This window comes from Desulfoluna sp. CYM3A, from assembly GCF_056829965.1.
This window is the reverse complement of the sequence record NZ_CP186556.1, coordinates 3,302,767-3,357,576: the sequence shown is the minus strand read 5'-3', so window position 1 is coordinate 3,357,576 and position 54,810 is coordinate 3,302,767. Positions and strand designations below refer to the sequence as shown.

Below are 54,810 nucleotides of genomic sequence, written 5' to 3'. Positions count from 1 at the left end.
ACAAGGCTTAACGCCTCCACGGAAACGTATCCGACCTTTCCAATCAGCCACGCCACATGTCGATTGCCGGGCAGGCATCCGATTCCCCGGATGGTGTAGGTCTTGCCATCGTCGGGGCCGCCGATGACGGGGTGGTATCGGACAGGGTCGTTTTTCTTAAATATGGGGTGGGGCTTACCGAGTAGGGTTGCCAATGTTTTCCGTTTTTTAGAGGCTGTAAGGCCCGATTTTTCGAGCTTCATGGCTCTCCTGATTTTGGGCGCACTTCACCCGTGGCGGAAACGCCCTTAAATTTACCAGTTCATTGTTTGAAAAACGCTTTTTTGTGTTTCTTAGTTAGTAAACGTGATAACTGCATCTTTGTTATGTAAAATTATGAAAGAGGAGGTGAATACAAATGGTTGTGAAACTTGAAAAGACTCGAAAGCTTAAGATACTTGCTCAAGCTGTTGAAATTACGAAGGCCTTTTCTGGTGGGGGGCATCAAATTAATGCCACTCCAGACTTCGTTCTTAAAGAAACCTATGCCCGGCTCATAGAAATAGTGGAATCAATAGAAGCCGAAGAATACACGATTGTGGCCCTGTGCATACTTTGATGGGGCCATACACTAAAGTTTTAATAATCCGCGGAGTGTTTCTTTTATGCATCCTTCCTTGGCTTTAGTTAAAAGCTATTCAAGCCTGTGAAATGCCAACGTAATATGAATTAGTTTTATTTTTGAGCCAAATCGAGAACTGCCTTACATTGGGTTCATCTTGCATTTGTTTCTCCTGTACTGGCAGCTTTGTATTCATCACCGTAAAGTAACTTGTAGATCACTGTGATTCGAAAATTTGGTTGCTGGTTGCTGGTTGTGTTTAATAATAGAGCTCATTGCTCTATATGTCAAATATATTAAGCTTATTGTTCGATATCGATTTAAGTTTGGAATTTATTTGTTGCTGTTTTGTTAATGATAACGGGGTGATATGGTTGAGCGTTATTTAAGCGTATATTTATAGAGAAGCGTTGGTTTATTTGATGGGTTCTATTTTAAGGGTGGATGTTCTTTCCGGTGATGAAACGATTTGTTATGCAAACTCCGATTGAGAAGGAGGAATGTATGACTGGCTTTAAAGTCGGTACCATTCAAAAGCAATATTGTAATAGATGCAAGGGTGAAACCAACCATATTTTGAAATACATCCATCCGCAAATATTCGATGAAGTCAACTACTATAACCCATCGGGACCGATACTAATGTTCCGAGAGGAAACCCAATACCGTCTTTGGGTTTGCTTGGGATGCGATACAGGCGTTTTGGAGAGCGCTTATACAAATAGTAGTATGAATTATTTAAACTATGAAAAATATATGGGATTCTACATTTTATCCAAAAAGAAAAACATTCCTATTTGTTCGTGAAACATTTTCAGAAATTAAATTCTAAATTATCAGTTATATATAAAGAGATAATTGAATGTTACAATTTAAATTTAAATATTTTATGTGCTGTAGGCCTTAGAGGATTGTTGGAAGGTATCTGTGCTGATAAGGGAATAAATAGAGGGAGTCTAAAAATGCAAAATTAACCAGTTAGTTGAGTGTTTGCCATCTAACATTGTTGAAAGCCTGCATAGCTTTAGATTTATAGGCAATGAAGCCGCTCATGAATGGCACACGGATTGCAATGAGTTGCTATTGGCGATTTAACATACTGGAAGACTTATTGAATTTTATGTATGAACTTGATTATAAAACGAAGAAATTGTGTGGTAAACGAAAAGATAACAATACACAAGAATAACGTTGAAATGTATTTGTGGTGTGAGGGCCTAATTCTTATGAATTTGCAGGGTTTTTAGTGTCGGAAGTTGTGGGGTTACCTAAGGAAAGAACGGATGATCAATTTCTTAGATATATCAATACGATTAATAATAGATATCTTGAGCAAATAGACAGGTTAGAATCAAATGGTGTTATAGCTATTCAACTTAAGAAAAATAAAACCAAAGTTAAAATCATTGGGAAAAATATAGAGAGGGCAGTATATCAGTATTTAAACGGGTATCCAGAGAAAGCATATTCCATAGTTAGTAAAACCTTGACGGCTAACTGGAATTATTTAAAAGAAGCTTGTCTCTATTGATATTGAACAAGAGTATCTGAAAGATATGTATAGGTTAGTGTTCTTCTGAAAATATTGATTATAATGCAGATATGTTTCATGTCCCATTTGAGCTAAGGCATAAAATTGGAACACAACGTTATAGCATACCGGGGTTCCCCGTGTTTATATTTAGGCTCTTCAGTCTATATAGCTTGGAAGGAACTAAAGGAACCATCGAAAACTCTCTGTATGTTGCAAGGATAGGCTGCAGAGCATTAAGTTGTTGGATTTTGGTTATAGACCGGACACGGAAGCTGAGTTTATGAATTTGTTGAATCGTGATTCTTTTTTAGTTCAACGAAAAATTCAAGACATACTAATTGCAAGGTTGGTGCTTTGGCCATTAATTGCTTCATGTTCAATACGAGTGTTTAAGCACGAAGGCGTTTTTAAGGAAGAATATATTGTTCCTCAACTACTACTTCAGTATATAAGAAAAAATAATAAAATTGATGGATTGAGATATTTTTCGACAGTTCCTGGTATTCAAAATTCTTCATTGTGGATGTCTTCAAACTTTGTATTTCCAGTTAATACTGTTAAAAATGAAGGACATTGCGAAGAATTATCCAATAAGTTCAAAGTAACAGAACCTATAACTTGGTGCCCGGAATCATATGGAGGGGAAGAACTGGAAAGGGTCAGTACTTATAAAATAAGTATCTCGGACAAAGAAAGCTGTGCCTATGGAGATACTGATTTTGGTAAAGTTCAAGCAATTATCAATTCAAAAGATGCGCGTCCACTTTTTTAATCGTATTTATGAAGGTATTTTATAGAAGGCCCTGTTGGATTTAAGCAATGCATTATAAATTCTCAATCTGGCAGAACAAATTGTTTCAAGATTAACCCCCGCACTATCACCGTAACAATTATTCCGGCAATTGCTGTATACCTCTTCGAGATTGAGGCACTCATTGGCCTTCATCCGATACAGATCCGGTGTCGGAGCCCAAAAGAGAAAGCCGATAATCCCGGCATCTTTTTCTTTTTCGGAGTTGCTTAGGTAGTCTGCATGAAGGGGGGCTGCATCGGCTTTGACATGGCCAAGGCTGAAGTGGCCAAGCTCATGGCCAATGCCCAAGATCAAATCGATGTCGGGCTGGTGGGGGTTGTACAAGATGATGTTATCGGCTTTGTAACGGAGTAGGCGCGTGGACCGAGTGGTCTTCCAATGCCATGATGTTGTGACTGTTAGCCAATTGAATCAGGTCATTTTTTGAAAACGGTTTCTGGTTGAATCCTCGCCACTTTTTTTCTAAATCAAAAATTGCATTGTAAACCAAGCTCACTAAAATCCCCGTTTTGCTAATTGCGCCTTGAATCTCTTTCCAGTCTCTCGAAAAAACCACAAGCTTCGTTATAAAATCCTTCCTCTGTAAGTTCTCCCTTTAAAAATTTTGCAATCAGTTCGGGTTTTTCATTGGTATCTCGTCCGCCATGGAAGGACATGAAGCCTGTGATATTGTGTTTTTCAGCGGCATCGTTGCAATGGCCCGGCTCGCTCTTCAAGAGGCAGCATCATCACTTCATTGTACTTGGGAAAAGGCTCATTGGGTTCCTGAGGGGCTCCAAGGTTGAGCATTTTTTCATAGGTGGTCCAATATCTTGGCGATCTCTTCCTGGAGATCCAGAGAGGCTTTTCTTCGGCCCTTAACAATATCGTTAATATGCTTGGTCGATTTTCCCGTCACCCGAGCGATCCTGGCTTGGGATCCTCTGCCTTCCTTATTTAGCAGCTCGATAAAGATCTGGAGCCATTTGTCGTAGATTGAAGTTTTCATAAAAAGCAATGTAGCAACATGCTCCATTTTTTCTAAATATCCCGAATTGTTCTATGTATGAGTTGACAATATAGAACGTGTTTGCTCTATAAGAATTTTGTCTATGAAACAATATATCCTCGCACAAAAGATAGGGGTAGTTCCCAAGCATTTGAGCGATATTAAGAATAGTCGCAGAAGGGTAACGCCCTCTCTTGCATTGAAAATCGAGCAAGTAACCGGGATTGATCGGCGCGAATGGTTGTGGCCGGATGAGTTTGGTTGCCCCTGGGAAGAGCTTAAAAAAATATGACGTGTCGTTATGATGCTTCATTTTTTGAGCCCAGCCTGGGGCCGCAGCATGGCCACTTTATAGAACCGAGTGCGCCATGTGGATACAGAAAAGCTAATGGGAGGTTTTGGGAATGGTTTTAGGTGACACGGAGCGTGATGAGATCACCAACGAAGCCAATGCAGCGGTGAAGCACCGGTGTTTGAAGTCGGAGGTGGTCAAGCGGATCGCAGAGCGGATGTCTCTTTCTGAGGCGACCATCTACGACTACCTGGCAGGCCGCATCAAGATGAACCTTCGCCTTTTAAAGGCGGTGGTGGCGGTGACGGAAGATCCGTTTTTGATGAGGTACCTGGAGCCGGAAGGCATGAGCCTGGTCACGAAGGAGGATGTTTTTTGCCCTACGGACAACTGGGACAAGGAGTCCTTTGACGTGGTGTCGGCTATTTCGACGCTTCGGGAGAAGGCCCAGGAGTTGATGACCAACGGTAAACCCACCAAGAATGCGCAGCTTGAACTGCTGGCAAGCTTTAAGCAGTGCCGCAGGGAGCTGGACGAGTTGGAGGCACTGATTTTGGGGAGGGTAAGCAAGGAAAAGGCCGCTTGACTGAGAAGCGGTGGATTTCATTTGAACAAGAGGCAAAAGAAAAGGCCCCGACAGCTGGCACTGTCGAGGCCCTAAAAGTGTACTAAAAACGTAAGGAATATTTAACACACGATTCTGCTCTGAACAAGAGAAAAGTTGTGTTGTTGGAAAGGCTTAATTGATATGGGTATCGCCCTGGATAAGTTGACCGAAGCCCAAAGGGCCGACATTGCAAAATCGCTGTTCTGTGTGGACGCAAAAGCATCAACTGAGGCGGAACTTCGGGGGCTGTGCCCCATTCATGAGGAGACGAACCCCTCCTTCAGTTACAATGTGAAAAAAGACGTTTACCACTGCCTTGGGTGTCAGGCAAGCGGTGACCTGGTAAAGCTGTACAGCCTGTGCCGTGGCCTGGACGCTAAGGATGGGTTTAAGGCCTTTTTGAATGAATACGGCATTGAGACCGACCGCAACGCGCCTGCCGGATCCCTGACGCCCCACCAATCCAAACCCCAGCCAAAAGTTAAAGTTAGGGTAGAGCCCGAAGCGGACCCCCTTGATTACACCACCATGCGGGAAGCCTGGGCCAAGTTTCCGCCCCTTCCCGATTCCTGGGTGGAGCGCCTTGCCCAGACCCGCATGTGGACCCGGGAGGCCATCGAGGCCCTGGGCCTTCGCATGCAGACCCACCGCCAGGACAGCAAGACAGGGGAGCTGGTTTATATCAGGAACCCGGAGTGGCGAAAGATCGCCTTCCCCATCCATGAAGACGGGGAGCTGGTGAACATCATCCTCTACAAGCCCGGGGCCTCCGAATACAAGATGGTCTCCTGGGCCAAGGGCTTCGGCCAGACCCGGCTGTTTCCCCCGGCCCCCCTTAAGGAAGGGCCCGTCCTCTACGTGGAGGGCATCACCGACGTGGTGTGCGCGCTCTCCATGGGGTTCAACCCCATTGCCAACACCACCAAGCCGAAGAAGTGGGCGCAGACTCACCTGAACCAGCTCCTGGACCGGGACATCATTGTGGCCCGAGACTGTGACCAGCCAGGCATGACCTACGGGGACGTCTCCTGTCAGAACCTTTACACCGTGAGCCGGACCCTGAAGCTCATTAACTGGCCCGGTTTCATGGGGCGGCGTGATGACGGCCAGTGGCCGGAGAAGCACGGCGAGGACCTCACCGACTTTTTTGCCAAGCACGGCGCCCGAGCCCGACGACCTGCAAAACCTCATCGACCATGCCGAGCCCTACGTCATGAAGGACTCCGGAGAGATCTCCTGCGCCCGGGATTTTTTTTCATATGGGGTAGGGGACCGGCTCTCCTTCAAGCCCCGGCTCCTGGCTGAGCGGATCCTCCAGGACCTTTCGCTTCTGAATGACCCGGAGACGGGCCTTCTCTACAAGTGGGAGAAGACCCACTGGGTGGTCTTCAAGGAGGATCACGTCAAGAAACGGTGCATCAAGCTGCTTGGGGAGGAGTCCAAGGCCAACCGGGTCAGTGATGCAACACTTCAGGCGCAGGTGCTCAGCACCATTCCCCACGGCAGGGCGGTGAACGACCAGGACGACTGGGTGTGCCTTGAAAGCAGCATGCTAAATTTAGAAACCCTTCAAACCCGGCCTCACCACGTGAGCTATTACAGTACCTGCTGCCTCCCCATCGACTACGACGGCCACAACAAGGCCCAGCCGGAGCGGTGGTTTCAATTTCTGGAGGAGACGATCCAGAACCCGGCGGTCATCGACCAGCTCCAGGAGTTCTTCGGATACTGCCTCACCCGAGATACCCGCTACGGCAAAGCCCTTTTTCTTTCGGCCGGGCGGACGGCAAGTCCACGGTGATCAAGATCCTGCGGCACATGGTGGGCATCCAGAACTGCTCTTCCATCGGCTTTGCGGATCTTGAGGACCAGTTCCTGCGATCCAGCCTCTATGGCAAGCTTGAACACCAGCACGGAGGTGGGGGCCAAGGCCCTGGACAGCCCCTATTTTAAAGCCATTTCCTCTGGGGATCCCATCCATCCAGTTCAGCAGGATACGTTCGAATTTACCCCGTATTGCAAGCTGATCTTCGCGGCCAACAAGAAGCCCCGCGTCCTGGACAACTCGGACGGCTTCTTCAGGCGGGTGTTGCCCATCCAGTTCAAGCGGCAATTCCTGGGGAAAGATGCCGACACAGAGCTTGAAGAGAAGCTCCTGGGGGAGCTGTCCCAGATCTTCGCATGGTCCCTTGAAGGCCTCCATTGCCTGCGCAAGCAGGGCGGCTTTACCCGATGCCAGGAAACCGATGACCTGCTCATGGAATACAAGTTCAGCAACAACCCGATCCTGAGCTACGTGGAGGACCGGTGCGATGTGGGCGAGTCGGCGGGATACACGTCAAAAGACAAGCTCTTCGGCAGCTATACCGAGTGGTCACGGGCGCGCAATTTTGCCCCCATGAACTACGACAACTTCTTCCGGGAGCTGTACCAGGCCATTGACTGTCTGGCCCAGTATCGAGCCCGTGACGGCAAAAAGAGGGTGCAATGCGTCAAGAACATCTCCCTGAAGATTATCGCATGATGCGGCCCTCGATCCCCGCACCCCTTGAGTGCAGACAGGGCGCCTTCAAGGCCTCGAAGTGGTCAGCCCCTGGTCAGGGGTTGGTCAACCCTGACGCCCGGACCCCTGACCGGATATCCGATGTAAAGTCGAGCTGATAGGTGGGGTGGTGGGACCCCGATTGAGAACCCTCCACGCCACATATTGCGTGTGCAGGCGTTAAGAGGCCCCCTGAAAAGTTTTCCGTTTTCTGAAAAAAAGGGCTGACCACCCTGACCAAATAAAAGAATTCAGGGGCTTAACCCCTGACCGCATCGTTTGACCGGGGTTGACCGGGTTGACCGGTGAGGGAAGGGGGGCCGAAGAGGCCCAAGCGGCTTGGGTCCTTCTCAGGCTTTGCCCCATGCGGGTACGAATGAGCGCGATAGTTCTTCGCATTTAAATTTTAAAACGAGCTGGAACAATGGAACCCACTGAAAACACAGCAACGGCAATCAACCCCGGCACACCGGCAACCTTCACGGCAGCAGACGCCCTGGCGGCCTTCGGGCCTGAGTTCCTGGATGCCGGGTTTTGCCAGGACTGGGTTCTGCGGCGGCTTCATCCCGCCGGTGTCTTTTGTCCCGGATGCGGGGCGGCAATCGAAGGTGACAATCGGCTGCAACGTTTCTGGAGCAGCGCCTTGGTCTGACCTGCCCGGCCTGCGGGAAATTCTTTACAGCGCTTACGGGTACGTTTCTGGCCCGGAGTCAACAGAGCTTCACGGAGCTGGTGCTTTTGGCCTTCCTCCTTGAGGCCGGGTTCTCGAACACAGAAACAGCACGGCTCGTCCGGAACCATCCCAACACGGTTCGTATGTGGCGACTGAAGTTTGAAACACTCAAAGAAGTTGAAAGTCTGATTCATGCACATTGAATTTTTAGAAGTCGAGACGCTCGTTCCTTACGTCCGGAACCTAAAGAACCACCCCAAGGGCCAGGTTGAAAAGATCTGCTCTTCCATCGAGGCCTTCGGGTTTCGCATCCCGCTCCTGGTGGATGATGACCTGGTTATCATTTCTCGTCAGGGAAGGCTTTTGGCTGCTCAGCAGCTTGGAATGGCCACCGTCCCCTGCATCCGCGTGGCGGACCTGACCCCGGAGCAGATCCGGGCCTTTCGCATTGCGGACAACAAAGTGGCGGAGTCCGATTTCAATCTGGACGAGATCGCCCTGGAGCTGAAGGAACTGGCGGATCTCGACTTTGACCTTGAAGCCACCGGGTTCGACTGCTCGGAGATTGATCACCTAGTCGGGGATCTTCTCCTGGAGTCCGGACAAGAAACGATCCCGATGCCGTGCCCGAGGTGGACGAGGCCGCAGAATCCCGTTGCCAGGCCGGGGACCTCTGGATTCTGGGGGAGCACCGGCTTCTCTCTGGGGGATGCCGTGGAGCATGAAGATTTCTTAAAGCTCATGGACGGCGAGTCGGCCCACATGGTGTTCACCGATCCACCGTACAACGTGGATTACACAGGCGGCACCGAGAAGAAGTTGAAAATCGAAAACGACAACCTGAACAACCAAAAATTTTATGACCTTCTCTTCGGTGCGTTTACCAACACGTGTGAGCATCCGTCCCTGGTGGCGGCATCTACGTTTGCCACTCGGACGCGGAATGGAAAAATTTCAGGGAGGCCCTGGCCAACACCGGCTGGCTCCAGAAGCAGATGCTCATCTGGGTTAAGAACGGCTTTGTGCTCGGCAGGCAGGATTATCACAGCAGGCATGAGCCCATTCTTTACGGATGGAAGCCGGGCGCGGCCCATCGGTGGTTCGGGGGAAGAAAACAACAGAGCGTCACTGAGAGTGACTCCCTGATGACAATCGAAAAAGAGGAAGACGGCCAGTAGATTTAACGTTCACGGATGGAATCCAGCACATCGTGGTTCGGGTTCCTGATTATGAGCTTCTTTTCCAGGGGGATGATGCGCTCACCTCCATATGGAACGTTGCCAAGCCGCTGAAAAGCAGCGACCACCCCACCATGAAGCCGGTTGCCCTCATCGAGCGAGCCATTCGGAACTCATCAAAGCGGGGTGAAATTGTCCTGGATTGCTTCGGCGGCTCCGGTTCAACCCTCATAGCATGTGAACGTACCGGCAGACGATGCCGCACCATGGAACTGGGAACCCATTACTGCCAGGTCATTGTAAATCGTTGGGAAGAATTCACCGGAAAAAAAGCTGAGGTTGTACGGATTTGACGGAACAAAAAGACACGCGAGATATCAACGACATTGCAGGGGAGCTGAGCGACCGGGATTTCAAGGTGCTGCTTAAAGCAAAGCAGCAGGCCCAGCTCCGGTGGCGCAGGAAGCCACCGCCGAAAATGTCCGTACCTTAAACCAGATCAACAAAGCTTTGCATGACCTCGGCCAACAGAAAAAAGGGCCGGAAGAGATGTCGACTCCAACACTATCAAACCCGTTAGCCGTAACAGAGTATCTAAACGATAAGGGGTGGAAGGTTTCAAAGTCAAGTGTCTACGGGCATTTGAAAGAGGGGAAATTAAAAGCGGTGGACGGGGTGTTCCACATCAAGGACGTGGAAAAATACGCAGCCCTTCACCTGAAGAGACAAGACGGCACCAGCCCGGCGGAAGAGGCGGGCCAGCTCCAGAAAGAAAAGCTGGAAGCTGAAACCAGAAAGGCGAAAGCCCAGGCCAAGCACTGGGAAATGAAGACCCTGGTGGAGTCCGGCCAGTACATCGACCGGGATCTGTTCAACGGGGAGCTGGCCGCCAGGGCGTCCATCTTCCGAAACGACCTGGAGACCTTTTTCCGATCTAAGGCAGGAGAGATGGTCAAGCGGGTGGATGGCTGTACGGACAAAACCTCAGATCTGGTGGATTATTGCCTTGATCAGGCGGAGGCTTTCTTCGGACGGTATTCAGAACCGAAGAAATGGCAGGTCCCACGGGTTGAAATGAAGGAGGATATTCAAGAGATCGAGGAGGGCGAGGCATGACAACGATGAACACAATTACATTTACCGAAGGGGAGCGCCAGATCTTCAAGGCGAAAGAGAAGCTCACCGTTTCTCAGTGGGCAGAAAAATACCGGCGGGTGACCAAGGGGTCGGCACCTGGGCAGTGGACCAACGATCTCACCCATTACCTGGTGGAGCCCATGGACGCCTGGAACCTTCCCTGGGTGCAGAAGATCTTTTTGTGCTTCGCCCCTCAGACGGGCAGAGCACCAGGTGGCCATCAACTGCATGGAGTACGCCGTGGACCAGGATCCCGGCCCGGCCATGTACGTGATGCCCGATGAAAAGTCCGTCAAGAAGATCAACCGGCGGCAAATCATCCCGGCGCTCAAGTCCACACCCAGGACTGCTGACTTGTTCAGCAAACGGGCTGATGATGTATCGACCTACTCCATCAGCTTCACCAACGGCATGGATATTCTTATGGCCTGGGCCACCTCTCCCGCTGTATTGGCTTCGGAATCCATCCGGTATCTCTTCTTTGATGAGCCGGGAAAGTACCCGGAGTTCTCCGGTAAAGAAGCAGATCCGTTCAGCCTGGGCGAGGTGAGGACCAACGTCTACCCCTTTACCAAGAAGATCCTCTACTTTTCCACCCCTGCTGACCATGACGATGGGTTCGACAGGCTCATGAAAGAGGAGGTGGAGCTCTGGTATTTTTACGAGGCCCTTTGCCCTATTTGCGGGACCTTCCAAAAGATGGAATTCGGAAGCATTCACTGGCCCAAGGGCTCCCAAGCGGATCCGCGAACCGTCGTCAGGAAGAAGTCGGCCCGGTACACCTGCACAAAGTGTGGGATGGATTGGGACGACACGATCGGAACCGGGCTGTCAAAAACGGGCGATAGAGTCAGAAAAGAGATATCCCGGGCTGTCTCCGTGGGCTACCACCTCCCCTCCTGGTACTCACCCTTTGTGAGTTTTTCCGAAGTGGCTGCTGCCTTCCTCAAAGGGCTTAAGGAACCGCGTAAAATGATGGCCTTCGACACTCAGCACAAGGCTGTTTCCCATAAGCCGCTTATGTCCACTGCCGATGAAGATGAATTGCTTTCCCACAAGACAGACATCCCACCTGGCCTCGTGCCCAAAGAAGCCATAGCCCTCACGTGCGGCATCGATATGCAGAAGACCAACTTCTATTTTGTGGTCAGGGCCTGGGACAAGGATCTCACAAGCTGGCTCATCCAGTACGGGACCCTCTCTGATTGGGATGCCGTTGAAGATCTTGTCTTTAACACACGGTATCCGGTCCAGGACTCGCAGAACACCATGGGGATCTTTCGGGCTGCCCTCGATACCGGTGGCGGCATAAACAGCGATGATACTTGGTCCCGAACGGAAGAGGCCTACGAATGGCTGAGGGACAACAGTCGGGGCGTGATCTTCGGAATCAAGGGCTCATCAAAAAAGCAACTTCAAAATGTGCATATGAAGGTTATGGACAAGCTGCCTCGAAGCAGCAAGCCCATCCCAGGAGGCTTGGAGCTCAGATTCTTAGATACACAGAACCTAAAGGAGCTGCTACACGTCCGCCTTGGCAATAAAGAAGCCGACCCTAAAACAGGACGAAAAGCCGACAAGCAAAGATTCTACCTGCATTCCGAGACAGACGTAAATTACGCTAAGCAGTTTCTTGCTGAAGAGAAGCGCCGGGACAAGAAGACCAGAAAGGTGAGCTGGCAACAGATCGGCGGACGAGCGAACCATTTACTGGACTGCGAGGTGTATGCGGCAGCTTGCGCCGATTCGTCCTGGATGCCGAGCATCCGGTTCCTATCAAAGGTCGAAGAAAAGAAGAAAGACGCACCCAAACCAAAACCGGCCCCCAAGCAAGAGGCCCAGGACGTCCGACAAAGAATCACAGGAAATCGAAACCGGCCCAGCTGGTACAACAAGAGGTAACGAGCGATGATTGAACGAACGGTGAATGTAATGGAAGCGGCAGAGATGATCTCTTGTTCACGGGCTCATGCGTACAGGCTTCTAGAGGCAGGGGAAATCAAAGGGTATTACACCGGGAATCGGCGAGGCTTGAGGGTGATTGAGCGGAGTGTGGAGGAGTTTGTGGAGAGGCGGAAGGAGGAGGCGGGCTAATTGAAGTTTTTAACATTTAATATCATTACCATATGACTGGAGATTTTAGGGTGTAAGTTCTTTATATCAAGTATGTTATGGTACGATGTCTTAGTTAGTGCGGTTGTCGCGTTAATGTGGGAATTCGACAAATCTGTCGCGTATTACATATTAGGCTTGGATTTATTCGAGGCTTAATTTATATATAGATAGATTAATTATTTTTTGAGAGGGGATTATGCTTTTAAAATATGGTGGAAAAAATTGTTTTTCCTTTAAGGAAGGGGTAGAGGTTTCTTTTGAGTTACCGGTCAAGTGCCCGGTAGAAATATCAAAGAATAAACCTGTATCTAATCTGATCTGTATTAAAGGTGCGAATGGTTCAGGGAAAACAAATATGTTGAAAATTATATCATTTTTCAAGCATTTTTGTTCCGATTCATTTAATTTTAAGCCTGATGATAATATACCCATAAGATCTTTTTTTTTAACAATGATGAACCTGTTGAATTGTTCTGTAATTTTTTGATTGACGGGGTAGAGTATAATTATGAAGTTGTACTCAATGAAAATGAGGTACTATCCGAGATTATTTACCGAAAAGTTAAACGATTAAATCCATTGTTTAAAAGGCTCAATGATAAGTTAGAGTACTGCATAAAAGAATTTTCTGATTTGCGAACAATTAAACTGAGATCTAATGCTTCAATTATTAGCACTGCTAATCAGTATGATTTCGAGTGTATTGATCCAATATATTCTTTTTTCCATAGTATGGTGAGCAATGTCATTTCATATGGTCGGAAGGAAATACCGACGAACCATAGTAAAATATCAGAGTTCTATAAAAATTTCCGGACTCATTTGATTTTACGTTAAATATAATCAAAGAAGCTGATGTTGGTATAGAAAAGATAACAAAACACAAAGGGAAAACTGAAGAAGACGAAGACTTTTATTTTCCATTGTTAGAACGTAGATACGGATGAGCAAAAGAAAACTCGACATTCCAGCATATATGAGTCAATCGAGTGGTACTCAAGAACTGTTCATGATTTTGCCCTATTATCAAGTGGTTTTGCAGTATGGTGGTGTGTTGATTCTTGATGAGTTTGACATAAACCTTCATCCTCATATCCTACCTACATTAATAAAATTATTTGATAGCGAAGAGACAGATAGCCCCATAACGGTCAATCATTTTTTCTACACATAATTATAGTATTATTGAAGATATGAAAAAATACCGTGTCGATGTTGGTTAATAAACGAAATAGTGAAAGTTATGCCTACCGCTTAGATGAAATTCCGGGGGATATTGTCAGAAATGATAGACCACTAACGCCGATATACAATGCTGGTAAAATTGGCGGAGTTCAAGAGTATGAGCAAAAAATCAAGGTTTCAAAACAGTCGGAAAAACGATGCTCTCAAAAAAATGGATCGAGCAAGTCTTGACTATAGACTTGATAATTTGACGATTGAATCCAAGTATAATTTTTCATATTTTGATCCTGGACAAAAAGTAGCCAGAACTTCCAAGATTTGACGGAAAAGCAATTGCACGATTTGTTAAATTCTTTAAAAGAATTTAGTAAGCAGCCTTTGTCTTATTAGGGAGTGGAACAAAAACTTGTCATGTATGGTAAGTTTCCATTAAAATCAGATTTCGTCCACCCAAAGCATGTGCCCCACCAAGTTTGCTCGGGTGAAGTTTCAGCCTTGGTAACAAGCCTCGTCTTGTTGGATTTACTGTCCCCGCAAATCTTCACGGAACCCCACACCAAGAAACGAAAGAACTATATGATAAAAATACATTTTATATTACTTTTATAGATATGAATCATTTGTTTTGGAAAACTGAAAAAAAGAATACTTAATTAATCTAAGCAAAAATTATTAGGGGAAGGTGAAACACCTTTTCTTGAATATCTTAGGGCGGTGCTGCGGTATAAGAGATCTTCAAGAAATTGATTCCACGCCGCTAAACGGGATGGAACAGAACCCCATACATAGGTAGCGTGGGAGAATGGAGTGTTTGAGTCTGCTCAGGTGCATGTATATGGAAAATTACGCATTGTGATTGTAAAAGATGGGCTACTGAAGAAATAAAGGACTCATTAGCTGATGACAATGCAAAAAACAATGAAACGGGGTTGTGTAAAGTGTCAAGCCACAACCCCATTCAATTTACCTTAAGGCTTCGATAAAAGCTTCTTTTCAATTGTTTGAATCAATTGGCTTTTGTCGGCATGTGGGTTTAGAGTTAGTTGTAAATCAACAACAGTTCTTTTTAACTTTTCCTCTATTTTTGTATCTCCGTTGGACTTAAATAATGCTAAGTAGATTAATTTTATTATGCTGATATTTTTTAATGATAACATGGAGATATTGTCTTAATTTTATCGATGATAGTGAGATTGTTTTTTAAATCGATATCCAGAATCATAAAATAAAGAATCATTAACTTGTATTGATTCTCTTCTATATTTTTCTCAGTTTCAATTGTTTGTTTTTCTATAAATCGAGTTAATGTTTTGTGTAATAATGCTTCAGAAATCATCATTTGTGTCGCTATAGGGATGAATGATGTTAATAAATTGACCATTCTTTTCTCAATAGCTTTTTCGCTTTTTCTGCAAAAAAATCTATTTCATTAAAAAATTCGAAGCCAATATTTATATAGGATGTGATAATGAGTTCAAATGTCTCATTCATTTGTTTAGAATCATCAATTAATGATAGGCCTCGAAATGCACGTATAGAATGAATACATGTTTATCTAATTGGGATAAGCTGTATCCTTTCTCAAATGAAACGGTTGCTTTTACTTTTACATCTTCATTAAAATCTTGAACTGGACTTATGTCATACAAGAGAGCATCTTGTTCGTCTAAAGGGATGGCAACCTGTTGGTTCATATTTATTTCTGAGATTTTCTTCGCTAAATAATTAGAATCTTTTATTTTATCTTTTAGAAAATCGTCTGGGTTTTGTTTGTAATGTCTGTTTGATTCACCTTAAACCTTCATCAACCTTTCTGTGTATTTTCAAAGGTCAATATTTTTTCTGTTCAATCCTGCGAGGATTTCAATTTCATTAGCAAAAACCAAGAAATACTCTTCACTTTCAATAATGTCATCTGTGAACTTTGGTGCTCAGCCATGTAAGTGGCTGTGAAAAACTCCATAACTCCATTAAGTCGAAATTTATATCTGTTAATAGATCTAACTTTTTTAAGGACACCTTTATCAAGTAAATAATCAATAATTTCTTTTTCGTCGGTAATAAATCGAATGTTTCCTTCTTTGAATAGTGTTATGAACTCTAAGAGCTCAATATATGACATTGAGTAGTTTTAGTCTTATATCTCAGTAACTTGTGCGATAGTTCGGCTAAAAGTTTTTTGAATAATTCATAGTCAATGTTTTTATCAAATCTTGCTATATCTTTAGCATTATCAAGTAGTTTATCTATGTACAAAGTGAGCATTTCAACATTGTCACTAATACTAATATTGTTTTCTTTTTTGTGTATCCATATAAAAAGTGATAAGTGCCAATAATTGAAAGGTATATTCATTTGACCGGATGGTAGATAGCTTTTTGAATAATTTCTTGTGTTTTTTCAGAATCGCAACTGTTTCAAAGGCATGACGCATGAGATCTGATTCTTTTTCTTGTCAACTAGGATATTGATAAAACTTCGAAATGTTGACTGGAAAACGCAACATCACCAATATAACTTTCTTGGTTTTCTTCAGATGTTAATGTTAAATGGTAACTTTGAAATTGTTGTATGAATGTTGTTCAATACCATAAAATGCATTGGTTTCATTGAAGTTGTCTATCAATATGTGAAAGTTGAAGTCTTCAATCAGTTTTAATGCATTGGTTTTACTTAAATGGAATATTTTGATAATTTCTTTGTGTAAATTATAATTGCTAAGTGATTTTAAGTTATTTAAATCAATATAAATTGGGATGGTTTTATTTTTAATGAAACTATCGATCAAGTATAGTTGCATTCTTCTTAATAACGATGTTTTTCCAAATTTATCTTTTCCATACAATAGTAATCCAAATTATTTAGCTCATGCATCTCAATTTTCGAAAGATTACTTTGAGATTCGATTGATTCATAATATGACTCTTTTTTTAGTACAGGCTTGTTGAAAAAATCTAAAAAATTCGTTTCTCCAATTTCATCATAGTTTATGAGTAAGGAATTTGCTTCATGAAGTACCTCATGCCGAAATTCCTTTAGAGTTTTGAGCGTCTTAATCTGCTTAGCCTTATTTTTGTTCATTGGAAGATTGTGATTTATATTTGATTTTTCAGCAAAGATATTGTCATCGCTCATGTATCCATAATTGAATATAGAAATGTCGAATGTGTCGACGTCAATATCAACTATTGAAAATCCTATCGTACTGCCATCATGCCCTGACATTGATGCCATAGAAGAAACGGATAGCATGCCAATATCATGCGTGAATACTATTCCTTGCGTTTTTTTGTGGTAATGACCTGAGAAGTTTATATGAAATTTTTCGTAAATTAAATCTTCTTACTTCATACTTATTGAAGAGCTTCAAGTCGCTTAACGAATGGTGCATAAGAGATATATATAAATTACTTTTATTTATCGAAGATGACGCCTCATATACCGTCTTACGAGGGATCAATAAATGTCCAGAATCATCACCAATGAAAGACCTCCAAGCTGTATGAAATGAAACAATTCCAATTTTCTTGTTGTTGATTTTGCGTTTAAATGTCTGAAATAATTTGTTTAGATCGTCTTTCGGGTAATAGTCTTTGATGAAATTATAATAGTTATCAGAGTTACTATAACTCAGATCAAATTGTGCGTCATGGCTATCTATAAAATCATCTAAAGCACTATTGTCCGAAAAATTGTTTATATATTCCTTGATTGCAGGTAGTTCATCCTTGCTCGACATGTCATGGTTGCCTGGACAAATAATGAAGTTAGTCTTTTTCATCGATATTTTGTTGAGTATTGGTTTTATAAAAAACCTCATTAACAGCACTAAAGTCTTTATTGTGATTGCCGCTCCAAATTAGATCGCCCGTAAAAACAATTAAATCGATTTTAGTGCAGTTATTTATTTGGTCAATTTTATCCAAAAAACTGGGCAGCATCCTTTCAATTTTTTGATGATACCTTTTCCCGTAGTGCAAATCAGATAAATGCAAGATTCTCATTTCATTGTCCTTTATATGTGCATAAGAGTTGTGACTCCAGCCCTGCAAATCTTGAGCGTTTCAAACTATCCATGAAATTTTTAAATATTTCATTTAACGGATGTTACCTATGGAAGTTAAATAACTATCCAAGAACTATTAATAATATATATTTCATAACTATGATTCATGTAAAGGATAGCTCAATTTTTTAATAAATGTTATAAGGTGTTGTTTTTTCGAAAGATGTTCCTTGTATGGAAACGTTAGTATGATGAGCGAATATTCTTACCCCACTTTACCTCGCATTTTTCTGGTAGCTTTCCAAAATAAAGGGTCCACGTCTCCCATCTCACACGTCTCTCTCGTAACAGACACCCACCCCCGCCCCATGCCATATTCCCCCCATGGCTATTTTCACTCTACAAGAACTCGATGAACAGATCGCAGCTTTCAAGCAGGCCCTCCTCGCTATAGCTGCGAACCAATCCTATAAGCTTGGCAAGCGGGAGTTTGTCCGTGCCGACATTGATGAGATCCGGACTCTGGTGTTTTTGGACCAGGAGCGGAGCAAGCTTGTTTCCGGTGCCGGGCCGAAGTTTGTCACGGGGAGGATCGTTCGATGACTCCTTTATTATATGGGCCGGACAATCGGCCCCTTTCGTCCTCGTCTTCTGTTGCGGCCAATACCTCCTACGGTGTGCATCGGAAGGCGGGGGGCCATTCCGGTACGTTGGCCAACTGGATGACGTCCCGGATGAACCGGGATTCTGAGCCCTATGAGCGCAGCACCATTGCGTCTCGGGCTCAGGATTTGGTGGCCAACGATCCCCATGCGGCGAACATCACGGACAGCATGGGGGTGAGCGTTGTGGGGACGGGGCTTCGGCCCCAGTCTCGGCCCAACTGGAAGCTGCTGGGTGGAGTGAAGAGCAGGCAGAAGCATTTCAGACCCAGGCAGAGTGGGCGTTTTCCATTTGGGAAGCTGAAGCGGATGCCGGTGGACAGCTTGCTTTCTGGGAGATTCAGTTTCTTTCGGTTCAGTCTTTGGTGGTGAACGGGAGTTTCTGCGGATCCCGGTGATGATAGATGAGCCGGGCCGGACGTTTTCCTTGGCCTTGCAGTGTGTGAATCCCCTTCGGATGTATACGCCTTCCGATTTGACTCAGGACACCAGCATCCGTGATGGGGTGGCTTTTGGTGAGAACGGGAGACCCTCGTCTTATTGGATTGCCAATCCGGATAACGGCTACACCTCCTACAGCCTTCCTTCGGCCAGCTTTGCCCAGGTTCCTGCCTGGGTGGGGCACCGGCCCGGGGTGTTCCACTCCTTTATACAGAAGGAGGATGAGCAGGTGAGGGGGATCTCCCTTTTGGCACCGGGGATGAAGTTCTTCCGGGACCTGAACGACTACCTTGATTTTGAGCTGGTGGGCGCCATTGTGGCGGCCAGCTTTCCTGTCTTTATCAAAACCCCCAATGCAGAAGACGCGACTTCGGGCCGTGACATGAACGGAAACGAAGTGGCCGCCGGTGAACTCACACGCCACCAGGATGTGGTTGCGGGGACAATGATCTACGGCAACCCAGGAGAAGAACCCAAGGTTCTGGAGTCCAACCGACCCGGTAACACATTCCCAGAGTTTGTGGAGCGGATCCTTCGGGGGATCGGTGTTTCTGTGGGGATGCCCTATGAGGTTGTGGCCAAGGATTTTTAAAGCCAATTATTCCAGCGCTCGGGCGGCCCTCATGGAAGCGTGGCGTGTTTTTGAATTTTACCAGAAAGTGGCTGGTGGATCGATTTTGCCAGAAGGTCTGGGAGATGGTCCTGGAAGAGGCGTGGCTTCGGGGCATGATCACCCTGCCTGCCGGATCCCCTGATTGGTACGACGCACGTCATGCCTATACACGGGCCACCTGGATTCCCCCGAAACGAGGCGAGATCGACCCCCTTAAACAGCAAGGGCTCACGACCTGGAGCTTCAAAATAATACCAATACACTTGCTGGCATTCTGGCGGAAAGCGGCCAGGATGTGGACGTTGTGCTTGATCAACGCGCACGAGAGATTCGGAAAGGGAGAATTCAGCCGGGCTCTTGCCTGAGGAGCCTACCCCAGCTGTGAGAAAGCTAAGGCAGACGCGGCAGATGCCTTGATTGAAGAGACAGAAAAGGAAGAGGAGGCAGCCAATGCCTGAGAGACTGCATGGACGGCCCTGGGCCATCACCACGGATGCCCATGAGGCCATTGTGGCCCTGGTGGAATCCGGCAAGATCGATGCCTCCATGTTTGCCGATGCGGACGGGGATGGCGCGGACCTTGAGGTCATCGACTCCGTGGCGGTGATCCGGGTTGCGGGGGCCCTTCAGAAGGAGCGGACCCGGTACTACTTCTGGCTGGAGCGGGAGAGCACTTATGCGGAAATCCGCGAGCAGGTGGAGGCGGCCCTTGGGGACTCCGGGGTGAAGGCGATCTGCTTCAAGGTGGGCTCCCCCGGCGGGGACGTGGACGGCGTGAAAGAGCTTTCCGACTTTCTCCACCGGGCGGCCCTGGAAAAACCCATTTACGCCTACGCAGACGGCCAGATGTGCAGCGCGGCCTACTGGCTTGCCTCGGTGGCAAAAGAGATCGCCGCCCCTTCCACGGCCCAGGTGGGCAGCATCGGGGTTCGGGCCATGCACGTGGACCGGTCCAAGGCCCAGGAGAAGGGCGGGTACAAGGTGACGTACCTTACCGCCGGGAAATACAAGGCCATGGGCAACCCTTCGGAGCCCCTGGACGAGGAGGCCACCGCTTACCTGCTGCACCCTTTGAACCAGATCTACACCATTTTTATTGATGACGTCGCCCGGAACCGTGGCGTGTCCACAGACAAAGCCCTCGCCATGGCCGATGGAAAAGTGTTCCTGGCGCAGGAGGCCCTGGAGATCGGCCTCATTGATCGCGTGGAGGAGAGCTTTGACACCTTTTTAACCAGAATCAAAGAGAAAGAGGAGGTCTTCGTCATGGAGTACGGAGAGTTTCAGGCAAAACATCCCGATTTGTACACCAAAGCAGTCAGCGAAGGCAGGGAGGCTGCCCAGAAAGACGTGACGGACCAGGTGAAAGCGGAATCCGAGCGGATCATGGGCATCGTCTCTGCCGTCGTGGGGGAAGAGCAGGGCACAAAACTCACCGCCCTGGTGAGCAGTGGGGCCACCGTGGCCCAGATCGAGGCCTTCGGCCAGGTGCTGGGCACGCCCGGGGCAACCGCCGAACAGGAGGAGACCGACGCGGACGGCAAAGACAAGGCCAACCTGTCAGGCCATCCTGGACGGGCTTCAGTCGGCGCACTCTGATGGGGTGAGGCCCGAGGCCGGGGCCGACAAGCTGACCACCACGGATGTGGACAAGCAGGCTTCCGCCCTGGCTGCCCTGGCGTAGCCGGAAAATCCCTTTTAAACGTGAGGAGAGAAGATCGATGCAGCAGATGATTAAGCACGGGGATGTGATCAAGGATCGGGCCTTTTTGGGGGACCATCCCGTTATCACGGTGTCCGGTACCTTGAAGCAGGGCAGGGCGTATGTGGCCGGTGAGGTCCTGGGGCAGGTGACGGCGGACAAGAAACTGACCGGGCTGGCCCCGGCGGCATCCGACGGCACCCAGGCGGCCATGGCCATCCTGGCCGGAGACGTGGACGCCAAGGCAAGCGATGAGCCGTGCGTCATCGTGGCCCACGCGGAGGCCGTGGCAGAGGGCCTGGTCTGGCCCGAGGGCATCACGGCGGTTCAGAAGGCGGCGGCGGTGGCCCAGCTTCAGGCCGTGGGTATTTACGTAAAATAGGCCCCTTGGGGGGCATTGATCATAAGGGATAGAGGAACATATGGAAATTGCATGGAGAGTACTGACACGGGCGGTGGAGCAGTTGAAGACCCCGCCCCGGATGCTTCAGGACCTGATCTTTAAAGAGAGGAACACCAACGAAGCGGACACCATTGACGTGGACATCACGGTGGGAGGCCGGAAGCTGGCCCCCTTTGTGACGGACGTGGAGGGCGGCAAGATCGTTTCCGGGTCTACCCGGTCCCAGCGCTCGGTGAAGACCCCGCGTATCCGTTTGAAGGATCCCCTCACCGCCAAGAAGCTTCGCGGCGAGCGCGGCGCAGGGCAGCCTTTTTATGCCTCCGGGCCGAAGTCGGTGGAGGAAGCGGAGCAGTCCAAAATCATGAAGTCCATGAAGGAGCTGAAGGACAAGGTCCTCACCACCCTGGAGTGGATGTGCGCCCAGGCCCTCACCGGCAAGATCATCGTGGAGCAGGACAACGTTGCCTTTGAGGTGGATTACCAGATCCCTGCGGATCACAAGGTGGTGCTTACCGGGGAATCCAAATGGATGGGCGCCGATGCCGACCCCTTGAACGACATTCAGTCCTGGAACGACATGATCGTGGACAAGCTCGGGCGCGGGGCCGCCATCATGATCTGCGGCACCGAGGCGGCCAAGTGGCTCCGGAAGAAGGTGCCCAAGGACGAGTGGATGGACAGGACCAAGCACGTTCAGGTGGGCGAGCTGGTCTGGGATATGTCCTCCAACTACATGGGCAACCTGGGCGGCATTGAGATTTACCGGTACGGATCCTCCTTTGACGACGCCTCCGGGGCACCCCAGAAGCTCATCGAGGCGGACAAGATCTACATGGTGGCCACCGATGCCCGGATCAGCATCGAGTTCGGCAACATCCTGGACCTGGACGCCAACGTGGTGGGCGAGTTCTTCGCCAAGAACTGGAAAGAGAAAGACCCTTCCGTGCTGTGGAACCTGGTGGAGTCCCGGCCCCTGCCGGTTCTCTGGGAGCCGGAAGCGGTTGTGGAAGCGGACGTTCTGTAGACCCTTTTATCCCATTTACAGGCCTCCGGCAGCGTTGCCGGGGGCCATCAAAGGAGCATTCTGTGGCGAGTAAAAAAATCAAACTCAAAGAAATATCCCTGCTGAAAACCGTGAAACATGAGGGCGAATACTATCCTCCCGGTGAGGTGCTGACCGTACCTGAAGACATTGCAGATGAGCTGATCGCCCTGAAAGCGGCGGGGCCTGTGATGGCTGAGGTAGCGGTAAAGGAGTGTGAGCTCCTCGACGTGGACGAATAAGGCGGCAACATGTCTACGCGTAGACATTCCCCCGAAAGGGCTTGAACGAGATGGACGCAACAACCTGGAAGGCCCTTGAGGTCTGCTCGAAGATCATGACCAACCACGGAACCTGGGTGGGGCTTGCCACCCTGGCCCTGGGGCTGTTTGCCGGAAACGGCTGGCAGCTTCGGATCCAGGAGCGGCTGAAGAGCAGCTTTCGGAAAGAGCTGTTCGGCAAGATGGAGACGGGCAAGCAAATCAACGACGCCCTGGACGGCCTCCTCATCGATCTGGATTGCGAGCGCGCCACGGTGTTTCAGTATCACAATGGCAACCAGAACGCGGTGGGGGTTCACTTTGACCGGTGCAGCAACACCCATGAGCGCGTCCAGGTGGGGGCCTCGCCCCTCATGACGACCTTGCAGAGCCTGCCCAACTCCTTTTTTGCGAGCTGGAACACCGAGATGATGAAGATGAAGGAGATCCACTGCCCGGACCTTGAGACGGTTCGGGAGCGGGATTTCGGACTTTACCAGTTCCTGGCGGAGCAGGGCGTCCGCTCCTTTTATCTGGTGGGGATCTTCTCCTTTGACGGGGACCCGGTGGGCTTTGTGGGGATCCACTATTGCAGGCAGACCCGGGACCTGTCCCCGGCGGAGCTGGACCGGCTCCGGGCCACCTCCCTGAAGATCTGCGGCCTGGTGCTGGCCGGGAAGGGGGATGCGTGAGGCTCTCTCTGCTTCGCACGGAAACCTGCGACCAGGGGACCTTCGGGGTGATCATGGCACCGGATGAACCATCTGTACCCTGGAGCTGCCCTGGCGGGAGAACAGGCCGAACCTCTCCTGCATCCCTGCCGGGATCTATGAGGTGCGGTGGGTGTATTCGCCGAAGTTTGGGTGGTGCTACCAGGTGATGGACGTGCCGGGCCGGACCCACATCAAGATGCACTCGGCCAATTACGGCGGGGACGTGACCAAGGGGTTTCGGACACACCTTTTGGGGTGCGTGGCCCTGGGGATGTACACCGGGATCTTGGGGGATCAAAGGGCGGTGCTCTGTTCTCGCATGGCGGTGTCTGCCTTCAACCGGGCCCTTAAGCGAGAGCCTTTTACACTGACGATCAAGGAACTTTACAGATGATTGAACTTTTAACGGGCTCGGCCTTTGGCCTTATCGGCTCTGTGGTGACCAACCTTTTCGGCCTGTTCAAGCAGCGGCAGGTGGACAAGCAGGAGGTGACCCTCCGGCGCATCGATCTGGAGGCCATGGACAAGGAGTATGAGTTCCGGGACCGATCGGCCACGCGGGAAGCGGACACGGCCCTTACCCTGTCGGCGGACGTTTTGATGAAGGAGAGCTTCGGCCACGACGCGGCCAGCTACTCCAAAGGCGTGAAACCCGGGGCCGTGGGATCCTTCCTCCTGGTGCTGGTGGACTTTATCCGGGGGCTTACCCGGTCCGGCCTCACCATCTACCTGATCTGGCAGGTGCACGCCACCCGCACGGAGGTTCAGGGCGTGCTGGATGGAATCGGGGCTGCGGCCCTGGATGCGGGGACGGCCCTGTCCATCTACCAGGAGGTGGTGAAGATGACCCTCTGGTACTTCGGACGGTATTCTCCCTGGTGGTTCGGCACCCGGGCCAAAGGGTCACAGGTGAAGCCATGAATTTCCAGGAGCTGGTGGCGCGGGACAACGCGGCCTTTGTGAACCCGGGAGAGTTCGGCACAACCGTGCTCTGGAACGGCAAGCCGGTTTACGCGGATGTGGCGGACGGGGAGGTTGCGAGCACGGATCACCACGGGGTGAACATCCGCACCCGGTCCGTCACCCTGACTTCCGGTGACGTGGCCGTGCCGGTGCCGGAGGAAATCGTGGAGCTGGACGGGAAGGCCCTTCGGGTGAAGTCCGTGGAGGATGAGTTCGGGCTGTTGGAAGTGACCTTTTACAGGAATGAGTCATGAGTGTTCTTCAGGTTTCCATAAGCGACAAGGACGCGGAACGGGCGGAGATGTTTTTGACCTCCTTCGGGGGCCAGGCCCAGGGCGCCATGCGCAAGAGCCTGAACCGGGCCATCACCGGGGTGAAGATGGACGCGGCCCTGGGAGGCTGGCAAGGCCTACAACATCAAGCCCGCCGACGTGAAGAAGACCTTCAGGAAGTCCAATGCATCGGGCGCGCGCCTGAAGGCCACGGCCACCTTCTCCGGCGAGCGGATACCCCTTTACCGGTTCGGCGCGTACTCGGCACGCCCCACAAAGAGGCGGCCCAAGGCAGGTGTCACCGTTCAAGTGAAGGCCACCCGCAAGGTGGTGCGTTGGCGGGTTTGTGCAAAAGATGAAGTCCGGCCACGTGAGCCTTTATAAAACGGTCTGCCGGCGCACCGGCTTCCTATTCTGGCAACCGGACGGCCCGGCGGTGCCCCAGGTCAGAACTGGGCGTTTGCAAGAACTCCAGGGAGCTGCGGCGGCCCGGTTCACCAAGAACCTGGACCATGAAATGGACTACCTGATGAGCAAAGGGGGCAAATGATGCCCTTTGGACTGCTCAAAGGAGTGGAGGCCATTCTGGCAGATGGCCTGAAGGAGATTCGGTTCCGGGTTCCCGGTGCCGGGGAGTCTTACGCTCCGGCCCAGATCTTTCTTGGTGAGCTTCCCCCCAAAAAACAGGGGCAGATCGATTTCCCTTACGTGATCCTTCAGGCCGTCTCCGGCACCGACCAGGACGAAAGCTCGGAGGTGGCGGTGAAGATCCTCTGCGGAATGACCCGCTTCGAAGGGGTGGAGGCCGGGGTGAACGACATCCTGAACCTTCTCACCCGGTGCCGGAAGATCGTGCTCTCCAAGCGGCGCACCGAAGACGGCTTGTACACCTTGAAACTTCCGGTGACCTGGGAATGCGGAGATCCGGACGCAAAGTACTTTCAACCCCAGCCCCATGCGGAGGGCGAGATCACCACCCACTGGGAGACCTCGGGGATCCGGCAAACATTAACGGAAGACGTGGAGGCATGTCTCTAATGGCAGCAAAGAAAACAACATCAACGGCGGCAAAGGGCAAGAAAACGGAACAGGTGGCCTATGTGGGGCCGGAGGTTCGGCAGCCGGTGCACATCAGTCGGTATCAGGTCTTTCGAAACGGCCTGCCCAAAGAGGTGGCGGCCTACTTTAAGGAGCGGATGGAGCTGAAGCGCTTCATGGTTCCGGTGGAGGCCCTTGCCTCGGCCATGGCCGACCTCAACAACCCTGAATCCCTTCTGGCCCGGAAATACGCCGAAGCGAAAGGAGCCAAGTAATCATGACATACAGACACGGTGTTTAAACGACGCATCGGCAGATGCCCATGTCCATCACGCCGCCCCGGAGGGTGTCTGCCTCATTGCCGGTGGTGGTGGGCACGGCCCCCGTGCACCTGGCCAAGGGCGGGGCAGGGCCGGTGAACAAGGTGACCATGGCCTATACCTACGCAGAGGCCGTGGAGCTGCTGGGCTATTCCGACGCCTGGGAGAAGTACACGCTTTGCGAGTTCATCTACTCCCACTTTGCGCTGTTCGCCCTGGCCCCCATTGTCTTCATCAACGTCTTTGACCCGGCGGTTCACAAGGCCGATGTGGCCGAAGGCGCGGCCACCTTTGCCGATGACGAGATCAAGCTGGACCACGGGGACCTCCTGGGGCCGGTGGTGGTGACCTCTTCGGACAAAGCCCTCACCACCTACGTGGAGAACACCGACTATGAGGTGGACCGGGTTGCCGGGACCATCAAGCGCATCCCTACCGGCTCAATCAAGGCAGGGGCCACCGTCAATCGAACCTACACCTATGCGGATCCGTCCAAGGTGACGGCGGCGGATATCGTGGGCGGGGTGGATTCTGAAACCGGGGCCCTCACCGGCCTGGAGCTGGTGAACGAGGTGTTCCCCAAGTATCGCCTGGTGCCCGGGCTCATCGTGGCCCCGGGCTGGTCTTCGGCCTCCACGGTGTCGGCGGTGATGACGGCCAAGGCCAAAACCATCAACGGGCTGTTCTCCTGCAAGGCGATTATCGATATCGATGACGCCACCGTGACCCGGTACAGCGACGCCCCGGAGTACAAGAACCAGAACAACCTCACCGACCCGGCCCAGGTGGTCTGCTGGCCCAGGGTGAAGCTGGGCACGAAGACCTTTCACATGTCCACCCAGCTTGCCGGGCTCATGGCCAAGGTGGACGCGGACAACGAGGACATCCCCTACGCCTCGCCTTCCAACCACAACTTTCAGATGGACGCCATGGTGGCTAACGGGGAAGAGGTGTGGCTTCAGCCGGAGCAGGCGAATTATTTGAACGGCAACGGCATCGTGACGGCCCTGAACTTCATCGGCGGGTGGAAGTGCTGGGGCAACCGGACGGCCTGCTACCCGGCCAATACCGACCCCAAAGATTCCTGGATCTCAGTGAGCCGGATGTTCACCTGGGTGGGCAACACCCTGATCCTGAGCCACTGGTCCAGGGTGGATGCCCCGGCAAAGCGGCGGCTCATCGAGACCATCCGGGATTCTGCCCAGATGTGGCTGGACGGCCTGGTGTCCCGGCAGTTTCTCCTGGGCGCGCGGGTGGAGTTCCAGGCCGATGAAAACGCGGTGACGGACATGATGGACGGGATCTCCCGGTTCCATGTCTACATGACGCCCCCGTCTCCTGCCCGGGAGATCGACTTCATCCAGGAGTACGACCCGGCCTACTTTTCAACCCTTTTCGCTTAATTTTCGCTTAACAGGTTTTTGGATGTCTACGCGTAGACATCCCTAAACCCACACAGGAGTGCGCGCATGAATACCCCTGAAGTATTGACCAACTTTCGCCTCTATTACGGCGGCGCCAAGGACATGATGGGCGTGGTGGACGTCACCGTGCCGGACATCGAGCCCCTGAACGCCTCCCTCAAAGGGGCCGGTATCCTGGGTGAGATCTCGGTTCCCATCCTCGGGCACATCGGGGCCATGGCTATGACCATCAACTTTCGGACCATCAGCCAGGACGTGAACCTCTTCAACATGCCCGTTCCCCACGTGGTGGATTTGCGCGGGGCCATGCAGGTCCAGGACACGGCAAGCGGTGTGCGGAAGGTGATGCCCGTGCGGATCTCCGGCCAGGGTTCCACCAAAAAGACCAGCTTCGGCAAGTTTGCCGTGGGGGAAGGCAACGACTCCAGCGTAGAGCTGGAACTCACCCGCTTTAACCTCATGATCGACGGGAAGGAAAACATCCTCATCGACAAGCTCAACAACCTTTACGTGGTAAACGGCGTGAACTGCCTGTCTGACGTGAACAAGGCCCTGGGGCTGTAACGATCAAACCGATGTCTACGCGTAGACATTCTTGAAAAAGGAAAAACCACGATGGAAATCAAACTGAAAAAAGCCATCACCTTTGAAGGCAAAGAGATCAAGACAATCAACCTGGACCTGGAGGGGCTCACGGGGGAGGACATGGCGCAGGCGGAGAGGGAGTACCTTGCCATGGGGGGCCAGATGACGAGCCTCACCCTGAGCCATGCCTACTGCCACTGCCTTGCGGCCCGTGCGGCGGATCTTTCCGTTGAGACCATCCGGTCCATGTCGGCCAGGGACAGCACGAATATTGCCATGGAGGTGCAGCTTTTTTTGCACGGTATGGAAGACCAAGTGCCCGGCAGATCCGCTTAGCGTGCCTGGACATGGGCAAGGCAACCCGGACGGGGGTGGCATTCTTTTACCAGATGCCCTTTCCCGAGCTTTTTGAATGGATCACGGATTTGAATGAGAAGGCGTAGGCGATGGGATCACGGGTATATGACATAGCGTTTAAGCTGAACGGTTCGGTGGCTCCAACGTTTAAGGGATCGATGCTCAGTGCGTCCCAGACGGTGGGCGCACTGGGGCAGAAGATCAGCCAGCTTGAAAAATCCAAGGCCAAGGTGGACCGGTTTGGATCGCTGAAAAAGGAGATCCAGGAGACGAGCGAGGCTTTGAGGCCCAGAACGAGAGCAAGGCCCTTGCCGCTCAGCTGGCCGCCACCGCAAAGCCCACCAAGAAGCTTCAGAGCCAGTTTGACGCGGCGAACCGTAAGGCTAAGAAACTGAAAACGTCACTGGGGGAGCAGAGGACCTCCCTTTCCGAGCTTCGGCGGGAGATGGCCTCTACCGGAATCAAGACGGGGCAGCTGGTGATGCACAACCAGAAGCTGGCCCAGTCCATCGACCTTGCCCGACGCAAGCAGGACAAGCTTCAGAAGCTCATGATGAAACAGAAGGCCGTGAAGGACAAACGCGCCAACATGCAGGGCCAGCTGTTTGACGCTGTGGCCCTGGGAGCAACGGTGGCGGCTCCTGTCATGATTGCGGCCAATTTTGAACAAAGCATGGCTAAGGTGAAATCCCTTACCGGAGCCACCGGCAAAGACTTCCAGGCCTTGACGGCAAAAGCGAGGGAACTTGGATCAACGACCTCCTTCTCAGCCAGTGAAGCAGCTCAGGGCATGTCATATCTGGGCATGGCTGGTTTTGATAGTCAGCAAATCATCTCTGCTATGCCGGGCGTGCTTAACATGGCCAAGGCCGGTGCCGTAGAGCTTGGCGTCGCATCAGATATTGCGTCAGATATCATGTCCGGTTTTGGCTTAGAGGCCTCTGAGATGGACCGTGTTTCAAACGTCCTCACCCGGACCTTCACCAGTTCCAACACCTCCCTGGAGATGCTGGGCGAGACTATGAAGTATGTAGCGCCTGTTGCGGCGAAAGCTGGAATGTCCCTTGAAGAGACCTCCGCCATGGCCGGGCTCCTTGCCAACGTTGGGATCAAAGGAAGCATGGGGGGCACTACCTTAAAAAGTATGGTTTTGGGGCTTTCCGCGCCGTCAACCGCAGCACTAAGTACACTCCGGGAGTTGGGTGTCCAGGCCACAAACATGGAAGGTAATCTTCGGAAGCCTGCACAAATTTTAGCAGATCTATCCGAATCACTAAACGGTATGGGTAATGCCGAGAAGTTGGATGTAATCAGTACCATATTTGGCAAGGAACCGGCGTCTGGTTTAACGGAACTGCTCTCTCAGGCAGGGAAAAAGGGCATCACCGAATACACAAAAAAAGTGAAAGACGGAGAAGTTACCGCCCAGTCCATTGCTAATATCATGGACAACACAACCGTCGGAGCCCTTAAAAATTTTGGTTCTGCATCAGAAAGCCTCGCCATAACTTTTGGAAACACCCTGACACCTGCCATCTCAGGTACGGCTCAATCCCTTGCCTTTATTGCACGCAAGCTTACTGCCGCATCAGAAAAGTACCCAACAGTCACGAAAGTAGCGGGGATGCTGACAGGCGGTACCATTGCCTTGACTGCTGCAACAGTTGCCGCAGGGTATGCCTGGACTTTTGTGTCTGGAGGTCTGTTAAGGGCAAAGACGGCCTATCAGCTCATCAACAAACATCTCACACTATCAAAAATGAAAACCATAGCCCTGGCCGGAGTTCAAAAGGCAGCGGCCATCGGCACCTATGCCATGACAGCAGCACAATGGGCCTTAAACGTGGCCCTGAATGCCAACCCCATCGGGTTGATTGTCGGCGGTGTGGCCGTTCTGGTGGGGCTTGGTGCTGTTCTTTACAAGAAGTTCGAACCCTTCCAGAAGCTGGTGGACTCCATATGGGGAAAGATCAAGAAATTCATGAAAATTGGAGGTCGCTTCTTTGGCTTCGGGAGTGACGAAGAGACTGAAACGTCAGAAAAGGCCGCCAAGGTGGGCAATGTCGCCGGGAACATTCCCACGCCCCCGGACAATGTGGTGCCTTTCCCTGAAAGACAGAGCCAGGGCGTGACGCCTGTGAAGTTTCCAGAGGTTTCCCCGGCGGCCATGAACAGTTCCAGCACGGCTATTGAGTACAAACCCCAAATTAATATCACGGCCACCGGCTCCAACGTTGCCGAATTCAAGGCGGCAGCGGATCAGAGCATGATGGAGAGCGAAGAGCGAGTCCGGAAGGTTATGACGGATATTCACCACGACGACAGGAGGCGCGCGTTTGGCTGAGTCATACACCACACGGCAGGGCGACATGTGGGACGCCATCGCCCTGTCCCGCATGGGAAACGAGATGCACATGGCCCGGCTGATTGCGGCCAACCCGGAGCATCGGAGTACGTGGTTTCAGCGCCGGATTGAGCTGATCGGACACGGGAAGAGAACCGAAACCGTTTTACCCCCCTGGAAATCATGATGAGAAAAGCACGACTGAACCTGAACTTTGAAGGCAAGGACATCTCTAAAGAGATCTCACCTTATTTAAAGAACATGACCTACACCGATTTTTCATCGGGCAAGGCCGATGATCTCCAGATCACCCTGGAGGACACCGGCGGGCTTTGGTCAGGAGACTGGTTTCCGGAGAAGGGTTCCCGGGTAAAGGCGGAGATTGAGTGCTCGGCATGGGGCGACCTGGGGGATCTTTCACTCTCCTGCGGATCCTTTCAGGTGGATGACATCACATCAAGCGGGCCTCCTGCCATCGTGACCATGAAAGCCATCAGCTCCATGACCTCCACTGCCATCAAGAACGAGTTGAAGGAACGGGTCTGGGAAGCCATCACCCTGGAGCAACTGGCCGGGGGCATCGCGGCAGAGCACGGGCTCTCCCTTTTTTTCAGCGCCGACCTGGACGCACCGTATGAGCGGGTGACCCAGAGCAAGGAGAGTGACCTTGCTCTTTTGTCAAGGCTCTGCAAGGCGCGGGGCCTCAACCTGAAGATGGCCGAAGAGAAGCTGGTTCTCTACCAGGGGAAAATCTTTGAAGCCAAGGCCCCGGTGTTCACCTTGAAAAAGGGGGCCTCCGAGATTCTGACCTGGTCGTTCAACACCAAGTCCCACAACATCTACCGGGCATGCACGGTGCAGTTTTTTGACCCGACAAAAAAGAGGTTGGTGGAGCACACCTTCACCCCGGAGAACAGCCCCAAAACCGGGCAGACCCTGGTGGTGAACAGCCGGGTGGAGTCCATCGCCGAAGCCCAGACCCAGGCCGTGGCCGAGCTCAGGAGCGCAAACAAGGAAGAGGTGAAGGCAAGCTTCTCCCTGGTGGGCAATCCCCGCGCCCTGGCCGGGCTCAATGTGAAGGTGGAGGGGTTCGGCATTTTTGACGGGATCTATTTTATCGACGAGGCCAAGCACTCCCTGGGCTCCGGTTACAAGACAAACGCAAGCCTGAGAAAGGTGCTGGGGTACTGATGATCGAGATCGAAAAGCGCATGAAGGCCCTGGAGGAGAAGGTGAACAGCATGGTCCAGGTGGGTACGGTGACCGAAGTGGTGGGCGGATCCGTGAAGGTGGAGATCCATGGCCATCCCACCCACAAGCTGCCGGTTCTCTTCCCTCGGACCCAGACGGACAAGTTCTTTGCCATGCCCGACGTGGGGGAAGAGGTCCGCTCGCAATTCCGCCCATTGGCCTGGAACAGGGCTTTGTCCTGGGGGCGATCTACTCCGACGTGGACGCGCCACCTGCAGACGGATCCCACCTGACCCATATCACCTTTGGGGATGGCTCCGTCATGGCTTACGACAGGAAGACGCACAGCCTGGGCATCACGGTGAAGGGCGGGGAGGTGACGGTAAAAGCGGAAAAAGTGACCCTGGATTGCGGAGGGGAGCGGCGGGGGTGATCACGGACAAGTCCATTTGTAAGTTCGACGGCAAACCCCATGTGGAACGACATCGAACAACAGTTATTGCGAGCAAATAATCATGGCAACAAGCGCAGCAGCCCTCGTGGCAGACATTATCAAGGAACTCAAAGTGGAAGGGTTCGCAACGGGGCAACGAGTTTGCCCAGACAGAAAAAATGGCAGCGGCCCTGGGCCGGGCCGTCTACAAACACATGACCCTTCTGGACGACACCTCCGGAAGCCCGGCATCCAAAGGACACAGATAAATGGACGTGGGGACTTTCGGAGAGATTGTTTTTGAAACCAGCCGCACGCGGATCCGCACCTTCGATGAGTTCAAGCGCTCATCCAAGGCGCGGTTTGCCGAGCATGCCGTCACAGGGAAAAAGCCTGTCCTGGAGTTTCTGGGGCCGGGCCTGGATGAGGTGTCGCTCCAAATGATGTTCGCCGAAAGCCTGGGCGTCTCGCCTTCAGGTGAGATCGATGCCGTGCGAAAGGTCCTGGCCTCCGGAGAGGCAAAGAACCTGGTTGTGGGCGAGATTTTCGGGATGGTTTGCCCTCCTTTCCATGGAAGAGGATTGGCAGAAGTTCGACGGCAAAGGGCGGCTCCTGGTTGCGGCGGTTTCCATCAAGTTAAAGGAGTTTGCGTAAATGGAATTGAATGTGACGGGCCAGTTGGACCGTGTGGTGATCGGAGCAACGGGCATCGATGCCATTGTACAGCAGGTGCAGATTGTATGCGCCACCCGGGTGGGGACCCTTCCCCTGGACAGGGCCTTCGGAGCCCGGGCGGATTATCTGGACACACCGCTTCCGGTGGCCAAGGCCAAAGCATCGGCAGCCGTGACCCAGGGGATTGAGACCTACGTTCCCGGGGTGGATGTTCTCTCCGTGTCCTGGGTGGCCGACACCGAAAAGGCCCGGTCCGGGACACTGATCCCCGTGGTGAGGATTAAAATCAATGAGCCTTAAGAATCTTCCGGACATCCAATTTGTGGAAGCCGATGCCGAGAAAACCATCAGCAATATTTTGACCGTGCACGAGGGCATCACGGGCAAATCCCTGGCCCCTGCGGATCCGGAGCGCCTCTTCCTCATGGGCCTGGCCTCCATCATTGTGCAGCAGCGCGAGCTGATCAACCACGCGGGGAAAATGAATCTCCTGGCTTATAGCGAAGGCGACCACCTGGATCACCTGGGGGCCTTTACGGAGACGGAGCGGCTGGACTCTTCTGCCGCCGGAACCCTGTGCCGGTTTTCCATTGCCGAGGCCCTGGGGTTTGTGGTGGCCATCAACAAAGGGACCCGCGTCTCTCCGGACGGTACACTCTTTTTCAAGACGGAAAACTATGCCGAGGTGGCCATGGGAGACTCCTTTGTTGACGTGCCCGTGACCTGTATGGCCACGGGCACCGAGGGCAACGGTTACGTGCCGGGGCAGATCAACCAGATGGTGGATCCCGTCCCCTATGTGGTGAGCGTTTCCAACACCATCACATCCACGGGCGGAGCCGACAAAGAAGGCAACGATCCTTACAGGGAGCGGATCCACAACGCCCCGGACAAATACTCGGTTGCCGGTCCGGAAGGGGCCTACATCTACTGGGCCAAGTCGGCCCACCAGGAGATCGCCGACGTGGCCGTGGTCTCTCCTGCAGACGCCACCGTCCAGGTGGTAGTGCTCCTCTCCGGAGGCAGGCTTCCGGATGAAACCATTTTGCAAACCGTGGCCGATGCCGTGACGCCGAAGAACCGAAGGCCCTTGACGGATAGAGTCTCCGTCATTGCCCCGGTGCCGGTGGGCTTCGACATCGATGCCGACTATTTTATTTCCGGAGAGAACCAGGAGGCCATCTCTGAAATTCAAAGCCGGGTGAGCAAGGCCATTGCCGACTATACAGCCTGGCAATGCGAAAAGCTGGGCCGTGACATCAACCCCGATGAACTGGTTTTCCGCTTAAAGAGTGCCGGCGCAAAACGCGTGGTGCTGCGGTCCCCCTCATTTCAAAAGCTGGCCACCACCCAGGTGGCCCAGGCAGACACCCAAACCTTGAATTACGCGGGGGTGGAAGATGAAGAAAGCCTTGCCCGACATCTCCTTTGCACATCCTCCCCGCGTCTATCTCCGGAGACGAAAGCATCCGGGCAGCTGCCAGCGCCATCGATGACGACCTGAAGCAGATCAACCGGGCCATCGACACCTTATATATATACAGCCGGTGGGACGAGCTGGAGGAGCCCCTCCTCACCCACCTGGCCTGGCAGTTCAAGGTGGACTTCTGGGACGACAGCCTGACCCTTGAAAAGAAGAGGGCCCTTGTCAGGAACTCCGTGGCCCGTCATCGACAAAAAGGAACCCCGTCCGCCATCGAGGGCGCCATCGCCGACGTGCTCGGCGGCGGAACCGTGGAAGAGTGGTGGACCTACGACGGCCAGCCCTACCACTTCCGGGTACGCGTGGAAGTCACCGACCAGGGCGTCACCGATCAGGCCTACGCCTGGGCCGACCAGCTCATCGAAGCCTACAAGAACGTCCGTTCCAAGCTTGATGCCGTGATTACATACCTGAGAGGGCAGGGCACAATCCACATGGCCATGGCCGGACAATACGCCGAAACCGTCTCCGTCTTCCCCTGGCAACCCGAAAACCTGGAAGAGTCCGGGCCCGTCTACTTTGGCCTGGGAACTCAGATGATCGAAACCACCTGCATCTATCCCTAAAAAAGGAAACACCAATGGCAGAATCTTATTTCACAACCTTAACCAACACCGGCAAAGCGATGTTCGCCAACTCGCCGGTCTTAGGTAAATCGGTCTCGTTTTCAACCCTGGCCGTGGGCGACGGCAACGGATCCTACTCGGGCCTGGAGCTGGCGGCCATGCTTCAGCAGACATCTCTGATTCATGAGGTGTGGCGAGGCAGTATTAACCACATTTCCATCCATGAAGCCAACAGCAACTGGCTGGTGGTGGAGGCCTTTATCCCATCGGACGTGGGGGACTTCGACATCCGGGAGGTGGGTATCTTCGACCCGGACGGCAACCTGATTGCCATCGGCAAGTATCCCCACACCTACAAACCCAAGATTACCCAGGGGGCATCCAAGGATCTTTACGTGAAGATGATCCTGGAGGTAGCGGATACGGCTGCTGTGGAGCTGAAGGTGGATCCGGCGGTGGTACTGGCGACGAGGGAGCATGTTGCGGATGAGTTGAAGGCGTATCCGGATATGGTGAGGAAGGATGGGCAGGGTAATGTGTCGATTTCGGGAGACTTGAGTGTCAAAGGAAAGAGAGTCTCGTTTTACGAGCCGGGAGATGACATTAACCTGTCATATATGCCTTCAGATGAAGAGATGAGAAGGCGTCGTATGCTTGAACGGGACGGATCGAGTCTCTTACGTCTTGATTATCCGAACCTCTTTGCGAAAATTGGAACCGATGTATGGAGCCCTCGACGAAATGCATTTTAGCCTGCCTGATGACCGAGGCCTTTTTCCCAGATATTGGGACCATGGGGCGGGGATTGATCCTGATGCCTCATCTCGTTCAGATAGAGGCGATGGAACAACGGGTGACCAGGTTGGTACGGTAAGCGTCGAAAAACAAGGAGCAGACACCGTGGACTAATAAACGTTGAGAAACTGACCTGGATCAGGCGCAGCGTATGGATCAACAACAAATAGCTCAAGTATTAGTACGTTATCATCTGGTGGGGCTGAGGCCAGGCCGAAAAACGTAACTAAATGGGGGGGGATATTTTACTAATGACAACATTGTATAATGCACACCCCGAAACGGGTGAATACTTGAAGGGACGAGACTCCAAGCCACGGCAAAATCCAATGTGGGACGAAGAAACTGGTAGCCCAAGTGATCGCTGGCTATACAACCCCAAATCCTCATCCCTGCAGCCACCTCCTGAAACAAACGAATATGAGGTCGCGGTTTTGGAGCAAGGTGTGTGGATCGTAAAACCTGATTACCGGGGAAAGGTTTATTTTGATACCATTTCACAGAAACGACATGAAATATCAGAAATTAGAGTTGAGCCGTATTCAAGCTGGACTGAGAAGGAGCCAATTCCCAACAGCAAGTGGGATGGCAACGATTGGAAAGTAGAATTTCGCCTATGGTTGAATAATGTGGTTCGCCCAAAACGAATCGGCGGTTGGCCAATTGTGATTATATCATGATGCCGGATTATCCGTTGGAACCCTTTATACGAATCGAATGGGAAAACTACAGGAGCCAGCTGAGAGATTTGCCGCAATCATTGATAGCGGTTACCGATACAGTACAGTGGCCCTTCATGCCTAATCAAAAAAAACGATAATAACAAAAGGTCGGATATGGCTGCCCAAAGCAATGAATTACCTACTCATAGTTAATGTATTGATAAAATATACAGATAAAGGTACCATTGTCATATTATGTTTGCTGTACATTTGAGTTGCTATTACCGGCCTTCTAAAGAATGTGCATGCCAGATTAACTAAATGCACTATAGATATTATTAATAAGGTGCTTGGGTCATATTAACATAGCATTAGATGCACGCGCCCCCATAATTTTAAAAAGATAGAAGTCTACAAGAAGCCACTCTGGATTTATAGCGTATTTATCGTTCATACTTACATGTCTTGTTGACAGATTTGAGAACAAAGTTATATGTTCATTTCGTTTGGTTAATCGATGGGCGAAGTATAACCTATTGTTACTAAACAATTTACTTGTAGATTTGTGCTGAGGCTCTATATCTTTCATTTCAAGAAAGAAGGAACCATTCAGTACGTAGCAATTCAATTAATACACATCAAATTGCAATTTATACTTACAAATATGCATGAATTTTACATGTATTAGCACTTGACTCTGAATTTAGGTAAATATCGATGGCAAAAAGAAGGTCTCATTCCATATACCGATGGCCAGTCAACATGGTTCAAAAGTATATCAGATGTACATATCAGAAAGCGAACGCTTATACCTCAATTTTTTCTATCAATTTTATTTCCGATTTTGCTACTAACGAACAAGCCAATTGCAATAGATTACCTTAGCCACTTTCAAGGTACATCCATCCAGGTCAAACAATAATTACCACATTATTTTGCCTCGCACTCGTATCTCTCCCGTTTATCTCGCATATTATCGTAAGCGCATAATCCATTCATTGAATATAAAATATAAACTTCATAACTTCGCCCACGATATTCGTGACTCTCACTCATCTATATTTAGAAGGCTGGCAGAGAAAAATTCAAACCAAGTTAGTTCTGAGTATATGAATCACTTAGTTGTAGTGATTAATCATGTTCGCACCTACTTTAGAGAGGTCACTGGCGATTCAAAAATTGAAGTTGCTTTACGATTAGCAAAACCACACCCAACAGAAATGGGAAATATTATCTACGAGACGGTTGCACGGACAAACGGCTCGAGCGGAACAGAACTAACACAACCGAACCAATTGCGGCAAACGAAGGTCTACCACACTACTTGATCAATAATCATGATAAACGAAAAATTCTTATTTATAACGATATAGGAAAAGCTATTAAAGAACAGCTTTTGGAGAAACCAAAAGGATATTCCAATGAAGTCCAGACAATGATGGTTGCCCCATTAAATGCTTGGGATGGAGAAAAGGTTAGCATGATTGGGATATTGTATGTAACCTCGCGCAGCAAATACACTTTTACAGCAAAGTATGTTGATGCAATGCGTTTTATGGCCGACACTATCAGTGACACAATATCTATACATACACAACTTGTAGACACAATACTAAAAATTGGAAAATAAAAATGTTCAAAGCGAAGTCCGATGAAGATTTGACAAATTTACGTGAGTTAATGCTAACAAAAGAAGACTATTGTTCTATGAACTTACCCACGAGTTTTGCCCGATCTGTAGCGCATATCTTAGATGGTTGTTCAGCAAATAGTGCTATAGAATGTATTTATCCTGACAATCCGCAAAAAAAGCACAAACCCACCTTTTTCAAATATTCACTCGATAATTTTACAGATTGCTAAAAGTAACTTCATGCAACAGACCAATGGAATTTAAAAACTATTGTAACTCAGGACCTATAAACCATAGAGTTTCTGTGGGGCTGGTGATAACCAGTTATTAATATGGTGTATGAGGTAGTATTTAAAACCTTTCGGTCCTAAGACAGTACGAGTTCGATTTTTAATCCATGTGCGTGATCCGCATGTTAAACGCATTCAAAATTGTGGAAGTTTTTGTGGAAGTCTCGCAAAATGGGGCACGTATTTTTAGTGTATTATAGGGCTTCAAGGTGATACAGATGAAAGGCGATGTCTTAAGTATATAGTTGATATTATGCGTGGATTACGTATAAATAGGACCTGGGTTCGAATCCAACACGCCTCTCCAGATTATCTGCCGAACAATGCACTAAAGTGGGACCGGCTACTGCAGCCGGTTTTACTAAACTATTCAATAATTCAAACTTTTTGGGGTAACGACCTGTGTCGTTAAACGCCGCCGGCCCCTTAGCACTACGTTGAGCCTGTACGTAAGTAAAATTTTAAGATATCAAGCTATATTTACAGCTTAATATTCACTATGCTCTCTTCAAATAAATCAGCGAGGTGAGTATGGCTCGATACAAAAGTTATTCTTAAGCCCAGTCGATGTTTATTCCAGTCCGGTTCGACGAGCAAATCATTCCCGGCACGTTCGTTCATGCCATTGACCATTTGGTGGATAACGAACTTGACCTTTCGATCTTTGACAAGCATCACAGCAACGACAAAACGGGAGCTCCTGCCTATAACCCTGCCGTCCTTTTAAAAGTCATTTTGTATGCTTATTCCCTGGGCATTATCTCCAGCCGCAAGATTGCATCTTGTTGTGAGTGTCATGTGACTTTTATCGCCCTGGCCGGTGATACCCGGCCCCATTTCACAACCATTGCAAAATTCATTTCTTCATATGGGCAAGAGATTTCGGTTCTTTTGACCCGAGTGATTGCCATCTGTTCCATGGAAGGGCTAATCGGGAAAAAGATGTTTGCCATTGACGGCTGTAAGCTCAGCTCGAATGCTTCAAAAGAGTGGAGCGGAACCCGTGAGGATTTCGACCGCAAAAAGGCAAAGATCGAAAAATCTATTCAGTTGATTCTCAAAAAGCACCAGGCGCAGGATAAAGGTGGTGACGAAGGGTCTGATATGACTGCAAAAGAGAAAAAAGCTGTCAAAAGCCTTAAAAAGAAAGCGGACAAGATTCAGGCTTGGTTGGACGAGGGAAAGGAAAAAATCGGAGTCCAAGGCAAGCCCATTCAAAGCAACCTGACTGATAACGAAAGCGCAAAGATGTCCACGTCGCATGGTGTGATTCAGGGCTATACTGGCATTGCTGTTACGGATGACCTACATCAGGTTATTACCCATGCCGAAGCCCATGGTTCATCAACTGAGCATCTTTATTTAAAGGATATGATTGACGGTGCGCGTAAGACGATGAACCAGGCTGAAGGGGATAACGATTCTCTCAAGGATACCATTGTAACGGCGGATACCGGTTTTCATTCATCCGATGGGCTCAAGTGGATCGAAGATGAAAAAACCGAAGCGTATATCCCGGACAACCAGTTTCGAAAGCGAGATCCCAATTTTACCACAGCAGACAGGCACAAAAGGCCCACGGACAAACGGAAAACCGTCAAAAAAGCCAAATATTTTAAGGCCAGTGAGTTTGAGTACGACCCTGAAAAGAATAAGCTCATCTGCCCGGCCGGAAATGAACTCTATGTTGAAAACAGCAACTTTAAAGACCAGAAAGGTCTTAAAGGAATCACATACGCGGCAAAGAAAATGGATTGCAGGGCCTGTGAGCTTCGAGCCAAATGCATTCGCGGAAAAAAAGTCGAACACAGGCATGTAACCGTCTTCACCAACACCATGCGTCAGACGGATACGCCTGTCAGTCGCATGATTAAACACTTTGATACACCAAAGGGAAGGTTCTGGTACAGCAGGCGTATGGGCGCCATTCAAGAACCGGTCTTCGCCAACATTAGGAGTACCCTCGGGTTGAATCGGTTTACCCTGAGAGGACGGGGCAAGGTCGATACGCAATGGAAACTCTTTGCCATGGTTCACAACATAGGGAAGCTGGCTCGATATGCCTGGTGCTGAGCAAGAGCCGGGCGGCCGAGAAGCTCGCGGCGGTCCCATTAATGGCAGCAAAGAATGGTATTTTCCTGTCCTGCAGCGGTTACATAAAGTTCAGATATGGCATGAGTATTTTCGTTGACTGAATTGTGGTAGAAACTGAAAAGTTCACTTTAAAATCAGCCTGGAGAGGCATTCCTGAAAATGGGGTTATTCTACAGGCTCGTTAGGCATAAACCCCTTGATAATAAGATAATTTTTTTAAAGGATTAATTTTGTCACAAAGAAATAAGTTACACGAAAGATTGTCAAATTTAGAATTCGGTGTTGAACATGCCCTTAAGTGATGTATCCATCAAGCTTTGCTACAGTTTAGCAAAAGGTATTTATGATGACGATTTTATATCTGAAAACTCAGAAGTTTTAGCAACTGCCACATATACATTATTGGATTTTTGCCTTCTGTAATCTACAATTCATTCTGCTGATTGGTCAAAAATTAATAATTGATTTTGAGATACTTAATGAAGAACATAGAATTGAAATACAATTATCAAACGATCAAACTTTAGAATCTGAAGATGATGAACCATTAATTGAAGATGAAGCTGAAGGAATACTTGGCCAAATAGCCAGTACTTAATACATTTAATCAATCAAAAATGTGGTACTCAAAAATTTCATGTAAAATATATCGGTCAAGCTTATGGCAAAGATCCTACAGAAGCGCTATTGATCGTTTACGCAAGCATGAAACGCTACAAAAAATAGCTCTAAGCGGTGTCCCTGAGGGATATGAAATAAATATTCTTATGCTTGAGGTCCAAACAAACACCCAACTCATAACGTAGACTCAATCCTCGTGCTCAAATCTATGTGATGACTCGAGCAGAATATCTGATGGTTTAGATGCACTTTTCAATACAACTGAAAAACAACGAATTGCATTATCTAAAGCATTATCAAGTATTTCTATCCAGAGTTTAATGAAAAGTTTAAAAACAGTTTCCCTTCAACAAACTTAACAATTTTACAGGATTGTTACAAAAGATCTTTCGGCAGTTCTGCGAAATATGTACTGATGAAATACCCTATCTGCTGTTTTCTAAAACAGTAAACCCAAGTGAATACCATATAGCAAATCACAATTTGCATGATGATGATTCAAGAAAAGCCTTTTTCTTTGGAGATGGTTAATTTTTAAATACTTAAAGTTATAGTAAACAAATTGTGGACGGACCGCCTTCCGTAGCACGCCATTATAGCGCTACGATCGGCTGCACCACATCTATGGCGTTAAACAATAAAAATACTACGAAACGAGATGATAATGCATGAAAATATTAAAAGTGGTGATTGAAAACTTTAGATCTTATAAAAAGCAAGATATTAACTTCTCTAATTACAACTGTTTTATTGGAGCCAATAGTTCTGGAAAATCAACAGTAATAAATGCATTAAATTTATTCTTTCGAGAACAAAAATAATCAAACTGACTTAGTTAAATTAACCGAAAATGATTTTCACCACAAAAACACAAAAATACCCATTATAATTACAGTTACATTTGGTGACTTATCAGATAAGGCAAAGTCCGACCTATCAGCTTATGTCCGACAAAATGGATCATTCTAAGCTGAAGCTAAATATGATGAAATTAGGGTTATGCCAGGTACAACAATAGGCCAAAGGAAAGTTATTGCAGAATTTTCTTGGCAACCGTGTTTTCAGCGTCAAAATCCGGCGCTAAAGTACCAGACCTAAAAAGCATTTATAGCTCAATAAGGGCTGAAGATAAATTGAGTGATTTAAAAGATATTAAAACAAAAGGTGGTATGGAAGCGTCTCTTAGAGAGTATGAAGAGGCACACCCTGATTTGTATGTTGCCAGTGAGGATCAATTATGGTACATATAAAGGAACCAGAACTTATTGGCTTCCCACATGCAATGGGTTTTTATACACCAACGAAAGACATATCTAAAGAAGCTGAAGAGACGAAAAATTCAGCGCTTGGGATTTTATTAGAGCGAACAGTTAGATCTAAGGTAAAATTTGATTCCGAACTTTCGAAAAATTTATTTTTCGATGATGCAAAAAATGCTTATTCTAACATGTTAGATGCTCAACAAAGTGTTTTATCATCTGTTTCATCTTCAATTGAAAAAAGACTCCATTTTTAGTCAAACCAACAATCAAGGCACAGGTAAAATGGAATTATGAAGATCAAAAGACCATTAAAATAGAAGACCCAGTGGCGGGATTTATTATGGAAATAATGACTTTGAGGGCGAGTTCAGGTTTGGTCATGGAATGCAGCGATCATATATTTTCGCGTTATTACAAGAGTTGGTAACATGTGATGATGCTAACAGCCCAAAATTGTTAATGGCTATTGAAGAACCAGAGCTTTATCAACACCCACCTCAAATAAAATACTTAGCAGAGACAATGTTCAAATTGGCTGAGGGGGAGAACCAGAATATTTCTTTGTTCTCACAGTCCATACTTTGTTCCTTCCGACGACATATCTACTCTTAGAATCATTCGAGAAAATGGTTTTCCCAGCGAATCTACTTCGTAAGTCGGATTCATTATGATGATATAGCTGAGGAACTCGGATTGAATTGAGAATCTAAGCCAACAAATCCATCTGCATTGGTTGCAAAAGTTTCACCGACTTTAAGCCCAGAGCTTAATGAAATGTTTTTCTCTCAGAAAGTTCTCATTGAGAAGTCGAAGACATATGAGATTATCACAACCTATTTGCACCTGATGAGTGTTTACGATGATTTCAGGCGTCAAGGTTGCCATATTGTTCCTGTACATGGAAAAAGTGAAATTTTCACAGCCATATGCATTGCACGATTGCTCGAAATTCCAGTTTTTGTACTGATTGATGGTGATACAAATAAACGAATCGAATATGACGAAGCCCAAAGATGAAGCCCATGTGAAGAAAAAAAAAGCCAGCTTTCTGGAGGTTAAGCATAAAAAAAGATAATGCTTCGATATTAAGGTTTTGTGGTCAATCCGATACATTGGCCTACAGAAGGCATGTATTTTTCCCTAATATTACGGTTTGGAAGACCAATATTACAGATATGCTAAAAACAGAGCTTCGGCCGGATTGGAAAGCACATCAGGATTCATCAGCTACAAAATACGGAAAGGCGAAAGGTTTACTTAAAAATCCTTTAGCTGTATCACATTCTAGAACTATCTTGGAATCATGGTAGTAAGTCTCAATCATTAATAAAAATGATTAATACAATGCTTGGGACAACTGATACAACTGTTTTGAGTAAATTAAACCAGGCGACTTCTTCAGAAGAAGTAGTTGCCTAACAATCGCTTCCACGCCGACCGGGCGCAAGTGCGGTTTTTTATGCAGTTTTACTTTAGAGGTTGGCAGTATTCATAAAGTTTAAAAGCCTCGCCGTTGGGTGAAGCGTAGCGTTATATGATTCTCAACCAATAAGGTATAAATGAAAAGTTTATTCAATCAAGGTCGAAGTAAGGTAATTTTAAATCGATTTAGTTCAAAAATTGAAGCTATCGTAACGGAAGACTCTTTTGAACTATCGCGTAACTCATCTATTTTAACAGTGATAAATTCTATGGTTAATAGTCCTGAAGATTGGGACTTACAATGCCAAATAAATATTGAATGGATTGGTGACCATTTTATAAATGCTCTTTCTGATGAAAAAGAAAAATTATCAAAAGAAAAGTTAGACGATATTTGTTCTATGTGTTTTCGGTTTCTTTTTGAACTATTCTTAAGCACAAAAGGTAGGCTTACGAGAATTTGAACAAGTACGTAAATTCGTTGTTTCAAACCTCGATTCATTCGACAATAACGCAAAGGATCAAATTAATTTTGCTATTGTTGATATGCCGATCAATATCTTGAAAGAATTATTCAATAATGAGTCTTTCCAAAGTTTTCGTGATTTCAAAGAATTTTCAGAAAAATCGGATAAATTGAAACAAGAATGGGAATCTGAGTTAAATCAAAAAGAAAAAAAAGTAAACGCACTTAAACAAGCTTTAGATGAGTATAAAACAGCCTTTAATTTTGTCGGTTTACATGATGGCTTTAATGATTTTTCAACCGAAAAAAGAAATGAGCTATTCAAAATTAAAATTGGTATGTATTTTTTAGCAGTTTTGATCGTATGCCCAATTTTGATTGAACTATACGTGATTTACACTCACTTAGCCGACATATCATCAATACAAAAAGGACTTATTGTATATGTATTCCAAGCATATCTTATCGTTATATCAATATATTATTTCCGGGTTCTTTTGTATAATTATAGGTCGACCAAATCACAAATATTACAAATCGACCTAAGAAAGACTTTGTGTCGATTTATTCAGCACTACGCTGATTATTCTTTAGAAATAAAAAATAAAGACAAAGAATCATTATCAAAGTTTGAAAACATTATCTTTTCCGGAATTGTTTCGGATGAAGGCAGACTTCCTCAACATACGATGGAATTGAACAACTTGGTAATCTCATCAAATCTGTAAAGACCTAAAAGCATATAACAAATCGCTGGTAATGAAACATGGGACAGGCTCTTGATGCTGATAATCAGAGATCAGGAATTTGACCAAGTGCCCCCCTGTGTCAGGATAGCGCTAAGAGTAGCACAGCTGTATCACGGGGCCATGCTCCGCTCTGTAATGTTTTCTGCGCGGGCCGTGTCGCAGACGTACACGTATCTTGAGTTGTCTTGCGTCGTTCTTACCAGCGTTGTTGAGCCTATGGTCGGGCTGTAACGTAATTCCAGAGTTTCCCATTTTTCCTGTCGAGCCACGTTGCGGTGATGACGATGGAGCCCAGCTTTTTTTCACAGCACTCCTTGGACCTGTTTTCTGAGACGCCGCATCCCCATTTGTTCTCGGGATCGCTAAAACAGGTGTGCAGGCCTTGGGATATGCACCTGGACGTTGGGGGCGGGTAGTCGGTATACCTCGCTGAATGAACCGTCTATGGCCACCAGTGTGAGTAACTTGAAATCATCCATGACAGATGTAGACCAGCTTGGCGTGGTCTTTCTAGGGTCCGTATTTTTATTTTCAATGGGGCGGCCAGGAGGGGCGGGGTGATGAGGTAGCCCCTGGCAGGGGTTCCCTGGAAAAAATAATCTTTGACATGGTTCCCAAATGCCATGTTGGTGTTTGCAGATCATGACCCCGTGGTCCAGGCATTCGGCGCATTCCGTTTTTAGTTTCTCAAACGCATCTACGGGGAGGGGCAGAGGCCCGGCCCAACTGATGTGGGTGGTGAAAAGGATTATCAAAAGACAGGAGAGGGCTGTTGGGGCGGTGTGCTTCACGTTCCTCCAGTGTACCCCCCGAGCGGTGGTGCAACGGATCCGGTTCATTATCCTTGGGCCTTTTTTATGCCTGGGCTGTGACGACATAGCTCTCCATGGGTGCTGCCAGTCCCTGATCATCCACATAATCCCATATCGATTCACGGATCCATCGGATCATTTCTTCCCGTTTGGCCTTTTCCAATGCGAGAATTTTCCCAGCAAAGGGGGATGCCGCAAAGCCTCCCATGAGAAACTCGTCCAGTGGTGAATAGCGCATCTGTTTGATGACCAGAGAGATGCCCACATGCCGGAATCCGGTGGCGGTAAAGAGCTTTCTCAGGTCGTCGGCATTGCCCGGAGGGGATAGGAGGCAGAGAGGTTGCGGCAGCTTAGCTGACATACCTACGAAGGGCCCGGTGAACTGCCAATAAAAGGCAAACTGGAAAGAGGGCGCCCACGCACTTGAATACAATCCGCTCCTGGAACAAGAACAGCTTTGACCTGCAAGCACAGCAGGATCACTGAAATATTGCAGGCCTTGCTGGCACAACACAACGTTGAACGTGGCATCGGAATAGGGCAGAGACTCTGCATGGCCGTGGTTCCACTCGATGGGAACGGTGCGCTCCGGGCTCAGGGCACGTGCTTTTTGCAGGACGGCCTCGTTTGCATCCATGCCGCTGGTGCAGACCGATTCGCCCATGGCTTTCCATACATGCCTGGAAACAATGCCCGTGCCGCATCCAAGGTCCAGGAGCCTGTCCCCGCCCTGCAGCTGGGCCCTGTTCACCATATCCTGTGCCCAGGCTCCGCTGAACGCAGGAACGATATACCTTTCATACGCTTCCGGGCCATCTCCGCTTAATGTCCAGCCACCTTTGTTATCCACGGTGCTCTCCATCCTGGTACCTCGGTTTCATAGCCATTCAGCTCAAAAAGGCCTCCGGCAGGATTGCCGGAGGCGACGTTCATGTGGGTTGTTCCTTTCAATGCTTACTCACCGTAAACTTCCACTTCAGCCAGGGAGAGGATACCCGTGCCGTCGAGCTGTATCTTCACGTAACGGCCCTGGGCGGAGACGGGAAGCGTCAGGGTGGTTTCCGACAGGGCTTCCTGGTAGTGGCGCGTCACCGAGTCGTCCACCAGCAGGTCGGCAAGGGGGCGGTTGTCCATGGGGGCGTCGGAGATGAAGAGGTAGAAGTGGCTGAGGCGCTCGGCACAGCAGTCGGTGCGGTTGGCAAGCTCAACGCGGGATATGTCGATCTGGGTACCCAGGTCCACCTGCCACCAGGCGTTGGGGTCGCTGTTCGTGTGGGTGACGGAGCCAGCGGCCCAGTTGCCGTTGGGGTTGCCGTCCACGGCGCGGGAGGCGTGGGCGGTGCCGTTGTAGGTGGAAGACTGGGCGGTGGGCTTGCCCAGGGCGCGGTTGTCGTAAGGGTTGGCGACCCACTGGCCTTCGTTGAGGCGATCCGAGTAGTTGATCCAGACGGCGTCGATGCCGAGGCCGGTTTTGAGGTCCCGAAGCAGGGCGTTTTCGTAGCCGTTGACCGGGACACCGAAGACAAGGCCTTCCCCGGGAAATTCGGTGTCGCAGGCGGTGCGGGCCTCAGCCCAGGTGTAGGCACCGTCGGTGATGAACCAGTCTCCGTTTGACGGGTTCATGCAGGCCACGCAGCGCATGGTTGAGCAGGGCAGGTCGTTGAACCTTCCGTCGCTGCGCTGCTCGGCGCAGTCTTCGCCCCCGGCGTCGTTGGGCTCGTTTTCTCCCCAGCTCCAGATCTGGGCCTTGAGGCGCGAATCAAAGGGAACCACCTGGTCCAGGCCGATGGCGCCGATGCCGCATTCGGCCATCTGGGCCGCATCGGCCGCGGTAATGGGCGGGCCCGGGTCCCCGAAGAGGGCTGAGAGGGTGGTGGAATCCTCATAGATGCGGACAAGGTGGCTCTGGATATAGGCGACGTCTTTGTTGCCTGCGGAGCAGGTGGGGCAGGGCACGAAGTTCTCCAGTGATTCCGTGGAGGAAAAATGCCCGTTGAAGACGTAGTTGGCCCAGTTGGTGGTGGCGCAGTTGCCGCCGATGAGAAGGATCTGCTTGCCTGCGGCCAGGACATCGGCCTTGGAGAGGTCCATGGGAAGGCGCTTGCACCCGCCGGGCTTGTAAACCAGATCGCCGATGATCCCGTTCATTTCGCCGATGGCTTTGTCGTAGTGGCCTTCCATGTGGTCTTCCAGATAGATGATGAGGACCTCGTCGGGGTTTACGTTGAGCCAGTTTCTGATCTCCTGGAGCCCCTGGGTGAAGAAGCGGTCGTTGGGGTGGGTGCCGGTGTCCCCGTTGGCGTGGCTCAGCTTCAGCTCCTGGGAGAACTTCCATTCCCAGGGCCAGAACCCGCTTGACGAGAAGGTGTGGTGCACATCAAGCTCCAGGGCGCGGATGCCGATCTGGAGCTGGTCGGTGAGGCTGATTTTGTGGTTGGGGTCGATGTAGCTTCCGTTTTGGGAGTAGACCCCGGCGTTGTACGAGTTGTGGGTGGTGAGAAAACTTGCCTTGCCAAAGGGGGCATTGCGATCGATTTCACCCTGGTGAGACAGGGCGCGATACTCCCAGCTCCCTTTGTAGTCGGATACATCGGATGCATACACCGCAGGCGCAAAAAGAAACAGTGCCCCTGCAACCAGACCTTTCATTCGTCGTGTCAGCATGGTTACCTCTGTGTTGGTGAACGTGAGGTGGCGGTAAGATATTCCGCCGGGTGAGCGGGCTGTGGGTGCCCGGACGCATCAGCCCAAGGCGTGGGCTGGGTAACATAAAGACGTGATACGATGGCTTTTACTGCACGGCATCCATTCCTGAATTGAATGGATGTAAACAAAGTGTTCTTCCGTAAACCTTCCTGAATTTCTAACGGGGATGAGGGAATATGTCAATTGTTTTAGTTTTGTTGTAGCAATTCAGCTCAAAAGGCCCTGGGACGGTCCTGGAAAGGGCCCGCAGACCCTCTGCGAAACCCATGGGATATAGTGGTTGATTTTTGGTTGACGATACGTTAATCTGCACCAAAATACCAATCGCAAATGCCTAAAATTTAAACGCATAGATTGAATTTTCGCCTTCCTGAGTCCATGGGCCCCACGGCCCAAATTCGCTTCCAGAGTCCTTGCCTTTCGCATCCTTGCGACGCGCGCTCATAGCGCCTATATATCCTTAGCCCTTAGCCTCTTTCCATATATCTGTCTTTCAAGGACAAACCCATGAGGATTACGCTGATAGCACCTCCCCTGATGGATTACCATGGGGGGACACTCACCCCCATTGCCATGGACGCGGTCAGGTCCTGTCCGCCCTACGGCATCTACCTGCTCGCCACGATTCTTCGCAACCATGGCCACGAGGTCATCATCATTGATCTCATCGCCCAGGGGTCCAATGAGTTGTCCCACCACGCCGGGCTGATCATGTCCAGTCACCTTGTGGGCATCGGCACCACCTCCCTTGCCTGGCCCACGGCCAGGACGTGCATCGATCAGGTCCGAAAGTATCACCCCCGTGTCCCCATTGTGCTGGGGGGCATCCATGCCACCATGTTCGACACCTACCTGCTTGCCTCCACATCGGCTGATTACTGCATTCGCGGGGAGGGGGATAAGGCCCTGCCCATGCTCTGCGAGACGCTGGAGAGCGGCGGAGACCTGGCCCGGGTTCCCAACCTGACCGTCATGGGAGGAGACGGCAGGATTCGCAGGACGCCAACCGCGCCGCTGATGTCGGAAACCGAGATGGCGGCACTTCCCATACCAGATTACGGCTGCCTCCATCCCGGCATTTACCCCAGCCTGGGCATCGAGTCCTCCAGGGGCTGCCCCTTTGACTGCGTCTTCTGCTCCACGGCTTACAGGAAAACATGGCGGGGGCTTTCTCCGGCCGAGTTTGTCCGTCGGGTGGAGCGGTTGACGGGGTACCTCTCCCTTACGACCCAGGGCATCATCCAGATCATCGACGATGAGTTCAGCGTGAAACAGGAGCGGGCCGTGGAGATCTTCCGGGGGTTCCGTGAAAAAAGGCTCCCCGTGCAGGCGATTTTCAGCTCCCGGGCCAATGACATGCTCAACGGTGCCTTTGTGGAGTCGGCATTGCCCTATGCCCATCAATTTCTGGTGGGGGCGGAGTGCGGCTACGACGAGGGGTTGAAAAAGGCAGGCAAGGGGACCACCACGGAGAACATCACCAAAGCCGCGGCCCTGCTGAAAGAGTACGGCATAGCGGGCCGGGCCGATTTTTCGTTTATCATCGGCCTGCCGGAGACACGTGCCGAGGTGATGCAGACCGTGGATTTTGCCGCAGGTCTTTATGAACATATGGGGTCCGGGTGTTGATCCAGTGGTATTGCCAGATTCCCGGCTCCAGGCTCTGGGAGGAACAACGCCGAAAGGAGGTCCTCCATGAGGCCCTTTACGACGATTTTGGCTTTTTCGGCAGCAACTATCTTTTTCGAAGCGGGATTCCCCTGGCCCCGTCCGAGGTCCACGAGGTGACCCGACATATCCTTGATCTTCAGGCTCAGGCCCCGCCGGACATGATCCAGAGCTGCACCCCCGAACCTATCCTGAAGTATTACCCGGACATTGCCCATTCGTCTGAGGTATCCGCCCTTGAGAACCTACGCGACGCCTCGGGCATTCCATAACCCAATGAATCAAAGGAGAACTGTCATGTCGCAAGAAAAATGCGTAACGGCTATTGTGGGGCAACCGCTCCAGATTGTCCTGCAGTCCAATGTGGGGTCCACCGGGTACGGGTGGTATCTCTCCTTTCTGGACGGCGGAATCGCACTTTTTGGCTCCTGCGTTACACCAGCCTCCTCTGCCTACGGTGGTCCCTCCAACCATGCCTTTGACTTTGTGGCACTGAAGGAGGGAACTTATAAGGTTGAGTTTATCCTCATTGCCCCATGGCGAATGGAAGAGCCCGCACAGACCGAGACCTATACCATAGAGATCAAAGCGCCCTCCAAGACCGCAGCCGACGACATCGAAGAGGCCATGAAGTCCCAGCGGTTCACCAGTGCCGATGCCGTGAGCCCGGAGTCCGGCCCCTCCATGGTGCTGAAGTATGCCACGCCCATGGCTTCCCCTGTCCTGAAATACGCCGCCCCCATGGGTGGAATGGATGCCTCGGCCACCATGCTCGCCTATGCGGCGCCCATGGCAAGCGCCGGACAGGCTACCTGCGCATCCTGCGGCCCGGTCATTCTCTATGCCGCGCCCATGGCCCAGGCAAACATGGCGACGGTGACTAACCTCTACGCCGCCCCCATGGCACAGGCCAACGCCATGACTCAGCCCATGCCCATGTACGCAGCACCCCTCGGCGCGTGCACAACGGATCCGTGCACGGCCGCCGCTTCCGTGAATATGCTCTACCAGGCGCCCATGATGCAGGCCAACGCCATGGCCCAGCCGGTCTATGCGGCGCCCATGACCCAGCCCATGCCCATGTACGCAGCACCCGTAGGTGCCTGCGCCACGGACCCGTGCACGGCCGCCGCCTCCGTGAGCATGCTCTATCAGGCCCCCATGATGCAGGCCAATGCCATGGCTCAGCCGGTCTATGCCGCGCCCATGCCGCAACCCATGCCCATGTATGCGGCCCCGGCCACCTGCCAGCCCGCAGACCCCAGAATGGGACTGCCGCCTTTCACCATTCTCTATGCCGCTCCCATGATCCGCGGCGGTGCGTCTGCACAGCCGTTGTACGCCGCACCCTCCTACACGCCGGTGCAGGCGTTGTACGCTGCGCCCATGGCACAGGCATCCTTTGCCATGCCCCCTTACGCCGCACCCTGTAACCCCGCCACAGGCTGCTGCTGTTAACGGCTTCGGGCTGCAGTCACCGGGAGGACCCCATGGCTGCAGCCCTTGACCCGGAACCCACATACGAAAAGGATCGGAGCATGGATTATTTGCCTGTTACCGCTGTCTGGGAAATCACCATGGGGTGCAACATGCGATGCGACCACTGCGGGTCGTCCTGTGCGGAGCCGTTGCCGGATGAGCTGACCACGGATGAGGCCCTGGCCCTTTGTGACGACCTCAAAGCGGTGGGACTCAAGTGGATTACCCTGTCCGGGGGGGAGCCCCTGACCCGGACCGACTGGCCGAAGCTTGCAGGGCGCCTCACCGCCAACGGCATCAAGCCCAACATCATCACCAACGGCTGGCTGGTCAATGAGGAGATGGTAAAGACGGCCCAGGCCAACGGGGTGGAGACCATCTCCATCTCCCTGGACGGCAACCGTGAAACCCACGACGCCATTCGGAAAAAAGGGGCCTTTGACAAGGTGATCAGTGCCTTTCAGGTGCTTAACGCCTGCAACCATGTGAGCGCCTCCAACACCACGGTGACCAAGCACAACCTCCACCAGCTCGACGAGATCAAGGAGATCCTTCTGGAAAACAACGTGGACCTCTGGCAGATCCAGATCGGCCTGCCCATGGGGAACATGGCCGAGGACCGGGAGTCCGTGGTGGAGCCTTCGGTCATCGAATACCTCATCGACTACTCCCACCGGGTTACGATGGAGGGGCGCATCAAGGTTTTTCCCGCCGATTGCCTGGGGTACTACACCGAAAAGGAGAGCATCGTTCGCCAGATCAGCATGAATGTCCCGACAGCCGTGCTGTGGCAGGGGTGCAACGCCGGTAAGCGAAGCTTCGGGATCCTTCACAACGGGGACATCCTGGGGTGCACGTCCATTCGGGATACCGGCATGATAGAGGGCAACATCAGGGAGCGCCCCTTAACGGAGATCTGGAACGCCCCCGATGCCTTCTCCTGGTCCCGCAGTCTTAAAAAGTCGGACCTCGGCGGCCTGTGCGGAGAGTGCGCATACGGCGACGCCTGTCTGGGCGGCTGCCCCAACACCCGGTTGACCCTGAATGGCTCCATCCATGCGGAGAACCAGTACTGCGTCTACCACACCACCATGGAGGCCACCCGGAGCAAGCTGAAGGGCTACAACGATCCGGCGGAACTCATGGAGACGGCCTGGGCCTATGCCAACCAGCAGAAGTGGCAGCTCGCCTCCCTCACGTTGAAGCGCGTCCTGGAGCTGGACCCGCAGCGGGTGGATGCCCTGGAGCTGTTCGGGTTCGTGAGCTACAACCTGAACAATTTCACACAGGCCAAGGAGGCCAACGAAGAGGTCCTGAAGATGGATCCGCAGAACCCATATGCCCTCAAGGGCCTTGGCCTGAGCCTTCACCGGCTTAACCGCACCGAGGAGGGTATCGCAAGTCTGCTCAAGGCCACCGAAGCGGCCACGCCCCAGCACATGGACTCTTTTTATGACCTCTCCGTGGTTTACTCGGAACTCAATCAGCCGGGTAAGGCTCGGGAGATTCTGGAAGAGGGTGAAAAAAGATTCCCGGGTTACATCGGGCGGTTCACCGGCGCGGTTCAAGGGGTCTACCCGGCGACCTGACGCCATTTGACATAAGCCATCAAAGCCTGCGGCAAGTTGTTTGTGTGCCGCAGGTTTTTTTTGCTTCAGGGGAACACGGGGCGAGATGTTTTCTCTGGCGGAACATTTTTGAGATGGTTTTGGAGCACTATGACTACATGTGATGTTTTTGTGTGGCCTCTGGGTGGTAACTATCTGTATGGTCATATTAAATTTTTGACAGTACTTTTTGCTGTATAGTAAAACAATGTTGTTATTTTGCTTTTTTGGACGTAATAATGGGGGCGTTTGACTGGTATTTTTTCTTGGGGGAGGAGGTACGTTTCCCGACGGATGGAGATCCTTAGGAAGGCCGGGTGCTTTCGGCCCCTGTGAGGCGCAGGGTATGTCATGTGTTTTGCTTTGCGACTCGGAATTGGATGATGTGGAATGACGGAGGAGACGATGGACGAGCAACAGACAGAGACCACCCAGGAGACACCGATGGATCAGAAGCAGGCCATGGAGGCCATCAAGGCGTTCAACCCCCTGACGTTTGCGGGTGTTGGCCTGATCCTTGTTTTTGTTATCCTCTGCTTTATCGGAAGCCTTTCCATTCGCTGGTGGCTGATGGTCCCCGTGGCCGTAGCGGGCGTGGCCCTGTTGATGAAGCAGAAAACCGAGAGCACCGGCCTGGAATTGCAGGTCTGTACCTATGGTATCTGGACCATGGTGGCTGTGTTTTTGCTGCGGGATATCATGATGGCCCATCAGGTGGCCACTGTGGTGGACGGCTTCAGCGACGTTATGAACAATTTTAATTTTTAAGTCGCAGCTCCGCACGCTTTTATGATCGCCGTGCACCATGGGAAGCTCCATGGGCACGGCGTTTTTATTTTGGAGGGGAAAAACCCGGACCCTGGCAATCAGCAATCAGCAAACAGGGGACCAGCAAACAGGGGACAGGCTCTTTATGCTGGGCACCCCATGGGGCCTCTTTTTAGCGACTGAACAGCTACAACAAACTCTCAAAAAGCCTGCGGCATGGTTTATACCGCAGGCTTTTTTATGCACGTTGCCCAGATAAGGCATCACCTTATTTAGGCATCAAAGGCAAAGACCAGGGTGGCCAACTCCCCTGAGACATTGTACCCGCCGTGGCAGGTGACGCGTGAGGTGCCTGCCTTCAACACCAAGGCGTTGTGGGCCTTGTCCGGGTCGGGCTGCATGAGGGGGCCGGGGGCTTCCCCGAAGGAGACCTGTTTTGCCATGCACAGGTCGTGGGTTTTCCGGTCCATGATGCAGAGGGTGCCCGAGGTGATGCAGACCTCGGGGCAGTTGCCTGTCTCTTCATGGGCAAAAGGCTCGGGGTGCCAGCTGGTAACGGCGTCGTTGCTGTACCGGATTTCACCATAGGCCATCTTTCGGGTCTCTTTTTGAAAGAT

Annotated in this window: 68 protein-coding genes and 1 pseudogene (2 of these 69 cut by a window edge); 61 read left to right on the top strand and 8 right to left on the bottom strand. The window is 50.4% G+C overall.

Going from position 1 to position 54,810, the window contains the following annotated elements; genetic code table 11:
- On the bottom strand, positions 1 to 242 hold the 5' portion of the coding sequence (locus ACOYW1_RS17190) for a hypothetical protein (RefSeq protein ID WP_482419005.1). The gene continues 25 nt to the left of window position 1, outside the view; only the first 242 of its 267 coding nucleotides appear in the window; the start codon lies at positions 240 to 242; its stop codon lies beyond the left edge, outside the window.
- 155 nt (positions 243 to 397) lie between these two features.
- Between ACOYW1_RS17190 and ACOYW1_RS17185 the strand changes: the two genes are divergently transcribed.
- From ACOYW1_RS17185 to ACOYW1_RS17165, 5 genes are all read left to right on the top strand, one after another.
- Positions 398 to 598: a hypothetical protein gene (locus ACOYW1_RS17185; RefSeq protein WP_482419004.1), complete on the top strand. Its 201-nt coding sequence runs from the start codon at positions 398 to 400 to the stop codon at positions 596 to 598.
- Positions 599 to 1,105: 507 nt separating this feature from the next.
- Entirely contained in the window at positions 1,106 to 1,408 is a 303-nt protein-coding gene (locus tag ACOYW1_RS17180) for a hypothetical protein (protein WP_482419003.1), read from the top strand.
- Between the two features lie 439 nt (positions 1,409 to 1,847).
- Positions 1,848 to 2,132 carry a hypothetical protein gene (locus ACOYW1_RS17175; protein WP_482419002.1) on the top strand — a complete coding sequence of 95 codons (285 nt, stop codon included), beginning with the start codon at positions 1,848 to 1,850 and terminating at the stop codon, positions 2,130 to 2,132.
- Between the two features lie 283 nt (positions 2,133 to 2,415).
- Positions 2,416 to 2,907, top strand: a complete 492-nt coding sequence (locus ACOYW1_RS17170) for a hypothetical protein (protein WP_482419001.1) — start codon at positions 2,416 to 2,418, stop codon at positions 2,905 to 2,907.
- Between the two features lie 261 nt (positions 2,908 to 3,168).
- Positions 3,169 to 3,303 (top strand): hypothetical protein, encoded by a 135-nt coding sequence (locus ACOYW1_RS17165; protein WP_482419000.1) that lies wholly within the window; start codon positions 3,169 to 3,171, stop codon positions 3,301 to 3,303.
- Between the two features lie 158 nt (positions 3,304 to 3,461).
- On the opposite strand, the gene ACOYW1_RS17160 is transcribed toward ACOYW1_RS17165, so the two are convergent.
- Positions 3,462 to 3,665 carry a hypothetical protein gene (locus ACOYW1_RS17160; protein WP_482418999.1) on the bottom strand — a complete coding sequence of 68 codons (204 nt, stop codon included), beginning with the start codon at positions 3,663 to 3,665 and terminating at the stop codon, positions 3,462 to 3,464.
- Positions 3,666 to 4,040: 375 nt separating this feature from the next.
- Between ACOYW1_RS17160 and ACOYW1_RS17155 the strand changes: the two genes are divergently transcribed.
- From ACOYW1_RS17155 to ACOYW1_RS17090, 14 genes are all read left to right on the top strand, one after another.
- The gene (locus ACOYW1_RS17155) at positions 4,041 to 4,229 is read left to right on the top strand and encodes a helix-turn-helix transcriptional regulator (protein ID WP_482418998.1); all 189 of its coding nucleotides are present in this window, start codon (positions 4,041 to 4,043) and stop codon (positions 4,227 to 4,229) included.
- Between the two features lie 112 nt (positions 4,230 to 4,341).
- A complete protein-coding gene (locus ACOYW1_RS17150) occupies positions 4,342 to 4,815 on the top strand; it encodes a hypothetical protein (RefSeq protein WP_092209066.1) in 474 nt (157 codons plus the stop codon).
- Between the two features lie 162 nt (positions 4,816 to 4,977).
- Entirely contained in the window at positions 4,978 to 6,141 is a 1,164-nt protein-coding gene (locus ACOYW1_RS17145; protein WP_482418997.1) for a CHC2 zinc finger domain-containing protein, read from the top strand.
- Positions 6,050 to 6,637, top strand: a complete 588-nt coding sequence (locus ACOYW1_RS17140; protein ID WP_482418996.1) for a hypothetical protein — start codon at positions 6,050 to 6,052, stop codon at positions 6,635 to 6,637. Before ACOYW1_RS17145 ends, ACOYW1_RS17140 begins: the two co-directional genes overlap by 92 nt.
- 99 nt (positions 6,638 to 6,736) lie before the next feature.
- Positions 6,737 to 7,360, top strand: a complete 624-nt coding sequence (locus ACOYW1_RS17135; protein ID WP_482418995.1) for a hypothetical protein — start codon at positions 6,737 to 6,739, stop codon at positions 7,358 to 7,360.
- Between the two features lie 442 nt (positions 7,361 to 7,802).
- Complete coding sequence (locus ACOYW1_RS17130; RefSeq protein WP_482418994.1) at positions 7,803 to 8,030, top strand: hypothetical protein; 228 nt, start codon at positions 7,803 to 7,805, stop codon at positions 8,028 to 8,030.
- Positions 8,031 to 8,243: 213 nt separating this feature from the next.
- Entirely contained in the window at positions 8,244 to 9,197 is a 954-nt protein-coding gene (locus tag ACOYW1_RS17125) for a ParB/Srx family N-terminal domain-containing protein (RefSeq protein ID WP_482418993.1), read from the top strand.
- A gap of 64 nt (positions 9,198 to 9,261) precedes the next feature.
- Positions 9,262 to 9,582 (top strand): DNA-methyltransferase, encoded by a 321-nt coding sequence (locus ACOYW1_RS17120; protein ID WP_482418992.1) that lies wholly within the window; start codon positions 9,262 to 9,264, stop codon positions 9,580 to 9,582.
- The gene (locus tag ACOYW1_RS17115) at positions 9,579 to 9,722 is read left to right on the top strand and encodes a hypothetical protein (RefSeq protein ID WP_482418991.1); all 144 of its coding nucleotides are present in this window, start codon (positions 9,579 to 9,581) and stop codon (positions 9,720 to 9,722) included. The genes ACOYW1_RS17120 and ACOYW1_RS17115 overlap by 4 nt, the downstream gene beginning before the upstream one ends.
- A 149-nt stretch (positions 9,723 to 9,871) precedes the next feature.
- On the top strand, positions 9,872 to 10,345 hold the full coding sequence (locus tag ACOYW1_RS17110) for a hypothetical protein (RefSeq protein ID WP_482418990.1): 474 nt from the start codon (positions 9,872 to 9,874) through the stop codon (positions 10,343 to 10,345).
- Positions 10,342 to 10,650, top strand: a complete 309-nt coding sequence (locus tag ACOYW1_RS17105) for a hypothetical protein (protein WP_482418989.1) — start codon at positions 10,342 to 10,344, stop codon at positions 10,648 to 10,650. Before ACOYW1_RS17110 ends, ACOYW1_RS17105 begins: the two co-directional genes overlap by 4 nt.
- Entirely contained in the window at positions 10,595 to 12,268 is a 1,674-nt protein-coding gene (locus tag ACOYW1_RS17100; RefSeq protein WP_482418988.1) for a terminase gpA endonuclease subunit, read from the top strand. Before ACOYW1_RS17105 ends, ACOYW1_RS17100 begins: the two co-directional genes overlap by 56 nt.
- 6 nt (positions 12,269 to 12,274) lie before the next feature.
- Positions 12,275 to 12,460, top strand: a complete 186-nt coding sequence (locus ACOYW1_RS17095) for a helix-turn-helix domain-containing protein (protein WP_482418987.1) — start codon at positions 12,275 to 12,277, stop codon at positions 12,458 to 12,460.
- Between the two features lie 964 nt (positions 12,461 to 13,424).
- Entirely contained in the window at positions 13,425 to 13,655 is a 231-nt protein-coding gene (locus ACOYW1_RS17090) for an AAA family ATPase (protein ID WP_482418986.1), read from the top strand.
- 1,857 nt (positions 13,656 to 15,512) lie between these two features.
- On the opposite strand, the gene ACOYW1_RS17085 is transcribed toward ACOYW1_RS17090, so the two are convergent.
- From ACOYW1_RS17085 to ACOYW1_RS17075, 3 genes are all read right to left on the bottom strand, one after another.
- Positions 15,513 to 15,788 carry an STAND family AAA ATPase gene (locus ACOYW1_RS17085; RefSeq protein WP_482418985.1) on the bottom strand — a complete coding sequence of 92 codons (276 nt, stop codon included), beginning with the start codon at positions 15,786 to 15,788 and terminating at the stop codon, positions 15,513 to 15,515.
- 683 nt (positions 15,789 to 16,471) lie between these two features.
- Entirely contained in the window at positions 16,472 to 16,801 is a 330-nt protein-coding gene (locus ACOYW1_RS17080) for a hypothetical protein (RefSeq protein WP_482418984.1), read from the bottom strand.
- 632 nt (positions 16,802 to 17,433) lie between these two features.
- Entirely contained in the window at positions 17,434 to 17,670 is a 237-nt protein-coding gene (locus ACOYW1_RS17075; protein WP_482418983.1) for a metallophosphoesterase, read from the bottom strand.
- Between the two features lie 601 nt (positions 17,671 to 18,271).
- On the opposite strand from ACOYW1_RS17075, the gene ACOYW1_RS17070 reads away from it, so the two are divergent.
- The 37 genes and pseudogenes from ACOYW1_RS17070 (at position 18,272) to ACOYW1_RS16890 (ending at position 45,132) form a co-directional block, all read left to right on the top strand.
- Positions 18,272 to 18,706: a phage portal protein gene (locus ACOYW1_RS17070; protein WP_482418982.1), complete on the top strand. Its 435-nt coding sequence runs from the start codon at positions 18,272 to 18,274 to the stop codon at positions 18,704 to 18,706.
- A gap of 25 nt (positions 18,707 to 18,731) precedes the next feature.
- Positions 18,732 to 19,367 (top strand): phage portal protein, encoded by a 636-nt coding sequence (locus tag ACOYW1_RS17065; protein ID WP_482418981.1) that lies wholly within the window; start codon positions 18,732 to 18,734, stop codon positions 19,365 to 19,367.
- A 471-nt stretch (positions 19,368 to 19,838) separates the two neighbouring features.
- Positions 19,839 to 20,987, top strand: coding sequence for a S49 family peptidase (locus tag ACOYW1_RS17060; RefSeq protein WP_482418980.1), 1,149 nt, complete (start codon positions 19,839 to 19,841; stop codon positions 20,985 to 20,987).
- Positions 20,988 to 21,109: 122 nt separating this feature from the next.
- On the top strand, positions 21,110 to 21,472 hold the full coding sequence (locus ACOYW1_RS17055) for a head decoration protein (RefSeq protein WP_482418979.1): 363 nt from the start codon (positions 21,110 to 21,112) through the stop codon (positions 21,470 to 21,472).
- Positions 21,473 to 21,512: 40 nt separating this feature from the next.
- Complete coding sequence (locus ACOYW1_RS17050) at positions 21,513 to 22,517, top strand: major capsid protein (protein ID WP_482418978.1); 1,005 nt, start codon at positions 21,513 to 21,515, stop codon at positions 22,515 to 22,517.
- A gap of 62 nt (positions 22,518 to 22,579) precedes the next feature.
- A complete protein-coding gene (locus ACOYW1_RS17045) occupies positions 22,580 to 22,777 on the top strand; it encodes a DUF7210 family protein (protein ID WP_482418977.1) in 198 nt (65 codons plus the stop codon).
- A 50-nt stretch (positions 22,778 to 22,827) separates the two neighbouring features.
- Complete coding sequence (locus ACOYW1_RS17040) at positions 22,828 to 23,487, top strand: hypothetical protein (RefSeq protein WP_180145650.1); 660 nt, start codon at positions 22,828 to 22,830, stop codon at positions 23,485 to 23,487.
- 70 nt (positions 23,488 to 23,557) lie between these two features.
- Entirely contained in the window at positions 23,558 to 23,902 is a 345-nt protein-coding gene (locus ACOYW1_RS17035; protein ID WP_482423750.1) for a DUF5675 family protein, read from the top strand.
- Positions 23,899 to 24,429, top strand: coding sequence for a hypothetical protein (locus tag ACOYW1_RS17030; RefSeq protein ID WP_482418976.1), 531 nt, complete (start codon positions 23,899 to 23,901; stop codon positions 24,427 to 24,429). The genes ACOYW1_RS17035 and ACOYW1_RS17030 overlap by 4 nt, the downstream gene beginning before the upstream one ends.
- Positions 24,426 to 24,725, top strand: a complete 300-nt coding sequence (locus ACOYW1_RS17025) for a hypothetical protein (RefSeq protein ID WP_482418975.1) — start codon at positions 24,426 to 24,428, stop codon at positions 24,723 to 24,725. The genes ACOYW1_RS17030 and ACOYW1_RS17025 overlap by 4 nt, the downstream gene beginning before the upstream one ends.
- Positions 24,722 to 25,102 (top strand): hypothetical protein, encoded by a 381-nt coding sequence (locus tag ACOYW1_RS17020; protein ID WP_482418974.1) that lies wholly within the window; start codon positions 24,722 to 24,724, stop codon positions 25,100 to 25,102. The genes ACOYW1_RS17025 and ACOYW1_RS17020 overlap by 4 nt, the downstream gene beginning before the upstream one ends.
- 11 nt (positions 25,103 to 25,113) lie before the next feature.
- Positions 25,114 to 25,293 carry a hypothetical protein gene (locus ACOYW1_RS17015; protein ID WP_482418973.1) on the top strand — a complete coding sequence of 60 codons (180 nt, stop codon included), beginning with the start codon at positions 25,114 to 25,116 and terminating at the stop codon, positions 25,291 to 25,293.
- The gene (locus tag ACOYW1_RS17010) at positions 25,290 to 25,781 is read left to right on the top strand and encodes a hypothetical protein (RefSeq protein WP_482418972.1); all 492 of its coding nucleotides are present in this window, start codon (positions 25,290 to 25,292) and stop codon (positions 25,779 to 25,781) included. Before ACOYW1_RS17015 ends, ACOYW1_RS17010 begins: the two co-directional genes overlap by 4 nt.
- Positions 25,781 to 26,056 (top strand): hypothetical protein, encoded by a 276-nt coding sequence (locus ACOYW1_RS17005; protein ID WP_482418971.1) that lies wholly within the window; start codon positions 25,781 to 25,783, stop codon positions 26,054 to 26,056. The genes ACOYW1_RS17010 and ACOYW1_RS17005 overlap by 1 nt, the downstream gene beginning before the upstream one ends.
- Positions 26,057 to 26,103: 47 nt before the next feature.
- Positions 26,104 to 27,504, top strand: coding sequence for a phage tail sheath family protein (locus tag ACOYW1_RS17000; RefSeq protein ID WP_482418970.1), 1,401 nt, complete (start codon positions 26,104 to 26,106; stop codon positions 27,502 to 27,504).
- A 66-nt stretch (positions 27,505 to 27,570) separates the two neighbouring features.
- The gene (locus ACOYW1_RS16995; protein WP_482418969.1) at positions 27,571 to 28,089 is read left to right on the top strand and encodes a phage major tail tube protein; all 519 of its coding nucleotides are present in this window, start codon (positions 27,571 to 27,573) and stop codon (positions 28,087 to 28,089) included.
- A 51-nt stretch (positions 28,090 to 28,140) separates the two neighbouring features.
- A complete protein-coding gene (locus tag ACOYW1_RS16990) occupies positions 28,141 to 28,446 on the top strand; it encodes a phage tail assembly protein (protein WP_482418968.1) in 306 nt (101 codons plus the stop codon).
- A gap of 466 nt (positions 28,447 to 28,912) precedes the next feature.
- Positions 28,913 to 30,811: a phage tail tape measure protein gene (locus ACOYW1_RS16985; RefSeq protein ID WP_482418967.1), complete on the top strand. Its 1,899-nt coding sequence runs from the start codon at positions 28,913 to 28,915 to the stop codon at positions 30,809 to 30,811.
- A complete protein-coding gene (locus tag ACOYW1_RS16980; protein WP_482418966.1) occupies positions 30,804 to 30,998 on the top strand; it encodes a tail protein X in 195 nt (64 codons plus the stop codon). The genes ACOYW1_RS16985 and ACOYW1_RS16980 overlap by 8 nt, the downstream gene beginning before the upstream one ends.
- Positions 30,995 to 32,002 carry a phage late control D family protein gene (locus ACOYW1_RS16975; RefSeq protein WP_482418965.1) on the top strand — a complete coding sequence of 336 codons (1,008 nt, stop codon included), beginning with the start codon at positions 30,995 to 30,997 and terminating at the stop codon, positions 32,000 to 32,002. Before ACOYW1_RS16980 ends, ACOYW1_RS16975 begins: the two co-directional genes overlap by 4 nt.
- Positions 32,002 to 32,295, top strand: a complete 294-nt coding sequence (locus ACOYW1_RS16970) for a hypothetical protein (RefSeq protein ID WP_482418964.1) — start codon at positions 32,002 to 32,004, stop codon at positions 32,293 to 32,295. Before ACOYW1_RS16975 ends, ACOYW1_RS16970 begins: the two co-directional genes overlap by 1 nt.
- A gap of 409 nt (positions 32,296 to 32,704) precedes the next feature.
- A pseudogene (locus ACOYW1_RS16965) lies at positions 32,705 to 32,980 on the top strand (phage tail protein); the annotation flags it as partial.
- A 109-nt stretch (positions 32,981 to 33,089) separates the two neighbouring features.
- The gene (locus tag ACOYW1_RS16960; RefSeq protein WP_482423878.1) at positions 33,090 to 33,410 is read left to right on the top strand and encodes a hypothetical protein; all 321 of its coding nucleotides are present in this window, start codon (positions 33,090 to 33,092) and stop codon (positions 33,408 to 33,410) included.
- Complete coding sequence (locus ACOYW1_RS16955; protein WP_482418963.1) at positions 33,400 to 34,614, top strand: baseplate assembly protein; 1,215 nt, start codon at positions 33,400 to 33,402, stop codon at positions 34,612 to 34,614. Before ACOYW1_RS16960 ends, ACOYW1_RS16955 begins: the two co-directional genes overlap by 11 nt.
- A complete protein-coding gene (locus ACOYW1_RS16950; protein ID WP_482418962.1) occupies positions 34,539 to 35,159 on the top strand; it encodes a phage tail protein I in 621 nt (206 codons plus the stop codon). The genes ACOYW1_RS16955 and ACOYW1_RS16950 overlap by 76 nt, the downstream gene beginning before the upstream one ends.
- A gap of 14 nt (positions 35,160 to 35,173) precedes the next feature.
- Entirely contained in the window at positions 35,174 to 35,911 is a 738-nt protein-coding gene (locus ACOYW1_RS16945; protein WP_482418961.1) for a phage tail protein, read from the top strand.
- 294 nt (positions 35,912 to 36,205) lie between these two features.
- On the top strand, positions 36,206 to 36,634 hold the full coding sequence (locus tag ACOYW1_RS16940) for a hypothetical protein (protein ID WP_482418960.1): 429 nt from the start codon (positions 36,206 to 36,208) through the stop codon (positions 36,632 to 36,634).
- Positions 36,631 to 36,774: a phage tail assembly chaperone gene (locus ACOYW1_RS16935; RefSeq protein WP_482418959.1), complete on the top strand. Its 144-nt coding sequence runs from the start codon at positions 36,631 to 36,633 to the stop codon at positions 36,772 to 36,774. Before ACOYW1_RS16940 ends, ACOYW1_RS16935 begins: the two co-directional genes overlap by 4 nt.
- A 1,166-nt stretch (positions 36,775 to 37,940) precedes the next feature.
- Entirely contained in the window at positions 37,941 to 38,246 is a 306-nt protein-coding gene (locus ACOYW1_RS16930; protein ID WP_482418958.1) for a hypothetical protein, read from the top strand.
- An 860-nt stretch (positions 38,247 to 39,106) separates the two neighbouring features.
- A complete protein-coding gene (locus ACOYW1_RS16925) occupies positions 39,107 to 40,612 on the top strand; it encodes an IS1182 family transposase (RefSeq protein WP_482418957.1) in 1,506 nt (501 codons plus the stop codon).
- 1,310 nt (positions 40,613 to 41,922) lie between these two features.
- Complete coding sequence (locus ACOYW1_RS16920) at positions 41,923 to 42,075, top strand: AAA family ATPase (RefSeq protein WP_482418956.1); 153 nt, start codon at positions 41,923 to 41,925, stop codon at positions 42,073 to 42,075.
- Between the two features lie 225 nt (positions 42,076 to 42,300).
- Positions 42,301 to 42,504, top strand: coding sequence for a hypothetical protein (locus tag ACOYW1_RS16915; protein WP_482418955.1), 204 nt, complete (start codon positions 42,301 to 42,303; stop codon positions 42,502 to 42,504).
- The gene (locus tag ACOYW1_RS16910; RefSeq protein ID WP_482418954.1) at positions 42,492 to 42,770 is read left to right on the top strand and encodes a hypothetical protein; all 279 of its coding nucleotides are present in this window, start codon (positions 42,492 to 42,494) and stop codon (positions 42,768 to 42,770) included. Before ACOYW1_RS16915 ends, ACOYW1_RS16910 begins: the two co-directional genes overlap by 13 nt.
- A gap of 130 nt (positions 42,771 to 42,900) precedes the next feature.
- Positions 42,901 to 43,128: a hypothetical protein gene (locus ACOYW1_RS16905; RefSeq protein WP_482418953.1), complete on the top strand. Its 228-nt coding sequence runs from the start codon at positions 42,901 to 42,903 to the stop codon at positions 43,126 to 43,128.
- A 162-nt stretch (positions 43,129 to 43,290) separates the two neighbouring features.
- Positions 43,291 to 43,533 carry a TOPRIM nucleotidyl transferase/hydrolase domain-containing protein gene (locus ACOYW1_RS16900; protein ID WP_482423749.1) on the top strand — a complete coding sequence of 81 codons (243 nt, stop codon included), beginning with the start codon at positions 43,291 to 43,293 and terminating at the stop codon, positions 43,531 to 43,533.
- A 542-nt stretch (positions 43,534 to 44,075) separates the two neighbouring features.
- A complete protein-coding gene (locus ACOYW1_RS16895) occupies positions 44,076 to 44,402 on the top strand; it encodes a hypothetical protein (RefSeq protein WP_482418952.1) in 327 nt (108 codons plus the stop codon).
- 97 nt (positions 44,403 to 44,499) lie between these two features.
- On the top strand, positions 44,500 to 45,132 hold the full coding sequence (locus ACOYW1_RS16890) for a hypothetical protein (RefSeq protein WP_482418951.1): 633 nt from the start codon (positions 44,500 to 44,502) through the stop codon (positions 45,130 to 45,132).
- Between the two features lie 876 nt (positions 45,133 to 46,008).
- Here the strand turns inward: ACOYW1_RS16890 and ACOYW1_RS16885 are convergent.
- Both ACOYW1_RS16885 and ACOYW1_RS16880 read right to left on the bottom strand, forming a co-directional pair.
- Entirely contained in the window at positions 46,009 to 46,719 is a 711-nt protein-coding gene (locus ACOYW1_RS16885; RefSeq protein WP_482423748.1) for a class I SAM-dependent methyltransferase, read from the bottom strand.
- A gap of 200 nt (positions 46,720 to 46,919) precedes the next feature.
- A complete protein-coding gene (locus tag ACOYW1_RS16880; protein ID WP_482418950.1) occupies positions 46,920 to 48,629 on the bottom strand; it encodes a discoidin domain-containing protein in 1,710 nt (569 codons plus the stop codon).
- 549 nt (positions 48,630 to 49,178) lie between these two features.
- Here ACOYW1_RS16880 and ACOYW1_RS16875 point away from each other — a divergent pair.
- From ACOYW1_RS16875 to ACOYW1_RS16855, 5 genes are all read left to right on the top strand, one after another.
- Entirely contained in the window at positions 49,179 to 50,300 is a 1,122-nt protein-coding gene (locus ACOYW1_RS16875) for a B12-binding domain-containing radical SAM protein (protein WP_482418949.1), read from the top strand.
- A complete protein-coding gene (locus tag ACOYW1_RS16870; RefSeq protein ID WP_482418948.1) occupies positions 50,294 to 50,611 on the top strand; it encodes a hypothetical protein in 318 nt (105 codons plus the stop codon). Before ACOYW1_RS16875 ends, ACOYW1_RS16870 begins: the two co-directional genes overlap by 7 nt.
- A gap of 25 nt (positions 50,612 to 50,636) precedes the next feature.
- Positions 50,637 to 51,797 carry a protease inhibitor I42 family protein gene (locus ACOYW1_RS16865; RefSeq protein WP_180143062.1) on the top strand — a complete coding sequence of 387 codons (1,161 nt, stop codon included), beginning with the start codon at positions 50,637 to 50,639 and terminating at the stop codon, positions 51,795 to 51,797.
- 32 nt (positions 51,798 to 51,829) lie between these two features.
- Positions 51,830 to 53,407, top strand: a complete 1,578-nt coding sequence (locus tag ACOYW1_RS16860) for a radical SAM protein (protein WP_482418947.1) — start codon at positions 51,830 to 51,832, stop codon at positions 53,405 to 53,407.
- A gap of 408 nt (positions 53,408 to 53,815) precedes the next feature.
- Complete coding sequence (locus tag ACOYW1_RS16855) at positions 53,816 to 54,193, top strand: hypothetical protein (protein ID WP_482418946.1); 378 nt, start codon at positions 53,816 to 53,818, stop codon at positions 54,191 to 54,193.
- A 272-nt stretch (positions 54,194 to 54,465) separates the two neighbouring features.
- Here ACOYW1_RS16855 and ACOYW1_RS16850 read toward each other — a convergent pair whose 3' ends face one another.
- On the bottom strand, positions 54,466 to 54,810 hold the 3' end of the coding sequence (locus ACOYW1_RS16850) for a DUF3859 domain-containing protein (protein ID WP_482418945.1). The gene runs 4,122 nt beyond the window's last position; the window shows 345 of its 4,467 coding nt (coding positions 4,123–4,467); the start codon falls outside the window, past its right edge; it ends in the stop codon at positions 54,466 to 54,468.

Bases quoted from the DNA above. Each gene is read 5' to 3' on its own strand.
- ACOYW1_RS17185 (WP_482419004.1), top strand. From the start codon at position 398: ATGGTTGTGAAACTTGAAAAGACTCGAAAGCTTAAGATACTTGCTCAA.
- ACOYW1_RS17180 (WP_482419003.1), top strand. From the start codon at position 1,106: ATGACTGGCTTTAAAGTCGGTACCATTCAAAAGCAATATTGTAATAGA.
- ACOYW1_RS17170 (WP_482419001.1), top strand. From the start codon at position 2,416: ATGAATTTGTTGAATCGTGATTCTTTTTTAGTTCAACGAAAAATTCAA.
- ACOYW1_RS17165 (WP_482419000.1), top strand. From the start codon at position 3,169: ATGAAGGGGGGCTGCATCGGCTTTGACATGGCCAAGGCTGAAGTGGCC.
- ACOYW1_RS17155 (WP_482418998.1), top strand. From the start codon at position 4,041: ATGAAACAATATATCCTCGCACAAAAGATAGGGGTAGTTCCCAAGCAT.
- ACOYW1_RS17150 (WP_092209066.1), top strand. From the start codon at position 4,342: ATGGTTTTAGGTGACACGGAGCGTGATGAGATCACCAACGAAGCCAAT.
- ACOYW1_RS17145 (WP_482418997.1), top strand. From the start codon at position 4,978: ATGGGTATCGCCCTGGATAAGTTGACCGAAGCCCAAAGGGCCGACATT.
- ACOYW1_RS17140 (WP_482418996.1), top strand. From the start codon at position 6,050: ATGAAGGACTCCGGAGAGATCTCCTGCGCCCGGGATTTTTTTTCATAT.
- ACOYW1_RS17130 (WP_482418994.1), top strand. From the start codon at position 7,803: ATGGAACCCACTGAAAACACAGCAACGGCAATCAACCCCGGCACACCG.
- ACOYW1_RS17125 (WP_482418993.1), top strand. From the start codon at position 8,244: ATGCACATTGAATTTTTAGAAGTCGAGACGCTCGTTCCTTACGTCCGG.
- ACOYW1_RS17105 (WP_482418989.1), top strand. From the start codon at position 10,342: ATGACAACGATGAACACAATTACATTTACCGAAGGGGAGCGCCAGATC.
- ACOYW1_RS17100 (WP_482418988.1), top strand. From the start codon at position 10,595: ATGGAGTACGCCGTGGACCAGGATCCCGGCCCGGCCATGTACGTGATG.
- ACOYW1_RS17095 (WP_482418987.1), top strand. From the start codon at position 12,275: ATGATTGAACGAACGGTGAATGTAATGGAAGCGGCAGAGATGATCTCT.
- ACOYW1_RS17090 (WP_482418986.1), top strand. From the start codon at position 13,425: ATGAGCAAAAGAAAACTCGACATTCCAGCATATATGAGTCAATCGAGT.
- ACOYW1_RS17085 (WP_482418985.1), bottom strand. From the start codon at position 15,788: ATGTCATATATTGAGCTCTTAGAGTTCATAACACTATTCAAAGAAGGA.
- ACOYW1_RS17080 (WP_482418984.1), bottom strand. From the start codon at position 16,801: ATGAGCGATGACAATATCTTTGCTGAAAAATCAAATATAAATCACAAT.
- ACOYW1_RS17075 (WP_482418983.1), bottom strand. From the start codon at position 17,670: ATGAGAATCTTGCATTTATCTGATTTGCACTACGGGAAAAGGTATCAT.
- ACOYW1_RS17070 (WP_482418982.1), top strand. From the start codon at position 18,272: ATGACTCCTTTATTATATGGGCCGGACAATCGGCCCCTTTCGTCCTCG.
- ACOYW1_RS17065 (WP_482418981.1), top strand. From the start codon at position 18,732: ATGATAGATGAGCCGGGCCGGACGTTTTCCTTGGCCTTGCAGTGTGTG.
- ACOYW1_RS17060 (WP_482418980.1), top strand. From the start codon at position 19,839: ATGCCTGAGAGACTGCATGGACGGCCCTGGGCCATCACCACGGATGCC.
- ACOYW1_RS17055 (WP_482418979.1), top strand. From the start codon at position 21,110: ATGCAGCAGATGATTAAGCACGGGGATGTGATCAAGGATCGGGCCTTT.
- ACOYW1_RS17050 (WP_482418978.1), top strand. From the start codon at position 21,513: ATGGAAATTGCATGGAGAGTACTGACACGGGCGGTGGAGCAGTTGAAG.
- ACOYW1_RS17040 (WP_180145650.1), top strand. From the start codon at position 22,828: ATGGACGCAACAACCTGGAAGGCCCTTGAGGTCTGCTCGAAGATCATG.
- ACOYW1_RS17030 (WP_482418976.1), top strand. From the start codon at position 23,899: ATGATTGAACTTTTAACGGGCTCGGCCTTTGGCCTTATCGGCTCTGTG.
- ACOYW1_RS17025 (WP_482418975.1), top strand. From the start codon at position 24,426: ATGAATTTCCAGGAGCTGGTGGCGCGGGACAACGCGGCCTTTGTGAAC.
- ACOYW1_RS17020 (WP_482418974.1), top strand. From the start codon at position 24,722: ATGAGTGTTCTTCAGGTTTCCATAAGCGACAAGGACGCGGAACGGGCG.
- ACOYW1_RS17010 (WP_482418972.1), top strand. From the start codon at position 25,290: ATGATGCCCTTTGGACTGCTCAAAGGAGTGGAGGCCATTCTGGCAGAT.
- ACOYW1_RS17005 (WP_482418971.1), top strand. From the start codon at position 25,781: ATGGCAGCAAAGAAAACAACATCAACGGCGGCAAAGGGCAAGAAAACG.
- ACOYW1_RS17000 (WP_482418970.1), top strand. From the start codon at position 26,104: ATGTCCATCACGCCGCCCCGGAGGGTGTCTGCCTCATTGCCGGTGGTG.
- ACOYW1_RS16995 (WP_482418969.1), top strand. From the start codon at position 27,571: ATGAATACCCCTGAAGTATTGACCAACTTTCGCCTCTATTACGGCGGC.
- ACOYW1_RS16990 (WP_482418968.1), top strand. From the start codon at position 28,141: ATGGAAATCAAACTGAAAAAAGCCATCACCTTTGAAGGCAAAGAGATC.
- ACOYW1_RS16985 (WP_482418967.1), top strand. From the start codon at position 28,913: ATGGCCTCTACCGGAATCAAGACGGGGCAGCTGGTGATGCACAACCAG.
- ACOYW1_RS16975 (WP_482418965.1), top strand. From the start codon at position 30,995: ATGATGAGAAAAGCACGACTGAACCTGAACTTTGAAGGCAAGGACATC.
- ACOYW1_RS16970 (WP_482418964.1), top strand. From the start codon at position 32,002: ATGATCGAGATCGAAAAGCGCATGAAGGCCCTGGAGGAGAAGGTGAAC.
- ACOYW1_RS16960 (WP_482423878.1), top strand. From the start codon at position 33,090: ATGGAATTGAATGTGACGGGCCAGTTGGACCGTGTGGTGATCGGAGCA.
- ACOYW1_RS16955 (WP_482418963.1), top strand. From the start codon at position 33,400: ATGAGCCTTAAGAATCTTCCGGACATCCAATTTGTGGAAGCCGATGCC.
- ACOYW1_RS16945 (WP_482418961.1), top strand. From the start codon at position 35,174: ATGGCAGAATCTTATTTCACAACCTTAACCAACACCGGCAAAGCGATG.
- ACOYW1_RS16940 (WP_482418960.1), top strand. From the start codon at position 36,206: ATGACAACATTGTATAATGCACACCCCGAAACGGGTGAATACTTGAAG.
- ACOYW1_RS16935 (WP_482418959.1), top strand. From the start codon at position 36,631: ATGATGCCGGATTATCCGTTGGAACCCTTTATACGAATCGAATGGGAA.
- ACOYW1_RS16925 (WP_482418957.1), top strand. From the start codon at position 39,107: ATGTTTATTCCAGTCCGGTTCGACGAGCAAATCATTCCCGGCACGTTC.
- ACOYW1_RS16920 (WP_482418956.1), top strand. From the start codon at position 41,923: ATGAAAATATTAAAAGTGGTGATTGAAAACTTTAGATCTTATAAAAAG.
- ACOYW1_RS16910 (WP_482418954.1), top strand. From the start codon at position 42,492: ATGGTACATATAAAGGAACCAGAACTTATTGGCTTCCCACATGCAATG.
- ACOYW1_RS16905 (WP_482418953.1), top strand. From the start codon at position 42,901: ATGCAGCGATCATATATTTTCGCGTTATTACAAGAGTTGGTAACATGT.
- ACOYW1_RS16900 (WP_482423749.1), top strand. From the start codon at position 43,291: ATGTTTTTCTCTCAGAAAGTTCTCATTGAGAAGTCGAAGACATATGAG.
- ACOYW1_RS16895 (WP_482418952.1), top strand. From the start codon at position 44,076: ATGAAAAGTTTATTCAATCAAGGTCGAAGTAAGGTAATTTTAAATCGA.
- ACOYW1_RS16885 (WP_482423748.1), bottom strand. From the start codon at position 46,719: ATGGTGAACAGGGCCCAGCTGCAGGGCGGGGACAGGCTCCTGGACCTT.
- ACOYW1_RS16880 (WP_482418950.1), bottom strand. From the start codon at position 48,629: ATGCTGACACGACGAATGAAAGGTCTGGTTGCAGGGGCACTGTTTCTT.
- ACOYW1_RS16875 (WP_482418949.1), top strand. From the start codon at position 49,179: ATGAGGATTACGCTGATAGCACCTCCCCTGATGGATTACCATGGGGGG.
- ACOYW1_RS16865 (WP_180143062.1), top strand. From the start codon at position 50,637: ATGTCGCAAGAAAAATGCGTAACGGCTATTGTGGGGCAACCGCTCCAG.
- ACOYW1_RS16860 (WP_482418947.1), top strand. From the start codon at position 51,830: ATGGCTGCAGCCCTTGACCCGGAACCCACATACGAAAAGGATCGGAGC.
- ACOYW1_RS16855 (WP_482418946.1), top strand. From the start codon at position 53,816: ATGACGGAGGAGACGATGGACGAGCAACAGACAGAGACCACCCAGGAG.